This is a genomic window from Liquorilactobacillus mali KCTC 3596 = DSM 20444 (assembly GCF_000260415.1).
Taxonomy (GTDB): domain Bacteria; phylum Bacillota; class Bacilli; order Lactobacillales; family Lactobacillaceae; genus Liquorilactobacillus; species Liquorilactobacillus mali.
The window spans coordinates 1-57,671 of record NZ_BACP01000020.1 but is presented as its reverse complement, the minus strand read 5'-3'; the positions used below and the strand labels follow the sequence as shown (position 1 = coordinate 57,671).

Below are 57,671 nucleotides of genomic sequence, written 5' to 3'. Positions count from 1 at the left end.
GACGGCAATGTAACATCTGCTAAAAATAATATTAGGAAAAATTCAATTCAGATTATTAAGAAGGAACCGCTCTCAACAAAGGTCAAAGCAACTGCACATACTGAACTGAACAAATTATTTTCTACTACCGATTCCTCAACAATTTCTACCAAGAACAAACAGAAACATTTACAAAGAGAGCTTACCCGTGCTGCTAAAGCTACAAAGAATCTACCTACTCCTAAACATAATTCTGGGTATGGAAAAATATATCAGGCTGAATTAAAAATCAACCAAGCAACAATGATGGCTACAAAAAAATCGGCTACAGTAACCAATGAACTAAATCTTATTAGTAAAAAGAATTCTTTACTTGCACCTTTAGTTTCAAACTCTCTGAAAATTAATAAAGGAACAGAAGAAATATCGCAAAGCCAGCAAAAAGTCCTAACTGTAATAAAATTGCTAGCACAAAAAGAAGCCCTGACCAAAGCACTTACTCGTATAAAAAACGAGAAAAATCAGCACATTAGTAGCGCCTTTAGTCATACTTATATTTTGGGTTCCTTGATTGTCTTGCTTCTGTCCCCAATTGCATTATGGACAGATCGAAAAAGTAAAGAATAGACATTCCAATAATTGTTTTTATCTGGGGCTGGGTCAAAAGTTAGATTTTGACCCAGCTCTTTATTTATTCCGAATAAACGTGTTCCATAAGTCAAGATTTTTTGTCTAACCTCGAATTACTCATAGCAAATTTTACCGACTTATGTCACGCTCCCCCATAAAAATGCTGTTGCTCTAGCATTATAACTACCACATATCAAATCAGAACTTGTTTAGACGTGGTCATTTAGAAAAGAACTCATAGGTGCATCTAGTTAAAAAATGGCAATACCTAAATTATGATTTCAGTTATTAGCAAGAACATCGTGCTGAACTAAAAATTAATATCTTACTAGATTAATTCATTTAGTCCTCTCTACCAAACTTTATCTAATTTATCAGAATAAAATAAAATTGCTTTTTTAAAACTCTGAATATCTGTATCATTTGAAGTTGCAGACAATACCTGTAATAAAATTTCCATCGAAATATCATGTCTCCCTAAATTGAAAAGCGTCATAGAATAAAATACTTTTAACGCGTTGTTTTGCGGAAACTGATGAATAGCTTTTTCAAATACAACTTTGGATTTGTTATAATTTCCGAGCGTTCTATAGGTACTACCCATTCCTAAATAAGCATCCTCCAAATATTCTTCATCAAGTCCTAGTTCTATTGCCTTTTCATAAAATAGAATTGCTTTATCTTCCTCACCCAAAATATCAAAACTCCAGGCAACTTGATAGTTCAAAAATGAATCGAAAGGTTTCACCTTACACAGTTCAAGCAATAGTTGGTTTGATTCCTTCCATTGGTTATTTTTTCTTAAGTTTAATGCCTTTTCAATATCTTTATTCATAGAGTTATCCCCCTACCTGAATGTCTCTTATATCATTTTTTTACAAATCACGGCTCATGGTAATATCAGTTGGAATAAAACCAAGTTTATGATAAACATGAATTGCACGTTCATTACTACCAAAAACATGTAAACCAATCTTCTTAAAACCTAGTTTTCTTGCTTCTATAAAAATCAGCCCCATTGCTTGTGTACCAAATCCTTTATTTTGAAATTCAGACTCAACTGCAAAGTCATAGATAAAAGAATCCTCTGGATTTACTTTACTTTTTGCCAGCCATAGGTATCCAATATTGTTCTGGTCAACTTTAAAAATATAGAAATAATTTCCTTCTGTCTCTAGTCCATCAGGAAGTAACTGTCTATATTCTTCTTCAGCTAATTCCATTGCTTCTTCAGCGCGCCATGTTCCTGCATCCACTTTTTCAGAAGCGTATTCTTTAATAGTTCCAACAATATACTTTTCAAAGCCCCTTAGATCCATTTTTTTTAATTCCATAAAATTTCCTCCGTTGTATTCAAATATAACTTATCTAAAAGCATATTATTGGTATGTATATCTGCATTAATCAATTAACGCTCTAAATATTATAACTTATGAAATATGCTTATACATAATTAATAAACAAGCTAGATTAAAATGCAACTTTTAATCTAGCTCATGATTTTTATTCTTTTTTAAGTACTAACTATTCGTGCTACAAGATATACTTACCAACCTTTTTGAGTGTCCAAAGTCTTTTTCTCTCTGTTTGATCTTCAGCATTAAAATAAGTAATTTTAAAATCCTTTAATCCTAGTTTACCAAACACTCCTCGCTTTAACATATTACCTAATGGATTTCGATAATGTAATCTATAAATAATGTTTGGTGTACCGATTACTGCTAAAACTCTGATTTTAGTTTTCAAATTTAGAATTTGTCGTTGTCCAGCTATTTTCTTTACTTGTCCTTTGCAAAATACTTTATCGATGAATCCCTTTAACATTGCAGGCATAACCTCCCACCAAACAGGAAAAATAAAGATTATTTCATCTGCTTTTTTTAGTCGAAGTAAATAGTTTTGGCTTTGCTCATCAACATATTCTTTAGTTCGCCAATTGGTTAACCCTTCTTTAGTAATAACTGGGTCATATTTATCTGCCTGAAGATCAATAACATCAACTGTATGATTCTGAGCCTTCAAAGTATCAATGACGTTCACAGCAAGTGCCGCACAATAAGATCTCTTGTGGGGAACATTTTTACTTGATTCTAAAGTATATGGATGGTCGAGTACTATGGATACATGCATATAGAATTCCTTCTTTACATTTTTATATTCCATGGAATATAATGTATAATAACAGTTAAACAATAGACTGTCAATTTATATTCGGAGGAATATATATGCCAAAATTAAACCCACTATTACAACAAATTGATAAAGAATTACATCGTTATCTCGCTTTTGACAATACGAAAAGAATTCAAGAGCATCTGTTAAAGTATGCTGAAGAAACAGTAAGTGACATTGTACCTAATATTTCTGTGACGGATTTAGACATTATTAATCATATTGCAAGTCATTCTGAAATCAGAATTAAAGAATTAGTAGCTACAGTTTATTTCCCTCAAGGAACTGTTTCAAAAATAGTTAATCGTTTAGTAAAGAAGAATCTGCTTAAAAAGTATCATCGTAGTGATAATAAAAAAGACGTATATTTAAAACTAACCGCCAATGGTCAAATTATAGCGAAGCTACATAAAAAATATCATGAAAAAGAAAATCAAAAATTAAATGAGTTGGGAGCCAATTTTAGTGATACAGATTTGCAAAAACTGGCCGAAATGCTCAGAAAAATCAATGAACTACGAGAAAACTAGAATATAGTTCTATAAGACCCAAAATATTTAGACAAAGAAGTATTTAATACAACTATCAAATATTTCTGATTGATCAACGGGCAAATTATGTCCAGCATTTTCCAAAATTAACAAATTGCATTTTCCAAATTTCTTAACCAACTTTGCCTGTTCTTTGAAACCAACAATATGATCATGTTTTCCCAACAGAAGAAAAACAGGAATATCAGTACTCCAATTTTTAAGCTCCATTTCATTTTGAAATTGATAATGATCAAAATTGTCAGACTGCAGTCTTTCAATAAAATTAAAATCACAGTTTTCAAGTCCAGGAATAATCTCTTCTGTGTACTTCTGCCATGAAATTTTATCAATAACTACATTCATCCCAATAAAATCTTCTGTGTATTTACTACTTGGAATTTTAAAATCGTTTATGCGGATGTTACTATGTGCTTCAACAATTCTTTTATTTGAATTTGCTGTCACAACTGGACATGTCAGAAACAATCCCTTTACGCGGTTAGAATGATTATATGCTATCCCCAAGCTCAAATATCCCCCATAAGAATGTCCACATAGATAGAAAGTATTAATTTTAATTGAATCAAGAAACTTTATAATTAATTCCATCAAATAGTCACTAGACGGCTGTGGTGCAAAAAAAGATTGACTCTCTCCCATCCCAGGAAGATCAATGTAAATTCGTTGATACTTTTTGCCGATAAAGGCAGGTTCGTACTGAAATTTCATAGAATTAAGATCTAAACACAGACCATGAATAAAAACAATTGGTTCACCAGTTCCAATTATTTCATAATGAATCAAAATATCATCAACTAGTTGTTGCATAAAATACCTCCGTTTTTTTATTACTGTTATTAAACATAATAAAAAGTATACTATATATATTGTGTATCTTTTCTAATTATATTGAATTACTATTTTTGAAATGATTTGTTTGATAAGCAAATGAAATTCATATTTTTTAATTATGATTCTAATCATTAATTTTATTCAACATATACTCTGCAAATTCAATCAAGGATGAATTGCTATACTTTTTTTCATATTGCCCTATTACACTGGAAGAATATTCATTTAACGCACTTTTAATAATTTCACTGTATTTTTGAGGAATATTTATGATCCCCCACCGCCCACCTGAAAGTTTAGAGGTTATCAACTTCTCCTTCTTATAAGCAAATGCGCGACAAAGGTTTAATATGGTATACATAGGTTGTTCTATAATTGTGGATTTTGCATCTGAAACATCATATAAAATGCTGTTCCAATAAGATGAACTTGGAATCGAACAAAATACTTTTTTAATTGGCATACCAACTAAAACTTGTCCGGCCCTTACGGTAATCATAAAGTGAGCTGTTAAATCCGGATCCAATCCATGCATTGTCTTTATATAATTTGTTGGATTATTTACATATTTCTGATAATGCTGCTTGGAGAAATGTAATTCAAAAGGTACAGGTTCGTTAAAAGTTATTGTATTTTTTAATAAAACAATATGAAATTCCAATCCTTTTGCTGGGGCAAATGGCCATAAACTTTCGACGGTATATTCCATAATCCTTTTTTTCGTAATTAAAGAAAGAGACTGGTAGACAACAACCAGATAATCCAAATCACTAACTGATTCATTAAAAGAATCAAGAACAAATGAACCATGGATATATATACCGACCAAATTATTTTTTAATATTCTTTTGTAGCCATTTTTAAGTGATGTAAATAATTTTTCTTCCATATACATATGCTCACCCATCTGTTAATAGAATAGAATATATTGACACTTTCTAACTTTTTATCGCGTTTAATTACACTTACAACCATTCTTTTTTCAGTTTAAAATAACTTCCGCGAATTGAGCCGGCTAATTTTGAACGTTGATGTGCAAAATTGAATTTACCTCGTAATTCACTTGGAATCTCCATATCCTCACACAACTTTAACCCAACTGCCCTTTTGGGTTTGTCCCTATTTTTCTCATAAAGAACATTGATAATCATTCCATTTTGATAAATGAAGTCAGGCCAATATATATCGTCGTCTTCATAGATTGCAACTTCCAAAATAGGTGATTTAAATTCTAAATTTCGTTCTTCTTTTAGAATTTTATTTAACCAATTAATTTCTTTTGTTCTTTCACTTGCAGAGTATGTGATATATTCAAATTTGTATTTATTCCAAAAATAGCGTGCCTCATTAGCACGAAGTCCAGCCAATGATGCTGCTACAGGAGAACTTTCTAAACCAGTTAATTCAATATTTTTAAAATCGACTTTATATTCCATCTTTTCCCCTCCTATAGTAGACCTATACAGTAAATCACGTTATTTGCCTTGTGTTTGTCCCATTCCTCTATGGAAATTTTCCCTTAAAATATATTGCCCAATTAGTGATACGATTTGCTTATTTTGTGGTAAATCAGAATGTGCAGTATTTGCTCCGGTTACAGTGATTTCAGTGAAATTCTTAATTTCATCTTGAAAAATATATTTAGCAAAGTTCACGCTATTGTACGGGACAGTGCCATCGCTATTATAATTTTCGGTTCCTGCAATTGAATACATAACCAAAGACTCCGGTAATCCTTCACGATAAGCATACAATTCTTTAAACATTGCCGTTTTATGAGTAGTACTCTTTTCTTCCATGTTATATGGACTCGCGATTGTCATCAACTTATCAACTCTAACTGAAGGTGTTTTCTTGAGGTACTTTTCAAGGAATAAGGTCAGTATCAATCCGCCATTAGAATGACCAAGTGCAGAAAAATGATTGAAGTGATAAGTTTGCACCAATTGTTTGAAAGCAGTGCTCAGCCAAACCGCCTGCTTATCAATGTTACTTTTACCATCTTTATTATTTTCAAAACTAACAACTATAAAAGGTTGATTATCGTTTCGACGAATTGTACCAGTAGTAGATATTTTACCATTTTTTTGGACAACGAGCTTCAACACACTATGAGTCTGCGGAGCCTCATGTCCTAATTCTGTGATTAAACTATCAAAACGATTTTTGGTTGCACTTGATCCTGGAACCATTATGATTGGCGCCATTTGTGTCTTCCCAGAATTTCTTAACCTTGCAATGTTGCTATGATTCCAATTATATGCCGGAATACATATTGCTAATAATACAAGTACAGCAAGACCACCAAAAAAAACTTAGTTTTCATTAGATGCCCCTTCCTCACGTATATCTTCAAAATAATCATGTAATAAAACAAATGGCAGATAAAGTACAACCGCAATTATAAGATTTAGAATGCTAAACAAGAGTGCCTGCCATGCTCCTCCTGTACCAAGCCATCCAGCCAAAAAACCAGGAGTTGTTTCACTAACTGGATATACTGAAGGTGGCATAAAGTTAAATTTTAATGCGATCCATGTAATCAAAACACTAACTACAGGTGTACATAAAAAAGGAACAATCAATAAAGGATTATACAATAATGCAGCTCCCATCAAAAGTGACTGATTAATATTGAAAGCACTAGGCAGAAAACTCGCTTTACCGATTATTCGTAGATCCTTATTGTGTGAACGCCAGATTATTGCTATCACAAGTGATAGCGCCATTCCGGGACCGCCAATATTTGCGAAACTATCAATTAGAGTGTGAATCGATATCTGATTTGGTGCGCCCCAAGAAGAACCATGCTGAATTGCATATTCCAAATTTTGAACCATATTACTAGAATTAACGTTATTAAAATCAAAAAAACTAATTAGCCCCAATAACCAAAGACAATTATTTAGAGCTACTGCTAAAATTGCAGAGCCTAAAATCCAATTATCTCCTATAAACGAAAACTGGATGGGACTAGATGATAAACCGGCAGTCCCGTTCTTAAATAGTGAGCTTGCAATACAACCAAGAAATGCAAAAAGAATTAAAGTTGTCAGGACTGGCATAATTGATTTTTGTGTTCGTCTTGCTAGTGAAACATTTTGTTTGAAAGATTTATTTTTTTGTTCATTCATCGGTGTAAATCGATTGAATATCCATCCTGTTGTTAACCCAACAATTATTGCAATAAAAACCCCACTGTAACCTAAACTACCCTCCAAAAAATGATTAGTTTCATAGTGTCCCACATGTCCAAAAACACTTCTATTAAAATTCATCATCATAAATGAAAAGGCAGCAGTTATGCCCGCAACCAACTCACTCTCAGAGGACTTTCGCACTGCGATTTTAGCTACTAAGAATGTTAATGCAACTGAAATCACACCATTTGTACTAAAATTCAATATAGTGAAGTATCTAGAAAATATTTTAAATCCTGGAATCCACTGATCAATATGGTAGATATTATTTAAAAATCCATGTCTATGAAAAATTGCATTACTCAGTAGTTCAACGTATATACCTACTAAAATAAATGGAAACAAAATTGTAACAGCCTCACGTACTGTTAGCAGATAATTTCGGTGTTCTACGCTACTATCGATTTTAAATAAAAAGTTAGTGAGACGTTTATTCATCATATACCCTCTTTACTGATTTATTTAAGTATCAACACTAGTAATTATAACGCTAGAACCTGTTACGGCGAAAAATTAGGTCAAAAGCTATCTTTTGATTTCCCTCTTGTGTTTGATAGTGTGTAAAAATGTTCCATATATTAAATGTACCTGTATTTAATTGATAGTAAAAATCAATAATTGCTCTCATCAAAATAGAAGCAGGTGGTAAACCAGTAAAAGTTTCATTGAGGATTCTGTTACATAACTACCTTTTTTTGCTGATTGCTCTAAGTGAATTCGTTGCAGTACCCAATAGTCGAATCATGAAAAAATAATAGCATTTGCTTTAATAGAAAAATATATTTTAAATTTTGCCAAGCACATTATTCCTTTTTCTAGCGATGAAACTATGGGCTTTGTTCTTTAAAACTATAAACCTGTGATTTATAATTTTCCTGAGTAGTCTATCTTTATTGGTTCCATCATTTTATAAAGAAATCTGCATTTAATTTTTTAGTCGCTCTTATATCAATAAATATTGATGCCTTATTCTTGATTTTTATTTTATTTAGAATAATTCTTATTAAATATGAGATATCACTGCTCATAAAGTTTATAATGAAATAACTTACGATATTTTTTCTGACATGATAATATTTTGTGTAATATACAGAAAATATTACTCTCCGATAGATTTATCATAATATTTTTTATTAACATGCATTAATGTTTTCAAAATTTGTGGTTATTAACTTGAGCATTTACATTTTGCTCCAACATGATAAACTTTATAAGGATTATTACAATATAGGAGCCGAATACATATGCGAAATAAAACGCTACACCTCATTTTACAAAGTTTATTTTTAGGTATTGCTGGAATGATAGTAATATTTTGTTTTTTTATTTTTTTGGGAATTGCACCATTTGGAAATAGAAGTTTAGTTGTAGCAGATGCAAACATACAATATTTAGATTTTTTTTCATATTTAAAGGATATATTTTCAGGGAAAAATAGCCTCAACTATTCATTTAGTAATTCTCTAGGTGGTAGCAGCATCATTTTGCTTAGTTACTACCTTTCGTCACCAGTCAATCTATTAGTAGTCTTTTTCAGTAAAAGTTCATTAAATAGTTTTTATGATTTAGCCGTTGCAATAAAACTGGCACTTTCAATAGCAACTTTTAGCTATTACTTAAGAGTTCGTTTCAAAAATAAACTAAGAACAATTTTTATTATTCTTCTTTCTCTTTGTTATGGGTTCATGCAGTATAACATCGCACAAAGCAACAACATCATGTGGCTCGATGGGGTCTATATGTTACCACTTATTTTACTAGGTGTTTGGCAAGTATCTCGGGGAAAATCCTCTTGTATTCTTGCTATCTCATTAGGCTTATCATTAATTTTCAACTGGTATACAGGAATCATCAACGGACTTTTTTCCTGTTTCTGGTTATTATTTGAAATTGCACTTTCTCCAGAGAACACACCCGTTAAGCATCAATTAAGATCCTTTGCTAAAAAAATTGGTATCTTTGTTATTTGGTCATTTCTTGGTTTGATGCTAAGTGCATGTCTTCTTTTACCAACAATTTATGCTCTTAAAAATGGTGCACGCGGAGCCTTTGATTGGAGCTTACTAAAAAATGCATTTAATGGTAGTTTCCTAACGACTATTGAAAAATATTCAATTGGAACTTCAAGTACTATAGATGGAGTTGCACTTTATTGTGGCAGTCTACCTATCGTGGCAGTCTTTGCATCTATTTTATCTCACAAAGTTACTATACGAAAAAAAATAGTAATACTAACAATGACTACTATTGTACTAGCTATTATTTATTGGCTTCCATTCTCACTGTTGTTCTCCCTCATGAAACAAGTCGATAGTTACTGGTATCGATATAGTTATGTAGCAAGCTTCTTCTTAATATTTGTGGCCGCTGAATATTTCTCAAATCTTCATTTTGATAAAGAAGACCTTATGGATATTATTAAGGGGTGTTTTTCATTTGCAGCAATAATAATATTGCTTTACCAATTCAAGAACTACATAACCATTAATCAATTGAAAGCAACTTTAATAACGGTTATAATAACAACATTTTTACTTTTACTTAGTATTTCTTTGAAGAACTCAAAATTAAAAAAACTAGTAACAGTTGGACTAATCTTCTCTGTTATTTTTGAACTTGGTTTAAATGCAAAACAATTATGGTTAATTTCCACAAACCCAGATATTTCATACTATAAGGGCTATGTTTCTCACCAACAAAAACAAATCGATGCATTAAAAAAATATGATTCATCAAACTATCGAATTTTGCAAACATCTAGTCGACAAAAAACAAAAGATAATTTAACAGCAAACTATAATGAGGCATTAGCATTTAATTACTGGTCTCCGGCTGGTTATGTATCGAATATGAATCCTAAACAGCTTGAGCTACTCAGCTTACTGGGACATAGAACTGAGCAAGAGCGTATGAGTATCGTTAACTCTCCAGTCCTCGCTTCGGATTCGTTGCTCGGTGTAAAGTATATCCTTTCTGATTATAAAATTAATGGATTGCATAAAGTCCGATCAATAAAAAAAGTAAATGGTAAGACAGTTTACAAAAATCCTTACTATCTTCCCATGGCATTTACTAACCCTATGAACATAGCTGCTAATCTAAATACTTGGAATACGTTTGAATATACTAACAGTTTCTATACCGAACTAGCTGGAAAAAAACTTGATCTTTATGAACCCGTACGATATACAACTCGTACAAATCCTAACGGTACAATTAGTTATACTTTAAATTCTAAAAATAAAAAAAGTTTGCAGCTTTATGGCAATATAATTTGGAGTCAGTCCAATAATGGCAATCAGATAAATGTCAATAACGTTTATTCTACTGGTTATGCTAAATGGCTTTCACCTTCACTTTTTTATATTCCTACTGGAAATGGACAACAACAGGTGACGATTAATACAAATATTCAGCAAAGTGCTATTAAGACACAGCAGTTTTATAGTCTAAATCTCCAAAAACTAAAAAAATTACAAGAGAAATACAGCAAAAATCGCAAAAACTATCCTTTAAAAATGGTAATATCAGGGGTGCTATATATTCTAAAGAAAATACTTACCTTTATTCTACAATCTCCGTAGAACGTGGTTGGACAGTTAAAGTAAATGGTAAAGTCATTCATCCTCAAGTCTTTGCTGGTACTTTTATGAAATTACCTATTAAGGCAGGAAATAATAAAATCTCCATGACTTACAAAACTCCATATCTAGGATTGGGGATAATTGTATCCATTTTATCAATAATACTAATAATTATATATTTAATAGTCATTAAAAAATACATCAATAAACTTTGATTATTATATCTAGGTACCAAGTAAAAAGTTACATTTTGCTTTAAACCTTTATCAATGTATCCCAACAGTTATTCCAGTTAAAACTAGGATAAGTGTTGGCCTCTAACAAAAATTTCATTCAGAAATTTATAGTGAACGTTTTGACATTGTAATCGAGTAGACATAAAGTATGTAAAAAAGATTGTGGTAAGAAACATCATGCCACAATCTTTTTTACATAGCCATTTATTTCTTCAAGTTAACTACTCGCACCTAAAACTGCGTACAACAGAGTGGGAATTGCTCATAACCAAAAAGCATACATAAACGGCTAAATACTATGAGCTATATTTTTTATTTGATACCAAGCATTATCACCACTGGAAATCATTCCTTTAGTTAACAAGGAATGTTGTTTGTATATAAGTGGAATCCTCTGGTTATAACAAAAAACTATAAATCTCCTTTAATTATCTTCTGTAAACTTTTTGAATAATCATCTTGCTCAATGGTATATCGTGGACGCATTTTTACCTCTTTAAATATCTTCCCGATATATTCCCCAATCACGCTAAGACAGATCAATTGAATGCCACCGATTACCCAGATTGAAGCCATTAATGAAGTCCAGCCGATTTCAACATTACCCTCAATTTTACGTACAATTGAATAAATAAAACGATGCCCACTACAGCAATAAATAGTCCTAAATTTGTAATTAATCTGATTGGAACTGTTGAAAATGAAGTAATTCCGTCAAAAGCAAATTTAATCATTTTTTTCAAAGGATACTTTGATTCCCCTGCAAAACGCTTTTTTTCGAGCATAATAAACTTTGGCAGACTGGTATCCTATTAGTGGAACCATACCTCTCAAAAAAGATTACGCTCCTTAAAATCAAGCAGAGATTCTACGGCTCTTTGACTAAGTAAACGATAATCTGCAGAATTAGGCACCAAACTGACACCTAATTTACCCATCATATTATAAAATGCCATTGCAGTTTGTCGCTTAAAAAAAGTATCTGTTTTACGACTATTTCTCACTCCATATACAACTTCATTACCCTCATAATACTTGTCAACCATTTCATAGATAGCGTTTATATCATCCTGTAAATCAGCATCAATCGTAATTATCATCTGAGAATATTTTACAGCTATTGTCATACCTGCCAGTAAAGCATTCTGATGTCCAAAATTCCTACTAAATTTTATCCCTGTTACATACTCAAAATCTTTTTCAAACTTTTTTATTAATCCCCACGTCTCATCCCTACTCCCATCATCGACAAAAAGTAATTTACTTTGTGCCGCAATTTTACCTTCATCAACAAGTTTTTTTAGAATTTCCCCAAGTCTTTTAACTGTTTCCGGTAAAACTTCTTGTTCATTGTAGCAAGGAACAACAATGGTTAGAAGTTGATCGCTATACACGCTCATATTCATCCACCAATCCATAATATATATATTAATTTTTCTTTATAATATCAATGAAAATTATTATAACGCATTCTCAATTAAATACCCCCCAAAGTATTGATACGACTCTCATTGTCTATGCTACGAATAAATACCTTTTAACAATAACTATAACATCAAGATATTTCAACTCTTATTTTTAATTATCGCACAAAAATGTTATATGAGCATTGACTCAATTGTATTCTTTTCAAAACGATAAGTTCAATATGCAGAATGTAACATAAATATATGCGTAAAAAAATTAATACAGAATTTAATTTTTAAAATTATCTCGAAAGATAAAATTTTTTATCATTATGGCTTTTTTGCTATATAATAATCAAGGTTAATAATAGCATATGACTTAACAAAAATTGTTAGATAATTAAGCAAGTATCTTAGCCTAAATCCCAGTATGTTTATGCTGGTCATTAGAATTATCAGACCTATTTATTTTGGATTCAATCTGACTAACTCTAGTCTTAAAATTGCCCACAAATTTTTTTAATGACTATACTGTAGTCAATTTAATATCGAAAAAATGAAAGTCTTGATAATTTAGAGTACAATAGTAGAGAAGTTGTATTTGTTTTCGAATCGGGGGAGAAACTGTGTCGACTTTTTATCATTTAAAACAACAACGCAGTAGTATATATATAGTTTGTCTAGCACTTTTTTTATTTTTAATGACTATTCAACTTAGTTATTTTGTACCAAAGATAGTAACCATGAATCAGCTTTTTTTCTTTACAAAGATCATAGCATTGGTGGTTGGTTTTAAATTCTTTATATTAGATGATCTAGTATTTAAAAATAAAGCAATTGTTTTTGGACTCCTAATTGTTTTCTATCTAACAACAAAGGTTTCTCATGATTCCAATATTTTTTATTATTCATTTTTTATTATTGGTGCATATGATGTTGACTTTGAAAATATTTTAAGAACTTATCTTGGGGTTGAGTTATTCTGTGTCTTTGTAATAATAGTGTCCTGTGCGTTCAAAATTATTCCGGAACAAATTACTACACGGCTTGATGACAAATATTTTTTACGCCTGTCATTAGGCTTTTTGACACCCACAGATTTTGCTGCTCGCATCTTCTATTTAATGACTGCTTATTACGCATGGCGTAAGCTGCATCTTAAACTATTTGAACACTTGATTAGTTTGGGGTTGATTGGGATTGTTTTTGTACTTACAAATTCTCGACTAGACTTTGCATTAATGTTGCTGCTTTGGTTAATCGGACTAAAAGCCGTTTGGTTTGAACATCTGATTGATGTAATCAAATTCCAAGGATTAGCTGCTTTTGTGTCTCTTTACATCTTTATCAATATTCTATTAGCCTACACATACAATCCACGTTGGCTTTGGTCGCAAATGCTAAATCATTTGTTATCGAACCGTTTATTTTTCGGATTCATTGCATTAAAACAACATGGCATTTCATTGTTTGGCAGACATCTCGTTGAGATTAGTAATGGGGCTATTCAACCACAACCACCTGCAAATTACTTCTATGTTGATTCTTCATACATTCGCCTTTTAGTGATTTCGGGAATTCTTATGTCTGTATTTGTTTTACTACTCATTTTTTACTTGCTGTATAGGCTTTACAGGTTAAACTCTTATTCTCTTCTAGCTTTTTTGTTGCTAGCACTTATTAGTTCAGCTATTGATCAACACCTTGTTGAAGCCTCTTACAATATTGTTTTAACTGCTGCTTTCGCGTATATTAAGGTTGAGGAAAAGCATTCGGAAAAACAACTAAAAATGACAACTTAAGCGAAAAAAGGAGCTGGTTCAAAAGTCATATTTTGAACCAGCTCCGCTATTTATTCCGTATAAAATTGTTTTAATGATTGATTTATCAGCTTCAGGTGGTTATTAACAGAAAAGAACATCCTGCTAAACCAACTAACCTGTTAATGACGTTACTGTCATGATACAGCCCTACTCAAAGCTTCAACTCACGAAAAACCCATATTTTTAGATTTTTGAAACCAGCAAATAATCCTAAAACCAGTAATGGTAAATATAGACCATATAATCCAATTATTTGTAAAGTACTTGCTATCAAGGGACGGGATTCTAAAAATAGGCATAGTACACAAGCTATGATGCTGATGAGCTGAGTGGCAGTGAACATCTTTATAAATTGCAATTGACTATCAAATAGCAGTAGCAAGATGAGTAAACAATTAGCAATAAATAAAGCACCACAACCAACTAATGAACCAATCGCATGCAAGCAACTATGCCAATTGGCAAAATAACTTCCAGAATAATCGAACAATGCTGAAAAAATACAATCACCAATTCCATAAATGACTACAAGTGATACAAACAATTTGGCATATTTTTTACTGATAGGTTTCAAATATTGATAATAAAATGGAGTACCTAAGATAAATAGTATCCCATCAATAAGCTCCCACTTCTCAAAAAGATGTCTAGTTGGCATGCCAGGGGCTCCAAAATCACTCAATAAGGCAACATGCTTCCTGGTAGTAAAAATTCCTAGGATTGCGGGTAGACTTATTTCCCTACAAATAGCAAGGATTATTAGAATTAAACTAAGACTTATATATATTTGAATTGCTTTTTTTATCATCTTTCACACTCATTTTGAATTTGATATCTATCCTTATTCTAACCATTCTCAATAAATGTGTCTAAATTACATTACTTTCCAGCAAGTTGAAACTATTTGCGTTCGCCATTGCGTTCTTGCAGTTTTTGATTAACTCGATTCACATTCTCGGAGATCTCTAACTTCAATATGAACCAAATAACTAAATAGATTCCGACGAAGCTTAAGAAGAAACTGATGAAACCTTGCCAAATAGGCCAATTATTTATCCAAGCCATCAGCACAACTAAGCAAAAGGTACCTAAGAAATGAATAAATAACTCTATCAGATACGGCCACTCAGTTACTTCAAAAATCAAAGATAATACTCCAATTAAGCCGCTAATTACTAACACACTCAAAATACTTAATGTTGTAGCGTTAGGTTCTATCTCAAAAGCAATAAATAAAAGATATATAGTTGCACCAAAACCTACTCCTATTGAAAAAGAAGTTGTTAAGTCTCTAAAGAACTTCAGCATTCCAATCTCCTCTCATCCTTATAATCCCAAATGTCTTTCAAGATCAACCAAGAACTTGCGGCTGACACTAGTACGCAAGTTCTTTTCTAACCGTGCAATCATTGCCCCAGCAAAACTATCTTCAAGTGCAATTAAATAATCAATGTTGATTACTGCATGTTTTGATACTTGAACAAATACCTCATTGGGAAGTTTTTGCATGAATTTATACAATCTTTCCTGCAACACATACTGATCTGTGACTGTTTCAATTGTTAATGTGTCCTTTTGTACATCTGCTAAAATAATATCCTCTACTTTAACGATTATGATGCGATCAGCCGTTTTAACTGGAACTATCTTACTTGATTCCTGACCGGCCCGCTTAATATACTCCATCAAAGTGCTTGTTTCATCACTTTGTCTACTTGCTTTTACAACAACATCAATCTCATCCTGTAGCGTATCATCTTGTTCGAATCGGACATTCATCTAAATTCACTCCATACTGACCTTTTGTTTTCTTTGATAACGGATGTTAATAATAACAACTACTAACAACAGTGCTAGTGTAACACAAACAACTATTGCCATGTTCTGACCAAGCGTTGTTAGATGTCCATTCAAAGTAATTCCAACACCTAGCTTTTTCTTCAAGTCGTCTAAGACATTTGTATTAATATTTTTCAGTATATCATGCATTAACAGCTGCCGATAGATTGATGCTACATAAGCACCAGGAGTTAATTTTACAAGATTTTGCGCGAATTCCGGCAATACACCCACTGGAATATATGTTCCCACTAGAAATCCAGACATTGCACCAACGATTGATGAAAATTTTCCAACGGTATCAACGCTATTCATGAAAAAGACTAACACAAAGTTAAGCAACGCCGCTGAAAATGAAGACAAGATCGCAACAATAAATAACTGCAAACTGATTGACCATTGAATTTGAATTCCATCAACTTTGTTGAAATAAAAAATCATTATTAAGTAGAGTACCACTTGGAGTGCTGTTCCAATGATTGTTGCTGACACAATATAACTAATTTGAATTTTCAGACGACTTAAACCTGTTAAAATCAGATCTTCGTACACATGGCGTTCTGAATCTGATGCCATTCTTGATAATGCACTCAAGGTCGTTGTAATACCTGTCACAGCAAGTGTTCCCCCGATCACCCAAAGATCGAGCATTCTTGCGGGATGCTGCAATTGTTTCCATGAGTCAAGCATATTTGCTTTTAAAAATATAATAAACAATACAAATGAGATTAATGCACCTAAAAGTGAGAAAAAAACTCCGGCGCGATTACGAAAAAATAGTTTTAGATTTCTTTGAATAAGTGGCAACATTTTATTGCAACTCCTTTCCAGTTAAATTCATAAATGCATCATCAATTGTGCCCCTATGATACTCAAAATGAGTGATTGCTTTTTGGTTTACATGTAAGAACGAAATCGCATCTTGTACAGAAATGTCGCTCTTGCGATACAAGTTTGAACCTAACTCTTGAAAGTCTGCAGGTAATATTAACTTTTCATTAGTTTCAATTTCCAGATAATTTGCCGTGTTTTCAGTAATAATCGACTGTGCTGAGCCTTTGGCAATTACCTTGCCATGGTCAACTATATAAACCAGACTAGCATCTCTGGCTTCTTCCAAATAATGAGTTGTCAAAAAAATTGTTAGACCCTTTTTTTCTCGTAAGTCACTCAGTAATTGCCAGATTGCAGATCTGGTCTGAATATCTAACCCTGTAGTAGGTTCATCTAAAAATAAAAAATCTGGATTATTTAGTAATGCTCGAGCAATATCCACTCTTCTTCTTTGACCGCCCGATAAGTTACCATAGCGTTCATTGCTGAAGTTTGTTAGTCCAAGTAATTTGCTAAACTTTGCAATATTTTTAACTGATTCCATACCCTGCATTTTCGCACGCAAAATTAAATTTTCATTAACCGTTAATTTTTCATCAAGAACACTATTTTGAAAAACAACACCAATCTTAGGCTTCTTTCTTTGCCCACTATCATCAAAATACTCAATTTTTCCTGAAGTCGGTTTCGAGATTCCAATCAACATTGAGATTGTCGTTGACTTACCTGCACCATTATGCCCTAAAAATGCAACAAGTGAATGTGCAGGAATTTCAATACTAAGGTTATTAACTGCAGTTTTTTGACCATATTTTTTAGTCAAACTATTTGTAATCATTTTCATCATATTCACACTCCTATTTTTGCTTATTAGAAATATAACAGGCGGGAAGTGGTAATTGTTTGGATTAAGGACAAGAAGTGTATTCAAGAGGATAAGGTGCTTTTATCTATAGATGAAAATTCATTAAAAAGAACGACTGTCAGCATCATTATTTTTATATTCAATCTATCATTGATAAAATTTTTATTTTCAAAATTCCTGCAGTTACGCTTTCAACCAACCTACTTGTCCATAAAATTATTAAGGTATTGACGCTACTACCTTTAAAATCAGTATTAAACTTTCCTATTTTTCAATATCCAAGCACATGCCGAAATTACATCGTTAGTTTCAACTACATTGTTAAACCGATAGTCATTCTCAGATTCAACCCTACCTGTTGCAACATGAAGACCCAGAATTTTCTCAGTATCAGCGAGTACCATATCAGACTTGTAGCTGTCCCCAATAATTACAGATGATTCATTGAGAAAATCATATTTTTTATGAGCTTGTTCAATCAATCCTCGTTTTGGTTTGTGGCATTTACAATTCTCAAATTTAGTATGGGGACAAACAAAAACATCGTTAAACCCAATTTTTAACATTGATTTTTCAAACTCGTGATAATCTAAATCACCAAAATTAATATGCGTTTGATTTGTTAAACAGTAAACAGCAATATTTTCCTGCTTTAATGATTCGATTGCTTCCGTAAAACCATCATAAGGTCGAAAGTCTTCGATAGACTGGAAATGGCCATCTCCACCAACAGTTCCATCTCTGTCTATAAATACAGTAGTGATCATTATCCCAAACCTCTCTAAAAAAATTATTTTTGTCCAATTATCATTGAAAAAGTCAATTATTGCAATGATAATTATTAATTAAAACATCCCTAATGATACACTACAATGGGAATACAGAACTTGAAAGAAAAACATTATTATAACCACTTCTGCTTTAACACGATTTCATCTATCATGACACGATAGCCCATCTACTTGATTTGGATTTTTTACAAAGTACAATTGGCAAAAAAATTGAAATTGCTGCATTATCTGTTAACCATGAATTAATTATAATATTGTTCCCTTTATGAATCATTGAAAACGGCATAATAGCAATGGGAAACTTATTATCTCTACTTAAATAAGGGGATCGGCCAAAAGTTGAATTTTAACCGATCCCCTCTATTTATTCCGTCTAACCTCGAATTACTACTCATGTCAAAGTACGCGCTATGTTCGCAATTGCTAACATTTATTAGCTATTTATATCAAAAATTATAAAATAAATCACTTTACTCTAACTTAGTATTTTTTGTCTCCTTACCTAATATTATAATTACTAAAACTGCTAACATTATCGCTACACAAAAGATAATAAAAATAAACGTAAATGAATATTGTTTAGTTATCATTTTACCAACCATTAACGGCCCCAAAATTCCACCCAATCTTCCTATTCCTGCCGCAATTCCTGTGCCAGAGGCACGCATAGTAGTGGGGTATTGTTCGGGAGAGTACGCATACAACGCCCCCCAAGCTCCAAGATTAAAAAAGGACAATAGAATTCCAAAAAATAATAGTGAAAATAAAGTTGAGGCACTCCCAAATCCTAATGCACTAATTGCTGTACCAGTCAGAAAAATCGTTAAAACCCATTTACGCCCCCATTTTTCAATGAGCCAAGCCGCAGCAAAGTATCCTGGTAACTGAGCTAATGTCATAATTAATGTGTACCCAAAACTATGCATCAACCCATATCCTTTCAATATAACTACACTAGGCAACCATAAAAACATTCCATAATAAGAAAACACAACCATAAACCATACAGTCCAAAGCATAATTGTTGTCTTATAATATTGAGAACTCCATAAATTAAGTAAATTTTCTTTTAAAGATGACTGTTTTGCTATTCTTTTATTCTGAGCAATACTATTTTCCTTTAGACCATATCTAAGATACAACGCATAAAATACAGGTAATGCAGAGATTAATAATGCAACTCTCCAGCCCCAGGAAGGAATAACAAAATATGAAATAACTGCCGCAATAATCCAGCCACCAGCCCAAAAACTTTCTAATAAGACAACAATTTTCCCTCTAGATTTAACTGGTACACTTTCAGAAACCAAGGTTGAAGCAACAGGAAGTTCTCCTCCAAGTCCTGCTCCAACAAAAAAACGTAGTATCAAAAAAAGAGCATAACTGGTTGTAAATGCAGAAAAACCTGTAGCTATAGAAAACAACAATAGTGTGATAATTAAAATATCTTTTCTTCCAAAATAATCAGCTAATATACCGAAAAGAATTGCTCCAATGGCCATTCCAATGGAACTAACACTTCCAATCCACCCCATTTGTGTTTCATTCAAATTCCATTCTGATTTTAGTGCTGCTATGATGAACGAAAGCATTCCGACATCCATTGCATCAAACAACCACGCCATTCCAGTAGTAAATAGCAATTTATTTGTTTCATTTCCTTTTTTCAACATTTTTAAATCTCCCCTATTAACGATTAGGTGTAAAGACACCCTTTATAAAAATATATTATGTCTTGTGTGGGGTGTCTTGTCAATATAAGTTATATAAAAAAATAAATTATATTTTTATTTGTATTGGAGCGTACCAATGTACAATTAAGTTGACTTTAGCCCACTTTACGTTATCATAAGAGTATGAACAAGAAGATTAAACTCATTCTCAGGGAGGTAATTATATAATGACTCAAGATTACTCATCACCCGAATATTTGAAATTGGTTGATGCCTTTTGGCGTGCAGCTAACTACGTATCTGTTGGACAGCTGTATTTAAAAAACAACCCTTTACTCGATCGTCCGTTAACCGCTGATGATGTAAAAGTAAAGCCTATTGGACATTGGGGTACAATCGCTGGGCAAAACTTTATCTATGCCCACTTAAATCGTGTCATCAATAAATACGATTTAAATATGTTTTACGTTGAAGGTCCTGGCCATGGTGGTCAGGTCATGGTCTCAAATTCCTATTTGGATGGCAGCTATACAGAAATTTATCCAAATATCACACAAGATACTGCTGGAATGAAGAAACTGTTCAAGCAATTTTCATTCCCTGGTGGAGTCGCATCACATGCCGCACCAGAAACTCCAGGATCAATCCATGAAGGTGGCGAACTAGGTTATTCATTATCTCACTCTGTGGGTGCGATTTTTGATAATCCTGACTTGATAGTTGCCACTGTTGTTGGTGATGGTGAGGCTGAAACTGGTCCACTTGCCACATCTTGGCAATCAAATAAGTTTATTAATCCCATTAATGATGGTGCAGTTTTGCCTATTCTTGACTTGAATGGATTCAAGATTTCAAATCCAACAATTCTTTCGCGTCAAACTAATGAACAACTGCAAGAATATTTCCACGGAATGGGATGGGATCCAATTCTGGTTGAAGGTGACGATCCGAAGAAATTGCATCCTGCCATGGCAGAGGCTTTTGATAAAGCAATTGAAAGTATTCATACAATTCAAAAAAATGCACGTGATAATAATGATACTACCCTTCCAAGTTGGCCGATGATTATTTTCCGAGCACCGAAGGGATGGACGGGTCCTAAAGAGTGGGATGGCGAACCAATTGAAAAATCATTCCGTGCTCACCAAATTCCAATTCCTGTGGATCAAAATGATATGCAGCATGCAGATAAATTAGTTGAATGGCTTAAAAGCTATCGTCCAGAAGAACTATTCGACAAGAACGGCAAGTTAAAAGAAGCAATTGCAACAATTGCTCCAAAAGGAAATCAACGTATGGGAGCGAATCCTCATACAAATCCTGGCAGCTTGATCAAGGACTTGATTCTACCCGACTTTCGCGATTACGCAATTGATACTGGAAAGCAAGGACAAGAGATTGCACAGGATATGACCGTGCTTGGCAAATACTTGCGTGATGTAATCAAACTAAACGCAAAAAATCAAAACTTCAGAATTTTTGGACCTGATGAAACAATGTCGAATCGCCTTTCACCAGTTTTTGAAGCTACAAATCGTCAGTGGCTTGAAAACATCAATGAACCTTTTGACCAATTCTTGGCCCCTGAGGGTCGTGTGATCGATTCACAATTGTCAGAACATCAAGATGAAGGCTGGTTGGAAGGTTATGCATTGACAGGAAGACATGGTCTGTTTGTCAGCTATGAGGCATTCTTACGTGTCGTTGACTCTATGCTTGCGCAACATTTCAAATGGTTGCGCAAAGCCAAAGAACAAACTTGGCGCAGTGAGATTCCATCACTGAATGTTATTGCAACTTCAACAGTGTTCCAGCAGGATCACAATGGATATACTCATCAGGATCCTGGTATTTTAGGGCATTTGGCTGATAAGAAACCAGAATTTATTCGTGAATATTTGCCGGCTGATGCTAATAGTTTATTAGCTGTGATGGCTCACGTATTGAATGACCGTGAAAAAATAAATTTGATTGTTTCTTCAAAGCACCCACGGCAACAGTTCTACTCTGCGGCTGAGGCAAAAGAATTAGTTGATAATGGTCTTAAAATTATTGATTGGGCCTCAACCGACGATAATGCCGAACCTGATTTAGTAATAGCTGCAGCTGGAACTGAACCAAATTTGGAAAGTCTTGCAGCTATCTCGATTTTGCACGAAGCAATTCCTGAATTAAAAATTCGTTTCATCAATGTAGTTGACCTGTTAAAACTACGCAGTCAAAAACTAGATCCACGTGGACTAAGTGACTCAGAATTTGATGCGTACTTTACTCAAGATCGCCCTGTAATCTTTGCTTTCCATGGCTATGAAGGACTCATCCGTGATCTATTCTTTGACCGTCACAATCGTAATCTTTTTGTTCACGGCTATCGTGAAAATGGAGATATTACGACACCGTTTGATATGCGTGTTCTTAATCAAATGGATCGCTTTGACCTTGCGAAATCAGCTGTGTTAAGCTTACCAGATGCTGAAAAATATGGTCAACTTGTTGCTAAAATGGACAGTATTATTGCTAAACATCATCAATTCATTCGTGACGAAGGTGTCGACTTGCCTGAAGTTGAAAACTGGGAATGGAAACCTATTAAATAATAATCAATTAAAAAAACACTGACAATTTCGTCGGTGTTTTTTTTATCTTATTCAATTTCAAATTCCTTCAAAAACATTGTTATTTTATTTCTAACCATTGCATGCTTTTTAGAATCATACAAATATTTTTTATCACTCCAATGATTTGCACTATATAACCATACAGGTTTTCTTAATTTTTCAGGCTCTTCTTCTTTATATCTCGGAAAAACATGTGCATGCAAAAAGTTGTCAGTATTTCCTAAAATATCATAGTTAATTCTGACAGCATCTGTTGCCTGCATTACGGCGTCGCCTAGAATGCTCATATCCCTTAAAAAAAGTGTACGTTCAGTCAAATTTAGATCATTGAGCGAATTAACCTCTTTCTTTGGTAGCAATACTGAGTATCCTTCAAGAAATTGTGTATCTCCAAAAACGGCTATTCCACCCTCTAATTCGGCCATTACCATGGGATTAGTTCCGTCAAGAGCTGATCCTATTCGGTCCTCAAACCATTGCTTTGTCACAAATATCACGTCCTTCAAGAATCTATTAAAAGGCCCTTCTCCGTTTTAGAAAAGCATTATCGACGTTCTCAAATTGCAACTTTGGATAATAATTCGTCGCTGATTCAGCAGCTAATAATACTAAAGAAACATCTGGCCCGATTTGTTTAGCCAATTCCTCAACCAAACGCTTACCAATTCCTTGTCTTTGATACTTTTTATCAACTGCTAAATCTGAGAGGTAACAAGCATAGCTAAAATCTGTGATGGCCCTTGCAACTCCAACTAACTCCTGCTTATTATCCCAAGCAGTCCAGATTACGGAAGCATTTCTAATCATTTTTTCCAACCTAGGTAAATCTTCAATTGGTCGATGTATTCCTGAGTTAGCAAATAACGTTGCCAGTTGTTTTGCAGTTATTTCCTTATTATTTGAATAAGTGATCAAGTTATTTGCTTCCTTTCCAAAAGGATTACTTTTTGTTAAATTTTCGTTTTAACCACCCTTTAAGTTTTAGATACGCTAAATACTGCTTACGCGAATTCTCAATTCTTCGATAGCGTACTCGATTCTTTTTATAAAAATCTTGATGGTAGTTCTCCGCTGGCCAAAATTTTTCTACTTTTCGAATTGGTACTACAATTGGTTTAGTAAATTTTCTTGATTGTTTAAGCTTTTCTTTCGAAGCATTTGCGATTTTCTTTTGTTCTTCATCTCTAACAAAGATTATTGGTTGATAATTAGCACCACGATCGTTAATCTGACCACTATCATCAGTAGGATCAATCAACTGCCAATATAATTCTACTAGCACTTGATAACTAATTACTTTGTTTTCGTAGATGATTTCAACTGCCTCGACATGTCCAGAAGTTCCCCTGCTAACCTCATCATAGGTTGGATTCTCACTCTGACCGCCGGTGTATCCGGAAATGACCGCGATGATGCCAGGTCTAGTTTCGAATGGTTCGACCATACACCAAAAACAGCCTCCAGCAAAAATCGCACGCTCAATATCTGGTCCATCATCTTCAAAATGCTTTGTTAAATCAAAAGATTCAATATCTTGTTTTTCCCCAGAAAGTTTTGCATAAAAATCAGCTATATCGGGTGTTAAATTATTGCGTACTGCAAGTGGTCTCAAACGATATTCAAGTTCTCCCAATGCCTGTTCCTTGTCTGTTCCATTTTCAATCTCTAATTTACACTTGAGCAGTTGTTTTCTTTCCCACTCTCTCGTCGCAGTATTTAGTATTAGGTTATAAATCTCATCTAAAGTTATATCGGCCCGCTTCATTTTTTCCCAACTTTCACTTAATTTTGAAAGTATCATAGCATTTTTTTACAATTTTACTTAATAACCATTGTCAATCATTAATTTAGCAACCTTTTTTAAAATTATTTGGTCAGTATCATCATTATGATTTTTCCTCACTATGATGTCATGCTTGCTAAAATAGTCCTTTTCTCGCCACCAGCTTCTTAACTGTTCAGGTGTAAATGAAACTTTTTTTTTGCTATTATTTTTGACGGTTTGTTCAAAAGAAATATCTAGATAGAAAAACAAAACATTTCCATCGAATTCATTAATTGCCTTCATGAGCATCTCTGAATAAACATCTTTCCTCAAAATTCCTTCAAGTATTGTTATATGGTAGTTTTGCCTTCCAAACTCAAGCATTTTTGCCATTAATTTGATTGAGGGGTTACCCACATGATCATCTGCATGCAAAATATTCCTTCGAATAATATCCTGCTGAATCAGAAAACTATTCTTTGTTCCATAATAATTTTGAATTTTCTTTGCCAAGTAGGTTTTTCCACATCCTGAATTTCCACGAAGTACAATTAGAACAGGTTTACTCAAATCTCCATCCTTCTTTTACTGTGTATTGCATTATGCAAATTAATTAGTAAGATGTTTTTAATTTTGCAAGCACGTTGCTGTTTGTAAATTGCCATATGCAATTAGTCATTTAAATTATATCTTAACTTCATTTTTTCAGAACCAGCTATCACCATTTCTCCCAATAACTTGGTTTGCAATCTTAAAGCTTCATCTGCAAGCTTTTGGTTAGCATTTTCAAGGTATTTTACAGTTTCATCTTTCTTACCATTAAAATATTTATCTGTATCGTTTTGGATTTTACGATAAATACTCATAGCTTCTAATTCATAACTATTGCGCATATCAACGTAAAAATCATAATCAGTATCCCCTAAGAGCGCAGTCGTGCAACTCAGCCAATACATATTATTGAGATTAAACGTTCCATCCGCATCTTTAAAACTTGCTGGAGTATCAGTGACCATCGCATAAAATGGGACAACTGTATTAAAAGTATTTGCTCCAAAGGCCAGCCAATGTATTCCCGCTAATTCAGAAGGAACATCATTTCTAATTTGTAAAATATGCACATTATGGTTTCTGTTGATGCCAATAGGTCTAAACAGTGTTTTTTCTGTCTCTGTTCCTGAACCATAGACATCATATTTTGTATTCTCAAAATGTGAACTTAAAACATACTTGACATCTTCAATTGAAATTTTACGATTTGCATGACAGATAAAAGGTTGTTCCTGATCCATTGGATCACTTGTATTATCTGGATTAAAGAAACGTTGTCCATACCACGTTCGCGGATTATTATAAACTGTATCTTTGATTGATGAGCTGCCGAAGATATGACGCAAGTTAACTTTATCAAAATCTGGATTCAAATGATATTTATTGATCATTTCTTCCAAATCAGCCGATGACATCGTATCTTCTGAATTAAAATCAAATTCATCAATGTTCATCCGATTAGGTGCAACAACATATGAATCATCAGGGATTCTTTTGGCTGCCCAATGATGTCCACCAATTGTTTCTAACCACCAAATCTCATCTTTATCTGAAAAGGCTATTCCATTAGGTTCATAAGTACCATATTCTTCAAGTAACTCACCGAGTCGTCTAACACCTTGACGGGCGCTATGAATATAAGGCAACACTAACGTTACTAGGTCTTCCTCACCTATTCCACCAGGAACGAATGGATCTGCTCCCAAAACACGCGGATTAGTTGTAATTGTTTCGGTAGCTGACATTGCAATATTTTCACTATTAATTCCAGCCGTTGGCCAAGTACCATTTGTCAAAATTGCATTTGGAATAGAAGTGTAACTCAACGGATTATCTGGTAATTTGATACTTACTTTACTAATTACGGATTCATAATCTCGTGGTTGTTCACCTGATGTTACAACTACAAAACGTTGTGGATCAAGTGCTTCATGACCATCATCATTTCTCGAAATAATTGTTGACCCATCAATTGATGCTTTCTTTCCAACTAAAATTGTTGTACATGAACCATGTATTCTTTTTGCCATTGCCAACTGCACTTCCTTTGTATTTATGGTTACAATTATACTACTAACTCTGACATGAAAAAATGAAATAAGACTAAGAGTTAGACTAAGAATTACTAGTTAGAATTATTTTTAAATCAATTTGATAATCTCGGCAGCAACTTGTTCGGGAAAATCCCAAAACAAATAATGATTGTTACCCACACAAATTATCTTAGTCTTATCCGTTGTATATTCTGAACGTTCATATTCTGCTTTTCTGAATTTTTGAGTGAAAATAGTCACTGGAATCTCTTGTGAGAATCTTATTTTTTCATATTTAGAAACGGATTGTATCAATTCTTCTTGCTGCTGAGCGCTTTTACTTTCTGAATCTCTTTGATCATCTTGATAATAATGTTTCCATAATAATTTATTTTGTTCCTTTGAGAAATTCTTTTTAGTTTGCCTTTGCATGTTAGTAATTAATTGTTCTTCAGTCATATTCTTAAATTTCTTTGCTTGTTCAACATAGCCTTTTCCCTGAGGCGGATTAAAAAAAATTTCTCTTGTTGTTGGTTCAATTCCAATAAATCCGCTGAAGTTCTTAATCCTATTAGCAATTGGTAATGCCAATATTCCACCCATACTATGTGCAACAATAATCACTTTTTTTGCAGTCTGCTTCTCAATAATTGCTGCTAAATTTGTAATATCTTCTTCAAGTACATAAACTTTTTTTGTTAATGAACTCAATCCTGAATTTAGATAGTCAATTGCTAAAATACCAACATTCTTAGGAAGTCTTGTGATTAGTTATCAAATGTATCAAAGCCACTTGCACCACTCAAAAAGACTATCAAAGTTTTTCCTGTACGCACCGAAATTTTATAGTTTCCCAAATCTGTTTTGAATAATTCGTTATGCATACGCATCACTACTTTCTAAAAAATATAATTATTTATGTTCAACCCAAAAAGAACTAAACAAAAAAATTAAATTTCTGTCCAGTTCCTTCATCAATCACGTATTAACTAATTTTATAATGTGTCTTTACTAAGGTAGTTACTTTAAATCTCTTTTATATTCCTCAGCTTCTGTTTCATTGCAATAGACAAAATGTCCAGGTTTTATTTCTATAAACTTAGGTTTTTTAGTCGAATAGTCGTGAATGCTTGGATCATACACAATGTTTTTACGACTCTTTGCAATTCTTGGATCTGGAATTGGGATAGCAGACAGTAAAGACTTGGTGTAAGGATGAATTGGGTTCTTAAATAATTCTTCAGTTTCCGCTAATTCTAATATTCTTCCAGCCCGAATAACAGCAATTCTGTCCGAAATATAGCGCACAACTGATAAATCATGTGCAACAAACAAAAAAGTGATGCCTTGTTCTCGCTGGAACTTTTTTAACAAATTCAGCACTTGTGCACGAATTGACATATCCAAAGCAGATATTGGCTCATCAGCAACCACTAGATCAGGATTCATAATCAAGGCTCGAGCAATTCCAATACGTTGCCTTTGACCACCTGAAAACTCATGAGGGTATCTGTATAATTGTTCAGGAAGTAACCCCACAGCTTCAAGCATTTCTTTGACTTTGTTTACTCTTTCCTCTTCACTTTTAAATAATTTATAATTATATAGTCCCTCAGAAATTATATAATCAATAGTTGCACGTTCATTTAAAGAGGCTGATGGATCTTGAAAAATCATCTGAATTTTTCGTTCTGTTTCAAATTTTTCTTTACTTGAAATTTTACCATTGATTTGCTTACCCTCAAAAATAATTTGGCCATTACTAGTTGGATTTATTCCTAAAACAGCCCGTCCGATTGTCGTTTTACCTGAGCCTGACTCTCCAACAAGTGAAAATATTTCTCCCTTGAATATATCAAAATTAACATCCTGAACTGCCACAAATTTTGAATTACCACTTCCAAATGTAATCTCTAAATCCTTAATAGAAAGAAGAGTTTCCCTATCGCTATTGTTCATTTTTTCAATCTCCTCTATTTATTAATTTTCTGCTGTCATTTCAAGCATGTGTTGATGAAGATTTTGAATTACTTCAGGTTTTTGAATTTTTGGCGCCCGTTTATCTAATAACCATGTCTTAGCATAATGAGTATCTGTAACTTTAAACATTGGTGGTTCAGCCTTAAAGTCAACAGACATAGCATACTGATTTCTTGGAGCAAAAGCATCTCCAACTATTTTTTTATACAAAGAAGGTGGTGTACCAGGAATAGATTTTAATTCCTCGCCTTTTCTTGCCAGCTGAGGAAGTGATGATAACAGATTCCATGTATATGGATGCCGTGAATCATAGAATATCTCCTCGCAAGTACCAATTTCAATGATTCTTCCAGAGTACATTACCGCAATTCGATCAGCAATTGATGCAACCACTCCCAAGTCATGCGTGATAAAAATAATTGTAAACTTGTATTCTTCCTGAAGTTCTTTGATTAAATCTAATATCTGTGCTTGAATCGTAACATCCAATGCGGTTGTGGGTTCATCACAAATCAATACTTCAGGTCGGCAGGCTAGCGCAATTGCAATGACAATTCTTTGACGCATTCCTCCTGAATATTCAAAGGGATATTCATTATAACGTTTTACCGCATTTGGAATACCAGTTTTTTCCATTAAATCAATTGCAATTTTCTTAGCTTCTTTCTTCGTTTTTTTCTGGTGTTTAACGACTACTTCTGAGATTTGTGATCCAATTGTATGAATTGGGTCTAACGAAGTCATTGGATCTTGAAAAATAGTAGCAATTTCTTTTCCACGAATTTTATCCCACTGTTTATTTACCCTTAAATCACTAAGTCGAGTTCCTTTATAATCAATGGTTCCATGAGAAATACGACCATTTTGTTCAAGCATTCCTGTAAAAGCTTTTGTTAAAACTGATTTACCTGAACCAGACTCACCTACAATCGCTAGTGTTTCATGTTTTTTTAAGTTTAAAGAAATATCGTGAATTGCTTCAATCTCGCTACCACGAACTCGAAAACTGACATTTAGATTCTTTACTTCAAGAATATTTTCATCATTCATCATAGTTATCCTCCATTAATATAACGTAACTCTTACATGTGTGTTCTTGGATCAGATGCATCAGCTAAACGCTGTCCGATTATATATAGCGAAATTGTAATCAGTGCCAATACAAGTACTGGTAGCCAGAACAAGTAAGGATAGGTTGTCATGTAAGGTGAATATTGTGAGATCAAACGCCCAAGCGATGGTACATTCTGACTTAATCCTACTCCTAAGAATGATAAGAATACCTCATATGAAATAAATGATGGTAATGCCATAGAAATATCTGTAACAATAACCGATGTCAAATAGGGTAAAATATTTCTAATGATAATTCTCCGCATTGGTGTACCTAATGTTTTTGAAGCAACATTATATTCTCGTTCACGCATAATCATTACTTGAACACGCATAAAATATGCAGTTCCAATCCAAGAAGTACAGGTCATTGCAAAAATCAAATTCCAAAATCCATTACCAAAAGAATAAGATAAAACGATAATTATTAAGAGTGATGGAACATTTGAAATTACGTTGTAAATTTCAAGCATAATACGGTCAACTTTTTTTGAAACACCCCAAATTGATCCGATAATTACACCAATAATTTCGGTAATTAATGAGGCTATGACGCCAATTGAAATTGAAGTACGCGCACCAGCCCAGATTGCATCAAATAATGAATTGCCATTCGCATCAGTACCAAACCAGTATTTCGCACTTGGCCAATTATAACGAGCTTTGAAATCATTAATATTTCCAACATTGGACAGGCTGTAGCCGCTAAAAAATGGTTGTATAAACGACATCAGTAAAATAACTAGCATTAAAATGAGCATAAAAATCGTTATCTTACTAAATAAAAATTTTTTTGCCACTGATCCCCAGTACGAATATTTAGGTGTATCTATCTTTTCATTTTCCTTACCATTTAAAGAAACGACGGTAAAATCATCTTCAGTTATATTGTTAGCGGGCACTACTGTACCCATCTCAAAAACTTTTGCTTGATTTAAACTTTCTTGCATTGCGATATTACTCGTCTCCCTTCGTTGAGAGTTTAATTCTAGGATCAACAATTACCATCAAGATATCACCTAAAAGAACTGACAGTACCCCGATTGTCGTAAAGATGAATACTAAACCGATAACAATTGAATTATTATGAGCTAAAATTGCGTCAGGCAACATTTTACCCATCCCGGGCATAGCAAAAATATTTTCTGTAATTGTTGCACCTTCAATTAAACCAATAATCATCCCAGGTATATTTTGTACAATGGGAATTGAAGCATTCTTAAAAATATGTTTGCGATAAATTTCATTATCGGTTAGTCCTTTACTACGTGCAAACTTAACGTAATCAGACTGCTGCTGGTCAATCATATATCGTCTAAACCAAATTACTAAACCTGATACTGAAAGCAGTCCCAATATGACAGTTGGCATTACCCATGAAGCAAAACTACTTGCTCCTTGTGTTGGAAATGAATCCGGAAGTCCAAAAAGTTGTGCCCCAATATAACGAAAGGCATAAATAAACGCCAAACTTGGAATAGCTATCAACAAGGTAACAACTCCTGTTCCAACCTTATCAAATAGTTTACCCTTAAAGCGTGCCATGAAAAACGCCATCGGAATCGAAATAGCATATGAAATAATCAAAGCAAAAATACCAGCTCTAAATGATGTTCCAATCATTGATGGATCTTGGTAATTTTGATCCAGATTCGTGTATGAATCTTTGTAACGATCATAGTCAAAAGCATTTCGATGAGTCTTTGATTGATACTGCCTTGTATAAACATTATCAGCCGAGTTAATGATGACTCCATGCCCTAAGTTATATTTTTTAGAAACTGTTGCTCCTTGTCTGCCTGCTATTACATCCAAGACAGAAGTTCCACTAAATGTCGGATATGAAGTTCCTAGGTCGAAATGAATAATATTTTGATGAATAAAAGGAAATGATTTATTGAAATATATTTGATATCGGTATTTAGTACCAGAACCAACTAAGGCCCAACCAACCCATTTATCATTTTCAATCTTCAAGTAACGCTTCAAATTTGGATTATTCTTATCCTGAACACTCCAAGGTGTATCTATTTTCACGAGGTTACCATAAAAGCGGCCGAGCCTTTCCCACAATGGCAAATCTCTTATTGCATAGTATCTCTTACTACTTGGGTAAGTTTTAATCTTAAACCCATTCTTTTTTGCCCATTTATTGAGTATGTCAAAATTCTTCTTACCATGACTTCCAGAAACATCTGTATTAGACGTTGCCTTTTGAACCTTATTGACAAGCGTCTCCGTATCATAATAATCAAGATAATTCATATTATGATAGGCATTATTTTTGTAATCGATTAACTTGTCTGGTCTTGAAGCCAGTTTTTGAATCAAAGGATCTTGGCTAAACACATCACGTTTTGGAATGAGTGAATAAATTATTATATAAGTGATAGTAGTCACTAAAAAGATACTTAAAAGAGATCTTAGTATTCTAAAAAAAAGATATTTTTTCAATCGAAGAATCCTCCTTTACAGCTAATATTATAAAAATATATTTATTTTATTATCGTTTTTTCATGAAGAACTATATAAATAATAGAAGTGGCGCAATATACCATTGCTCCACTTCCATCATTATTAAATTGAAATAAAAGTAGTAATTATGCAATTACTTTTTTGAATATTTTCTTAATTATCAGCATTTGCCTTTGCAATCTTGGCTCTTTCTTTATTCCAAGCAGCTTTAGCTTTATTGTATTGAGCAGTTGTAACTGGTTTCGATTGTAACTTCATATATTTGTAAGAACTTGAACCACCTAATCCTGTAGGAGCATAACTTGCAGAGAATGGAACAACCTTCGTTACCGATGGAGTCCCACCATCAGAGTAGACAGGTATTTGAATCCCGCTATCTAACAATGCTGCTTCAGCCTTTGCAAATAATGAATTACGCTTGTTAACATCACTTGTTTCTGCTTCTGCGGTGTCAACCAATGAAGCATATTTATCAAGACCTGTTGTTTTAGCCACTGATGCTGATTCTGAATCACCCGCAGTTAAACCAATTGTTGATAACATTGAACCTGATTCTGGATTGTAAATATCCAAGTATGTTGAAGGATCTTCATAATCTGGACTCCATCCAGAAGCATTACTGATATCATAGTCTGATTGTGCTCCTGTCGTAGCTTCATATGTTCCTGCTAGATATTTGTCATTTGAAAGTAATTGAATATCAACTTGTACATTATCTGTACCAAGTACACTTTCAACTGACTTTTTGAATGACTTAGCTTGATCGATACCAGTTTGATCCTTTTCACTCTCAGGAATATCAAGTTTAATTGGAAGGGATACTCCCTCTGCTGCTAATTCTTTTTTAGCTGCAGCAATTAACTCCTTAGCCTTTGTTGGATTATATGTGCCATCTTGTCCATCGGCTAAATTAATTTTAGATAACGGGCTTGCTATTGCAGTTAAGTCTTTTTCTACTGCAAAATTGTAATCTTTACCATCTACAGAAACAAATGTAGGAGGAATCAATTCATTACGTAATGACTTCTTGGCACCAGCCTCACCAACATTTTGCGCATTGTAATCAGTCTTATTAAATGCAAACTGAACAGCTAATCTGAAGTTCTTATTAAGAATTGCCTTCTTTGTATCGGTTTTTTCTTTAGATGTCTTTTTCGATGTTGCATCATAGTTCTTACGATTCAAGTTAAATGTAAAATTATAAGTTGCTGAGCCAGGCAATGACCAAACAATGTTATTCTTATTACTTTTTTCAACTTCCTTATAGCCAGCCGAGTTAGGATATACACGCGCTAACGTATTCGTACCATTCTTGAATGCTTTGTATAAACTGTCAGGGTTTGATAAGTCATTATATGTCAACTTAACATTCTTGATATGAATATCCTTCTTATCCCAGTAAGAACTGTTAGCAGTCATCTGAATAACTGATTTTGAAGTAAAGTTTTTCAAAATATAACCACCGTTATATAAGATGCCATCTGCTTTCATCTTGCCGAAGCTCTTACCCGATTCTTTTAAAAACTTGGCATTGACTGGGAACATAACCCCATACGTTAACTTAGAATTCCAGTAAGATTCAGGTTTTGTCAAATTGTATTGTAGCTTGTACTTGCCGATTGCTTTAACACCAACTTTTGAAAAGTCTTTCGTTTTACCATTAACATAATCGTCCAACCCAACAATAGAATCTTGAACTACGTACAACGTTTCTGATTTTGCAGCAACAGCGTGCTTCAATCCAGTTACAAAATCTTGAGCAGTAACAGTTCCGTATGTATTACCTTCGCTGTCGACCCATTTAACACCCTTTCTAATGTCATATGTATATGTCTTTCCATCATTACTTACCTTGTAAGATGTTGCCAAATCTGGTTTCAACCTGCCATATTTGTCTCTACTAAGCAAGCCATCGACAAAGTTCTGAAAGATGTCACTATTTGTTGCCCGTGAGGAAACTGTGTAATCGAGTGTAGTCGGATCAGTCGTATAAACATAATTATATGTACTTGTATTCGCTTTTCCGCTACTTGATGAACTACTTTTGCCACACGACGCAAGCGTAACCCCACATGCAAGAATAGCTAATACTAGACCCATTCGTTTTAACTTCATAACTAAAACTCCCCCCAAAAAAATTTATAATACTTAAAAATGAATTAAATAAGATTATAATTACATTAACAATGAATGTCAAATTTACTTTTTTGTTTTTGCAAATTTAATCTTAATTTAACTTAGTTTAAATCGTATTATACTTTTCTTTAAAAAACAAATTTGTTGTATTATCGCTTTATACAAAAAAAATAAGCAAAAGTGATTAAATTTAGAAGTAAAAACAATATAAATTGTTTTACATTTAAACAAGTCACTTCGCTATCGCTATAATATTCAAATTATTACTTCAAACTTAATATTTTTACTTACAAATAAATAATCTCTAAACATTATTTGTATTATTCAATCAATTAAATAATTATTTACTAATATTTTTTTGTCCAACCAATCATAGTCCAAAAACTTTTTGAGTTGCCTATTTACCGGAACCCATAACCCACTTATTAATAAGTCTACCATTACCTCCATAAATATCTCGTCATTGTTTATTACGTCTACATTTATCAATTTATTATTTTCTGTCCTGCAAACAATTTCTTCTTTTTTAATTCCAACGATTTGTGCGGAAACAATCTTATCATCTTTATTCATTTTAATTATCTCCTTTAATTAGCCTATTACATTGTTACTTCATTCATTGAGATAATTCTAAAACAACTTTATGAACTTCTTTTGATGAATTGTTGAAAAGAAACTTGTTAAATAAATAAGTTTATCTTCAGTTCTTAATGAAAGTATAAAAGAATAAGAAACATCGATGGTAGATAGATAACACTGTTTTCTATTCGGGACTTTAATGAATTTTTCTTCATAATGGAGTATAATACTGCTAATCAACACAGGAGGGGATACATTTATGCATGTACTTTGGAAAGACAAAATAGTAGAACGTGACACAGTAAAAATCGATATTGAAGACCGCGCCTACCAATATGGTGATGGACTATATGAAGCAATGCGTGTCTATAATTCAAAAATGTATATGTTTGACGAACATTTCGATAGACTCGACCGTTGTGCAAAAGAAATTCGCTTAGACCTGCCTTTTACTCGTGCTGAGTTAAAAGCTAACTTGGAAAAACTAATCGCAGTTGAATCAATTAAGGAAGGAGAAGTCTACTTACAAGTTTCTCGTGGTGTTAAATCCCCAAGAGACCATCATCTACCACTTCCTGGTACTGTTGAACCCGTTTTAACAGCTAATGTTATCACGATTGAGCGTGATGTTGAGGCCCAAGAAAAGGGACATACTTCTTGTATAGTACAAGATCAACGTTGGCTACATTGCAATATCAAGTCATTGAGCTTACTTGGCAATGTCCTTTCGTTGAATGAAGCAGTTGAAAAGGGTTATGATGATGCATTGCTTGTTCGCGACGGATACTTCACTGAAGCTTCTGCTTCGAATCTTTGGTTTGTTATTGATGGTAAGCTACGTACCCATGAAGATGGTAATTTAGTATTACCTGGCATTACAAAAATAAAATTGCGAGAAATTGCAAAATCTCTTGGATTGGAAGTCGTGGAAAAAGCAGTTCCAGTTACGATGCTTGATCAAGTTGAAGAATGTTTTGCATCCAATTCTGTTCATGAAGTGATGCCAATTGTTGAAATCGACGGGAAACCTGTACGAGATGGCAAGCGTGGACCAATAACAAAACTTCTTCAAGACAAATATATTGAAGCAACACTATAAGCCTGGATCCAACTAATAACAATATTCGGTACTAACTATAAAGGAATGCTATGATATAGTAAAAAAGGAAAGACTTAACAAAAAGTCTCTCCTTTTTAATTTCCAATCTATTACTTTCATTATGCTACCATTTTTGTACCATAAAGTTGATCTCTTCTTTATCTGTTCCCTGATCTTTTTCCTCTGCTTCATTAAGTAATTTGTAGATATCAGCAAATAATTTTTTTTGTGCCTCCTGTGATAATTTCAGTGTGCTAAATACCCCACCTGTTTTTATCTTGTCAAAATAAGAAGAGTCTTTCTTATATTCATTAATTTCTTTTGTTGCTGAATCGATAAATAACTGAGTTCCATACAAGAACATTTTTACCAGTTCTTCAGTGTGCTCAGCTGCCCAGTCAGCTGACATGTTTAATCCATTGATTTTGTCATCATCAATGATGCTTGAAGCACCATTATGATCGTTCAATTTGAAACTCGAATAATAATATTCTTGCAAATTTTTAATGTGTTCACTTCTAACTATTTCAATCAACTCTAAGTCAACTAATTTTTTTATCGGATAATATAACTGACTTGTAGGAATTCCCGTCTTCTTTGAAATTTCTTTGATATTTATTCCATCTTGTACATTTGTTGTTTTTATAATTTTAATATTTTTTTCATCGGCTAAAGCCCTTGCTAGCTGTGAAACGATATTTGCAGCCATCTAATCACCTCAAATTAATCATAATGTATTGACAAAATTAAATCAAACAGTTATATTTTTGTTTGTCATTAAATTTTTTTTTAACGAAGAATAAAATTTAATTGTGAGGTGTTTTAAAAATGGAAAAAACAAAAAACATTTTTGTCACAGATAAAGAATCAAATATTCAAATCGGCAAAGACATCACTAGCAACTTAATTAGCTCCCTTACAGGTAACATGTTTTCATTTTCCCTAGGATTAATGTTGTTAAATATTACAAATTCACCGCTTAGCTTTGGGTTAGAAATGATTATTATGCCCTTGGTCAATCTATTATTTGTTGTCCCTATCGGAAATATTGTTGATTCAGTAGCACATAAAAAAATAATTATTTCATCTCTACTGTCTCGGTTACTAGCGCTTTTTATTTTGTCAGCAACAATCGGTTTCTTCAAAGATAATTACCTATTCATTCCTATCACTATCTTTGTCACTATCAACACTATCTGCAGTAATTTCAATTCAACTGCCTATTCTGCAGCAATTCATGAAGTTGTTAATCAAAATCATATTCAAAAACTCAGTTCATTTACACAGGCCGCAAGTTCCCTATCCGCAATCATTGCACCTCCGCTTGGAATGACTCTTTATAGTCTTCTAGGTTTTAAATGGATGATCTTTCTTGAAATTTTTGCTTCATTAATTTCTTTTGCAATTGTATTAAGTATGCATTTTCATTACTCACCAAGAAAAAAACAAGTGAGTTCTATTCAAAAGAAAAATACAAGATTAACATCACAGATAAAGAAGTTTTCAAACGGCCTCAAATACATTCACAGGCAAAAGCTAATTATGGAAATGATTACCATTGGTATCTTTATAAATTTTCTATTTACTTCCCTAACAATCGGAATGCCCTACATACTATCAAATAATCTTCATCTTGGAAATGGTTCCATTAGTTTCCTTGAAAGCGGAAATTCAATTGGAATGCTACTTGGTAGCTTAATAATTGGAATAATTCCAGATAAATTATCTATGAAAAGAAAACTTTTTTGTTCTTTGATACCAACCATTTTGTCATTTATTTGTTTGGGTATCGTTCTTGCGTGCTTAAAAGGATACTTGACCATAACTATATTAGGAACATTATTAATGGTCATTCTTGGATTCTCACTTATCATATTGAATGTAACCACACAAGTGTTTCTACAAAAAAGTGTCCCTACAGATCTACTAGGACGCGTTATGTCTTCAATTACAACAATAAATACGTCTGTTATGCCAATAGGAACATTGGTCTTTGCACTCCTATTCGCTCATATTCATGAAGGTGCCTGGATCCTAATTACAAACGGTGTCATAATGCTTGCCTATAGTCTTTGGAGGATGACAAAAATATAAAATCAGGATCAACATTGTAATATACCTGTACACATTTAAGATGCTATGATATTTCCCAACTCTTGAATCATCGCCCTGCCTTGTGAATCAGATACACCTTTATTCAGCATCAAAATCATATTAGCATGTTCACTTTTATCATCATAATAAAAATTATAGTATCCGTTGTCTATCCCATCTGCTCGCTGACCATTTGAAAAGTAGTAAAAACCTGCTGAATATGCAGTTTCATGATTCCGAGAAAGCTCATTTAGCGAACTAATCGATAGTAAGCTGTTGTCCTCAAGTGCAGATACAAATTTAAGATAATCAGAGGGTGTTGTATACAGATTACCGCATCCCAATTCACTCGAAGCTAAATCATAAGACATTGCGTGTAAAGTTACATTATTTCCAAAATTATAAGTTTTTGCTGCTGAATTAATTGTATTGCTATCTAATTCGGCAGTATTTCTTAATTTTAACGGCTTTAAAATATTTTCACTTAATACACTCATATAAGATTGGTTTGTGACTTTTGTTATTATCCCCGCTAACAAAATATAATTTGCATTGGTATAGTTCCACTGCATTCTACCTGTTGATTTTAAGTGATTGATTGCCCACATAACAGCGCTAGAATCATTTGTCAACATGGTTTTAGGAGCAGGTTCTCCCATTTGAATACCAGATGTATGATCTAACAAATTTCGAATCGTTATTTTGTTTGAATATCTAATACTTGGATAAAATTGGCTAAGTTTGGTATTCATTGACAACTTTTTCTGATCAATTAACATTTGTATCATCGTTGCAGTATAACTTTTTTGTAATGAAGCTAACATGTACTTCGTTGAACTTGAATTCTTGATTCTTTTCTCATAATTTGCATATCCCACCGATACGCTCTTAATTTTATGTGATTTGCCATTCTGATAGACCAAAGTTCCCCAAACTTTATTTTTTTTAAAACGTCTTGTAACTCCTGTTCTTTATTTCTTTTATGTTCGTTCCTTCTTTTATGTATCCTAACTGTATCTCTAATCTGATTCTTCTTTGATGTTTTGTTTGTTGCCCCCCAGCAGATAAGTATCCCCAAAAATATTAAAGCTGCCGTTAATAGAATAATTTTCGCTTTTCTCATTTGTTCTTGCCCCTTTTTACTAAAGTAATACTAATAATTGCACTGGTAATTAGACAAGTTATATAAGTTTTCACATATCACCGTGTAGCATTATCCTCTTTAAGACTTCCATTTTCAAAACAAAACTAAGCTGTTTTAGACTATTTTATATCTTTTTAAAAATTCAAAATTATTTCTAACAAAAAACTAGCGAAAAATTAAAGTGACCCCCAAAAATTAGATTTTGTCTAATCCCTTGGGGTCACTTTAGATAATCAATTTAAGATATTTTCTGATATTTATTACTATAGAACAGAACTCTATTTCTCTGGAAACCAAATTTTAATTTCATTTTCCGCAGTCTCAACACCATCAGAGCTATGCACTACATTTCTCAAATTGCCATCTTTCCATTCGCAGCCAAAATCACCACGAATTGTTCCTGGGGCAGCTAATGTTGGATTAGTTTTCCCAGCCATATTGTGAAATGCATCAATGATATTAATTCCACTTGCAATAATCGCAACCATTGGTCCTTCCTTCATGTAAGACTCTATCTCTCCAAAATAAGGCTTATCAACCTTGTCCGCATAATGTTTTCTGAGCTTTTCATCTGTTGCTGTTGTTACCTTCAAAGCTTCAATGTTGTAACCTTTTCGTTCAATTCTTGTGATAATCTCACCTACGTGACCTGCAGAAACTCCATCAGGCTTTACAAGAATCAATGTTCTCTCAACTGCCATTTTCATTCCTCCAAACAATATCGTGACTTACAATACAATGTAATTTTCACGCGTTGAATTGGAAAATGCAAGTTTTTACAAAAAAATCAAATGGTCCACTATTCTTTTTGCTCCACAATTTTGACTAATTCTTTTACTATTTGAGGATCAACTTCCTCATATGAGTTGAAAAATTGCTTTTCTAAGTATCCATAGGAAACTCCTGCTCCAGTCGTTGTAATATCTTCCTTGTAATTTTTACAAGTTGCATGCAATTGGTTTATTTTTGTGTATTGCAATATTTTTTCTGCATTTTTATAATTAATGCCGCTACCTGCTAAGATTTCAATTCGTTGTCCATATATTTCTTGCAACTGCTTAATTAGTTCTATTCCCTCAATAGCCGTCGGTTTTTGTCCACTTGTTAAAATCCTTTTTATTCCAAGCTTTATCAACACCTCTAGTGCTTGAATCGGGTTACTGACGCAATCAAAAGCGCGATGAAAAACTGCTTCTGCCTTATATTTATTAACCAAATCACACATTATCTCAACTTGCTTTGTATTAATAGTGTAGTCATTGTTTAAACATCCAAATGCAATCCCATCTGCACCATTTCTAAGCAGTTCTTTTGCCTCGAGTAGCATCTGTTCAAATTCATTATCATTGTAGCAAAAACCCGCAGGCCTTGGTCGTACCATACAAATAACTTTCAAATTCGTATTTTCTTTTGTCAAAATGAGGCTTGCAACACTTGGTGTTAGTCCACCTAAATACAATGCACTATTTAGTTCAATTCTGCTGGCACCACCAATTGCAGCATTCAGAGCATCTTGATACCCACCACAACAAACTTCAAACAAAATAATCATCTCCTTATTACTGCAAGCAGTATAATGCTGCATTACAGTACTTTACTCTTCAAATCCATTGGGATGACTCTTTGCCCAATTCCATGCGGACTGAATCATCGTATTAATATCACTATAACGTGGATTCCAACCTAAAATTCGTCTGATCTTCTCACTATTTGCCACAAGTTCATCGGGATCTCCTCCTCGTCTTGGTGCATCAATGACTTTAAAGTTAATCCCTGTTTGCTCTTTTACAGCATGTACGATTTCTTTAACTGAGTATCCATGTTTTGATCCAATATTAAAAACATCACTTTTACCACCATTACGTAAATATTTTAATCCTAAATAATGTGCATCCACTAGATCAACAACATGCACATAATCACGAATATTATATCCATCTCTAGTTGCATAATCATTACCACACATTGCAACATAATCTCGTTTGCCTGACGCCGCCTCAAGTATAATTGGAATTAGGTGCGATTCAGGGCGATGGTCTTCACCGATACTGCAATCAATCTGTGCACCTGCAACATTAAAATAACGAAATGCCAGCCAATTAATTCCATATGCTTCGCCATCCCACTTCATCATTTGCTCCATCATTAGCTTTGTTAAACCATATGGATTAATTGGATTTTTGTTTGTTTCTTCACTAATTGGACTACTTTCAGGAATGCCGTAGACTGCTGCCGAAGAAGAAAAAATTAACTTACTTATTTTATGATCTTTCATTACATCAATCAATGCAATCAAGCCATAGACATTATTATCGAAATAATCATTCGGCTTTGCTAACGATTCTGGTATCTGCATATACGCACAAAAGTGGAACACTGCCTCAATTTCGTATTTTTCGAATACATTTCGTAATAGACTCTTATTACGAATATCACCCTCGATAAATACTGCTCTTGCATCAACTGCTTTCATATGCCCCTTAGACAAGTTATCAATTACAACTACATCCTCTTTTTCATCTAACAACCGTTTAACCATATGCGAGCCAATATATCCTGCTCCACCTAAAACTAGTAAACTCATTAGCTTCACTCCTCTATATTAAACTTTGATTCCACTAAAGTTTAATATAGAATAAACAAAGGAAGAGTTTTTGTTACTTATTCCGACAAATGAGGTATATTTATATGAATAATATTGGTCCACTTATTAAAAAAATCAGAACTGACAAGAATCTGACTCAAAAAATTGTGTCAACTGGCATAATGTCACGTTCCCATCTTTCAGAATTAGAAAATGGTAAATACTTCCCTTCATATGAGAAAATGTTGGGTCTATTGCAAAATCTTGATATTTCTCTTATGGAGTTCCAAACAGAACTTGATAATAATTACTCACTCAAAGACAGAATCTATACGGAAACAACCAACAGGTTATCTACGGAACAAAAAATTGATGAATTAGCAGACTATTTAGAAAAAACGTTTACCCCAGAAGTTGCAAAGAAAAGTATCCGTTTACAAATTAAGCGGCTAAACATGTTGGGTTTAATTGAATTGACACAAAGTAATCACATAACTATAGAGAATTACCAACCCATATTCAACTATTTATTATCATGTAAAAATTGGCATGAATTTGAAATTCGAACACTTGCTAATTCAATTTTCTTAGCAGATTTTGAAGTTGCAAAAGTACTCGCAAATCAATTTGAAGAAAAAGCAAAAAAGTTAAATTTTAAAAACTATATGGATAAGGTGATTCTTTTCTTCAGTAATTTGGCTGAGTTGGCATTGCGAAAAGGAGAGTATCAACTTGCATTAAGATACGCAAAAAAGGCTCAGAGGAAAGCGTATGACAACAAAAAAATATATTATCTCCTAATAGCAAATGTACTTGCAAATTTGTCAGATTTAAAATTAAATGTCGCAGACAATACATATATGCAAGAAATTACCAAAAATATTGCTATCTTTAGAACTCTTTCGTATCCAGCAGTTGCTGACAGCCTGCAAAACCTGGTCGACCTAATACTGACCTCGAATATGTAAACTAGTATTTATCTATAAAATACATTATTTCTTCCGTATGTAGAAAAAAATAAGCCTTTCCAATCTATTCTTAGTAAAGAAAAGTCTCATTTTTCAATTTTTATTCCATCTTTGGTGCCCAATGGTTGATTGGACCGAATTTGTGACCAACAGCTATCTCATTACCAATTGCAATGTTTACATATTCCTTAGCAATTCGAATTGCTTGTTCAACACTAGTTCCTTTAGCTATCTCTGCCGCGATACATGCAGATAATGAATCACCTGTTCCATTAATATGCGTCGTTCCATGATATGGAGCACTCAGCCAAAAACTTTTGCCAGATTCCAATAAAATAAAATCACGAACTTCGGTCTGGTTTTCATCCTGATGGTATCCCTTGGCAACAACATTTTTTGCACCCATCTGCTGTAGCTTGTGCGCAGCAGCTATTAAATCATCATCACTCTTGATATTCATACCAGCTAGTTTCTCAGATTCATAGAAATTTGGGGTAATTACAGTCGCAAGAGGAACCATTAATTCTCTGAGAGTTTCAAATGCACTTTCTTCAAGCAACATGTTACCATGTTTTGTCATGATAACTGGATCAACAACTAATGGTCCAAAATCATATTTCTTATAATTCTCGACAACATTTTTAATCAGGCTAGAATCCGCTAACATTCCAGTTTTTGTTGCCCTGACCTTAAAATCCGCGCTGATATCTGCAAATTCTTGATCAATAAAATCTAGAGGCAGCGAAACACTTGCATGAATCCCATATGAGTTTCCTGCAACACATGCTGTCATTACAGATATCCCATATACTTTCCTTGTAAAAAAAGTATGTAAATCTGCCTGCATGCCTGCGCTACCGTCGCTATCTGAACCAGCAATCGTCATTACTTGTGGATACTCATTTGCCATAAAAACATCCCTCTTCATTCAAAATTAAATGTCTAACTATCTGAAACACCTATCTGAAACACCTATCTGCAGCAGTACTATTAAGAATAATATGCATTGAGCACTTCCTGTACCACTAATTACCTAAGTAAGCTTGTTTCATTAAAACTAGCTATAGTCTCAGAAAAATTATAATGCTTTATTATTTTTAACAGCTTTCTAGTTTCACAGTATAACACAAAGTACATACTTTATTTTAAATTAATTTGTTTTTCCGCTAGGTGATGGATGGTAAAAACACTAAGCTGACAAAGTCTTGCAGAGAGACAAAAAGATTCCGATTTAAAATTCAGAAATTACATTCGTATTCAATTTCTCAACAATTGCAACTACCAAGTCTACTGTGTTTTGAAAGTCTTCGTATGCCACGATTGTATGATGTGTATGTTCATAACGAACTGGAATCCCAATACAAATCGTTGGTATGCCTTCATATACCAGTAGTTCGCTGGCGTTCACTCCGCCACCAGTTCGAACAGCACGAGTATAAGGAATATTATTTTCCTCAGCCGTTGCAACAGCTAAAGACTGAAAAGCAGGGGTTGCAATAAAAGTTGTATCCATATCGCGAAGCATTGGACCACGTTTCATCCCAGTTTGAACTAACCAATCTGGCGTAAAAGTATCATCTGCTGGACAACCATCCAGACAAATTGCAATATCTGGTTTAATTTTCCTTACTGTAACTTTTGCACCACGACAACCTACCTCCTCTTGAGCAGCAAGGGCACCAACTACATTGACACCCATTTTTTCCTTTCGCTGTGTCAAACGCTCAATTGCTGTTAGTACAACGGCTGTCCCAATTCGATTATCAAAGGCCTTGCCCATCATAATATCCAACTTTTCGTTATATTCCCAAGTAACATCAGGAACGACGTGACACCCAGTATTGACTTTCAGAAGTTTAATTGTTTCGTCAGCAGAGACTGTGCCAAAATCAACTACCAAGTTGGCAATTTCAACTGGCTGTTTTCTTTCTGCAGGTGTCATGTAATGTGGCGGCTTAGTTGCTATGATACCGGGTATCCATTGACCATCACGGTTTTTAATTCTTACACGTTCAGCAGTTACGTTGGCTGGCACCCATCCACCAACAGTTACAAATGAAGCAGTTCCATTTGGTTTGATTGCCTGTATCATAAAACCAACTTCATCCAAATGAGCATCCAGCATCAATGTTGGTTTACTATCATCCACATTAGGCTTTATAAATGTATTGCACATCGCATCTTTTGATATATTTGCATATTTTGCAGCATATTCTTGAGCAATTGCTGAGACATCATGTTCAAACCCTGAAACTCCATAGGCATTTGAAAGTTTTTCAATTAATTCTAAGCTTTGTTTTTTTGTCATTTAGAACTCCTTTTCTCTAAATTACTTAGTTTTAAATCTTTTTTTCAATTTATTTTTACTATAGTCACTGAGTTCTGAGTATCTAATTCCATACTGTTTACAAATTATCAACAACTGATCAAAACAATCAGCAAGTTCCTCTTTTAAATTATCCAGTCGCTCATCTTCAGTCAAGGTTTTGTCACCTGGATGATCTCTGCCATTAAGTTCAATCGTTCTAACAGCCCTAGAAAGTTCACCAATTTCCTCACTTAAAAAAACCAAGCGATTCATTGGTGAAAAGCGATACCAGTCACGTCCCTTATAAAAATCAACAAGCCAATCTTGATGTTCATCAATTGTCATTTTTTACTCCCTCTCTCTAACTAAGTTTGAAATAAAAATAGGGTTAGTTTTATCTTTTGGTATTCTAAATATAGCTAATGAATTCTCACAAAATTATGTGTCAAGGTCCCAATACTATTAATAATTATCCTATTTAAATTCTAATAATTATACCACGAATTATTATATTGGCTTTAACGATAAAAATACCGACCCCTAAAAATCGGCTTTTCAGTCTAACTTTGGGATCGGTCTAATTGTTTTATTTTTTAGTGCTTAAATTTCATTCAATGGGCGCAAATGCTTTTTGGAGATTGCTTTAACTTTGTTTACTCGGCGAATATACTTTTCTTGTGCCAAAAAGTCAGTCGTCATCCAAACATTAACGATATCTAAGGCAATTGCTGAGCCAATAATTTTACCACCTAAACATAAAACATTGCTATCTGTATGCTGTCTCGCTAATTTCGCACAAAAAGGATCTTGGCACACTACTGCATCAATTCCAAGAACACGGTTAGCAATCAATGCACTGCCATATCCAACTCCATCTATGAAAATACCACGATCTGCATTCTTTTTGGCAACTTCCAAAGCAGCTGGGTATACGTAATCTGACAAGTCTACTGCATCACTGCTGAATGGGCCCAGATCATTAACCTCGTGTCCCATTGAAACTAAGAGCTCGCTAATTTCCTTCTTTAATGCAACACCAGCATGGTCACTTGCTAAAACTATTTTCACTATAATCTCTCCTCTATCGTTTCATTTTGTACCAGTCAATTATACAATATGAAATCAAGTTATGGAGATTTTAATCCAAAAATTACAAATCAACTATTTGTTTGCAAATATATTTAAGAATCTGTACAAACTTGTTTTTATATCATACACTCAGATGTATTGTAAAAAAGTCACTCAAACTTACCAGCAATTACTTGCAATATTTCCCATGTATTATCTATACCCTTGTTCTTTAATAGATCTATTGCTTTAATAATCTCAACAGTCTCAACCTCATCGACTTCTGACTCCTGAATATCTAGATTAGCAATCTCAAAATTTGTAGTTGCAGCAAACCAAAAAGTTATCCAGTTCTTCCTAAATTCTCTAAAAAAAAGACTATCTTTATTTACTTGCAACTCTATTCCCAGTTCCTCACCGACTTCACGCCTAGCTGCTTGATAGACATTCTCATCTTTTAAAACTGATCCTCCCGCTGATTCCTGCCATTTTCCTGGATTGCTTAACTTGGTTAACGTTCTTTTTTGTAATAATACGTTGTTGTTATTATCAAAAATAAAAACACCAACTACTAAGTGAAACTCTCCCTTAGCCAAGGTGTCTCTTCTTTTTTTAACTCCTGTTTTCTGAAGCCTTTCATTATATATGTCCCAAGATTCATCAAAGTTATCACTATACCCTGTCTCATTCATCATCAACTCTCCGATCTTCTTGTAAAATTCCATATTTTCTACCGAATCCCCGGAATTCCTATAAATCATCTAGTATATTCATTGCTATTTTTTAGTAATAATATTAAAGGAATTAACACAATGTGACTAATAAAAATTACAATAAATGAAAAATTGTAGTTAATTTGTGAAATCATATAGCCACCTATCAGTGGGCCAAGTGCACGACCTGCCGAACCTGCGGTACTACTGATCGATTGAATTGATGCTCGATTACTGTCGTTGGCATAACGATTGAGTAAAGCTGGAATTGTGGTTAGAGCTAAGACATCACCTATAGACAATGCAGTAATTCCCAAAATAAATCGCCAGTAAGTGCTCGCATCTATAATCAATAAATACGAAACTGCAAACATAATTACGCCTACAAATACACGTAATCTTTCATTATTGAAACTCGCTTTAAAGAATGGTCTCAGCAATGGTTGAAAAATAACAATTTCGAAAGTTGATATCGTAAATAAGAAGCTATACTTCTGCACCGAAATGTTCTTAGCAAGCATCAAAACTGATATGTTACTATTCCACTGCTCATAACCTACCCAGATAATGATAATAATCAGGCATATAATTGTTAGACTGCTTAAATTTTCACTTAAGTTGAATTTTTTAGACGTTCTTATTAATTTTTCATGTTCAATTTCATTAAAGTTAAAAGCAATAATCATTAGAGTCAGCGAAAAAAGTATCAATGAGCTTAGAAAAACCTCTCTGATACCTATTGCAAATAAAGTTCCGGATAGAAATGTAGATATTCCCATTCCAATATTTCCCAACCAGTAAGCATTTGTAAAAATACCCACATCTTTCTTTTGCAAGTAAGCGATATATCCATTAACTGCTGAGTTCAAGATTCCCAGACCCAGTCCATAGAATGCAACCAAAAAAGCATAGAATGGCCATAAAGGCCACACTATGATCATGGTTAAGGAAAGGCAGACAATTGCACCACCTAAATAATGTGTTTGTTTTACCTTCCATCTATCTAATAAAAACCCTCCTATTAAATTTCCAATTACCATAGCAATCGAAAAAAACATTAGAACATAACCAGCAATAACCAAACTTTGGTTTAGTCTTTCATGGATAAACAAGGTAGTTACCGGCATTATTAAGCCAATTCCCATATTAATAAACATACTTGCAAATAAAGCAGCTTTATTTTTCAAAAAAATACCCCTACTACATAGTACAAAAAAATTGCTTAGTACCAGTTATTTTCCTTCCAATGTTCCATCGCTTTTGTCCAAGAACCATAGCGCTGCATTACATATTTTTCTGCGACTTTCTCTTGATTTGCAGCTGAATAGTCACCATTTAAATAACTTGAGTCAAGCTGATATTTTCCAATATATTTCCCATTCCTAGCATTATAGTCTCCACCAGATTCATGCTGCACTATATAATCTTGTGCTATTTTTTCACTATCAGAAAGATTTGAAGTTTGGCCACTTCCACTTGAACTTTGAGTACTGTCACTAGTACCTTGAACACTTCCAGCTGTTAGTGAAGTTGTTGTCCCATACGCCGTTTGTACTTTCTGTGTCGCCGTTGTCTCGGTGCCACTGCCAGAAACGTTAATTCTCTGGTTAACATAAATTAAATCAGGATTAGCAATATTGTTGCTCTTAGCCAGATTTGAAATGCTGGTTCCATATTTTTTAGCTATTGCCCACAAAGTATCACCATTTTTTACTGTAAGTTCTGTACTTAAATTATTCTCCAATATACTTGAGAAGAGTGTCTTATCTGCTTGTTGGCTATTTTGAGTTGAGCTAGTATCTGTCCCTACACTATTAATATTCTGACTTGTTATCCCTGATATATTCACAATGTCCATTCTCCTTCAAAACGAGATGCTAAAGTTATTATACATGACTATTTGACCTATTCATACGCTAAAAATTCATAAAAACGATAAAATAACTACAAAGTTCTTATTTGTTTCCAATATAAGTATGATTTACTTCACAATTTTTTCATTTATTAAAATTATGCTTTCTGTAGGTATAACAATATGTGAAAGTGAAGTGCATACATTGAAAAGAAGAAAAAAACACTTGAAAAAAAGCAACATATTTCTTTTTTCTATAGTTGTAGTTATTATAATAATTTTAGGTATTAGAAGCAATCAAAAGAATACTATTGCCAGCAATTCAAACAATCAAAAACAAAGTACGCAGGCTCAAAAAGTTTCTAATCAAAAAAAGGAAATCACCAAGAAATTGCAAAAATATCTGGATAAAGTTACTGCTGATGGTACTGCCAGCGTAAGTTTCTATAATCTTTCACCTAAAAAAAATAGCTCTGCCGCTAAAAAAAGCAATGCCTCCTTATATAAAGAAGGAAATCTTGCAGTTTCCTCAAATGCTTCTACTCCAGTTACTTCGGCTAGTACATATAAACTGTTCATAACTGCATACCTATTTAATGAGGCCAAAAGTAATAACTTCTCTTGGACGACATCCTCTATAAATGGTTTTTACAATATGATCGTATATAGTCAAAATGATTTTGCCGAAACTGAACTGCAAACTTATGGAATTTCTAGTATTGACAGTTTTATTAAAAGTCAAAATTGGTACTCTCCTGTCTTTACCACTTCCAGTAATGCCACAACTACTGCCAAGAGCTTGCAGGAGCTGTTATTGGATTTGTTTCATGGTACTGGTGCATTCAGCGATACTACAAACCGTTCTAAGTTATTAAGTTTAATGGGAAAGCAAGTATATCGTACAGGGATTCCTGCCGGAGCTACCGAAGCAATGAAAGGAACTACCGTAACTGATAAGGTTGGTTTCTTGGATGATGTAAACAATGATGCTGGAATTGTCACCCTTCCAAATGGTCAAAGATACATCTTAGTCATTATGACTCATGGACACAATCAAAGCGGATTTAGTGGGTTCCCTAGAATTGCCAAAATCACTAAAAAAGTCCAATCTATTGTATATGGTAATTAGAAAGTATAGTGATAGTCAACTATGCTTGATATCTGACTATTAGAAAAAAACGTGGTATAAAGTAGGAAAACTTGCATACTAATACGAAATAAAGGAGCCAAGTCAAAAATTAATTTTTGAGACTTGACTCCTTTAATTATTCCAGATAAACGTGTTCCTTAAAAAGTACCAGAGATAATTATTTCTTATCTAAATAATCTTCTTTTGAGAACTTAGTATCTTCGTATTGCCCAAATTCACCGTAAAATCGATTATACCTTTTCTTAAATTTTCTAAACAAGTAAATTGTTATTGCCTTGATAAAACAATAAATCGGAATTCCAAAAATCACGCCAATGATTCCTAGCATATCTCCCATTACCAACAATACGAGTAACACTGTAATTGGATGCAGTTGTAAGTTATTTCCCATAATCTTAGGAACGATGAACTGACCATGCAGAAATTGCACCACAAACCATACAATTACGAAAATGACAGCCATCATAAATGAAGATTGGAAGGCAATGATTAAACCCGGAACAAAAGCTGCAAAAGAACCAATGTATGGAATAATACTCAAAATTCCAGCTACCAATGCCAGAGTACCAGCATATTTAATTCCCATTACCATAAAACATGGCCAGTAGATTATTCCTAGAATTGCAGATACCGCAATTTGTCCCTTCAAATATCCCCCAATTTGCTGGTCAACTATCTTGGCAAACTCCGTAAAGTCAGCACGAAAAACTGGCGGAACCAATTTTTTACTAGTCTTAAAAAACTTTTCTTTATCTTGCAGTAAGAAAAACGCTATTATTGGGCCAGTTATAACCGCCAATAATAAGGTAGAGATTATTGAGAATACGCCCCCAAAGCCCTCTGCACCACTCTGCAAATAACTCTCTATAAACTTGCTTATTTTCGTACTTGATAAATTTAGTGAGTCTTGCAGTTGTTTTAACTCATTTGTATATGGAAAATTAGAAGTTACGCTATCTACATTTTTTTCAAAGCTCTGCAAAATATCAGGAAAATGCTTGACTAAATCAATAGCCTGATTTCTAGCAGCAATAATTAATTCAATTCCTCCAAAAATCAATAATGCTAATATTATGACATAAATAATGACTATTATCCAAGTACGTTTAACATACTTTTCCAGTAATTTAACAAGCGGATTTATTAAGTAATACAGAATCAACCCTACAATGACTGGTGGCATTATTGTCGAGAAGACGACAGCAAGAGGTTCAAACATAAATGCTACTTTGCTGTAAAGAAAAATAACAGCAGCTATCATCCCTAAAACGAACAACGTGAATATTAGACTTTTGCCACCCAAAAAACGGATCCATTTATTACTTTTCATTAAATACCCCCATCTCATTATTAATGAGTACTATTTGGTTATACTAGTATTATCAAAATTAGGTTAGTATTACACTTCAGCATATGTGGAACATAGCTCATTCCTTATTTTTTGCTAGGAGATTATAAAATAATTGCTCATCAATATTTCCCCCTGAAATTATTGCAACAACTGTCTTTCCGCCAATCTTCTCACCATATTTTCTAATTGCAGCGATCGTTGTACAACTTCCCGGCTCAGCAATAATCTTCTCTTTTTTTGCCATGAATGTAACAGCGGCGGCGATATCCGCCTCATCAACTTCTATCAACTCATCAACATATGAAGGAAGCATTTCATAACTCAATCTTCCAATTCCTCCTACAAGTGATTCGCAGATTGAATCCTTAGTTGGATATTCTTCATAAAATTTTCTTTCTTCAATTGATTTAATCATTGCAGGACAAGCAGCGGTTTGAACTCCAATTATTCTTATTGCGGGATTAATACTTTTAGCTGCGACCGCAATTCCAGTAATTAAACTTCCTCCCCCAATTGGTATAACAATTGTATCCACTAGTGGAAGTTGTTGAATCAATTCTAAAGTAATCGTACCTTGGCCGCTATAAATCAGAGGATCAGAGTAATAAGAGTCAATATAGTTCATTTCACTCTTCCTAACATATTTCATGCCTTGAATATGAGCCTCATCGTAATTCTTACCTATTTGTTTAACTTGTCCACCAAATTGTTCAATTTTTTCGATTTTATTTTTTGGTGTTCCTATTGGCACAATAACTTCTACTTTTTCAATACCCAGCAATTGACTGGCATAGGCTGTTGCAATTCCATGATTACCAGATGAAATAGTAACTACGCCCTTCTTTTTTTCCAAATTCGTCAAGCTCAATATTTTATTCAAAGCACCGCGAATTTTAAAACTTCTAACCGTTTGGAGGGATTCCAATTTATAAAAATATTCTCTTTCATTACTATTTAAAAAAAGTGACTCAACTACGGGAGTTGTTCTTAAATATGGTTTTATCCTCTCAAATGCCTTTTCAACATCTTGCAAATCAAATTTTTCCACTGGGCTCACTTCATTTCCTAGATTTTGTGAAAAGTATCTCATACGCTTATTATTTATTCAACTTTTTTATTCAAAGTAATCATATGCTTATTCTTATGATATTTAATAGCAAATTACTGAATAATAACATTTTTAGAAAAAAAAGAGTGTCACAGAAGAATTAGAATTCTTCTTACACCCTCATTCTTTCTATGTAACTTCTTTAATCCCGTGAGAAAATACCTACCACACCAATGCACAGTGCAATTACTGTCGAAACTACCGCGATAGCAAAACAGGTTACTCCACCCACTACAACAGCTTGAAACGACATTCCCCAAGAGAGTCCCAGTATCAGTACCAGCATGACAATTAATGCAATGATTGAAACTGTAATTAGAACGTTTTGAAATGCAGACATCTTCTTGCTCTCCCCTCTAATATATTAATTCAGAATTCTTACTTTTCTATCCAAATTAATTATATCAAAAAGAAGACAATAATTCTTATTCTATGATTTCAGCTGCTAAAAAATATCCTAAATTTAATAATTACGCTATTTCTTTGTTAATTTTTCTATAACGTTTCCCCAAATTCCATGCCAACTCAACGCTAAGAATACCCCAGCTGTCACATCCGAAAGAAAGTGAACCTGCAGGTATAGTCGCGAAAAGATAACTAAGGTAATCACCAAAAATAATGTTACATGGGTCGAGTACAGCAACTTTTTATTGTATATCATCTTTTTTGCTATCCGTAACACCACAAGTGAAACAAGTACTATCTCAAATGTATGTGCACTAGGAAAACTATATCCAAATGCATGCACAAGCATATCAGCCGGACGAGAACGTGCAACATGATTCTTGATAAGCTCCATTAAAATATAACCTGTTATAACTTCTAGAAGTGGTAAAGCTGTTTTTCTCCTAAGCAATGGAAACATCAAAACACCCATGTATATGATTACTAAGACAGGTGAAAATATGCGTGCTAACATATAGAAAAAATCAATAACATCCTTTTTTTGAAGATATGTCATCCAATTTAGGACCTCATAATCCACATGTAAAATCATTGAATTATTAAGCTTAACCAATATCATAATCCCGACAAATACGACTAGGCTACCTATTGGAAGCAGCCATCTTTTTATTTCTTTTTCTCTTATATTATCGTTTAGTTTTTTTGTTATTTGAAAAACACCTCATATATACAGATTAACTGCTATTAGTGAACAAATCCTTTGTATGTACCAGCATGAACATGTCTAAAATCAAAAGTATTCAATTCAGACATTTTAATAACACGTGTTACACCGTATGCCAACATCAAGTTCAAGTTATCCGTGTCATTGTCAGGGACAACTATAACTGACTGTTTACCAATCCCTTTTGCATAACCTAATTCAAAAGCTCCACCATCATCGGGAAAGCTTGGTAGATAAAGCATCAAGCACAAATCTGAGCCAATAATCCCTTCAATATCAGAATTGAAAGTCCTCGCTTGCCACTCGACATCGTGCAATAACTCCGGATGTTCGGCAACATCCAACCCTTTATATTGAAAATCAAGTGGAAAATGTGAATACTTCCTTGAAATACTTGGATTGGCCTCAATTGCAGCCAATCCCTTTTTTAAATGTTCGCGTTGTTGCTCATTAAACCAAGAGCATCCAATATAAACTTTTACAGGTGGCATCGGTAAATCGTTAACATTATCTCCTAGTGCAAATGCATTGTTGAATTGTGTCATTAAAATACTCCTTCAATTTGAAAATAAATTTATCGTAAGGTCATTTTATCATATTTACCGAACAATAAGTCAAATAAGGCTATTATTGTTGGCTATTTTTCCGCATGCTTAACAATATTAGAATTCTATTGATTGAATAATACTTACTAAAAGCCTACCGAATAACTTAAAAAAGATTTACAAATATTGAGTTATAATCGCTTTAACGTTATAATTAACGGAGCAATCATATTGATTGGAGACAATATTAGATGACTAAAAAGATTTCTATCATAGTACCTTGTTTTAATGAACAAGAATCAATTCCTTTATTTTATCAAGCTGTTAATGCTCTTATTCCACGACTGCGTAATTACTCTTTGGAATATATTTTTATCGATGATGGTTCAAGTGATAATACACTTCCGGAGTTGCAGGACTTAAATGAAAAAAATCCACAAAATGTTCATTTCGTTTCATTTTCCAGAAATTTTGGTAAAGAAGCTGCACTCTATGCAGGTCTTAAAACAGCTACAGGAGATTTAGTTGCAGTTATGGACGCTGATTTACAAGATCCTCCAGAGCAACTTCCGCTGATGCTCTCGGGAATTTTAGATGAAGGTTATGAAATTGTCGGAACTCGTCGAGTAAACCGTAAAGGAGAACCACCTATCCGTTCATTTTTCTCCATTCTTTTTTATAAACTAATGAACAAAATCTCTGATGTTCCAATGGTTCAAGGTGTCAGAGATTACCGCTTAATGACTCGTAAAGTTGTCAATTCAATCTTGGAAATGGGTGAATATAACCGTTTTTCAAAGGGTATCTTTAATTGGATTGGATTTAAAACAAAGTATTTAGAGTATGAAAATCGTGATCGTGTCGCAGGCAACACCTCTTGGTCCTTCTGGAAACTTTTTCGCTATTCAATCGAAGGTATTGTAAATTTTTCGGATGTACCCCTTTTGTTTGCCTCTTTTATAGGTTTTTTTACCTTTGCGTTGTCAATACTTTTTATGCTTTTTATTATTGCCCGTAAGATCTTTTATGGGGGTAGCGTAGATGGCTGGGCCTCGTTAGTTACTATAATTGTTGGCTTAGGTGGACTGCAACTACTTTGTTTGGGCATCGTTGGCAAGTATATTGGCAATATTTACTTAGAAGTAAAAAATAGACCACTATATATAGTTAAAGAGGAAAAATAATATTTATTCTCAATTCCTTTTTTGTGAAAATTTTTCTAAAAAATGGCTGAGTTCAACAAATTAATTTTATAAAATAAATATCTTTTTTACAGAATCCATCTGAAAGTAGTGTGATATAGGTAGTAAATAGGGGGACTGGATCAAAATTCAATTTTTGATTCAGTCCTATTTATTTTGTATTAAAAATAACTGAGTGTGTGGCATAAACCAGTAAAATTCGAGATTAGACAAAGAACTTTCAGTTATAGAACACGTTTATAAGGAATAAATGAACATGACCATTCAAAATTTAACTTTTACCCCACTTCTCCTCTCCTTCTGCAGAAACTACCAAATTCAGTTGAAATTTTTATTTCATATCCTCTTGAAAAAGCGAACACATGTTTGTATAATTAAAAAAACGGAGGTGTTATTATGAATTATCAAGATGAGCCTCATGGAGTATTCTTCATGATCGATAATAAATCTTTCTATGCAAGCGTTGAAAGTATTAAACGTGGACTAAATCCACTTAAATCTGTCCTAGTGGTAATGTCCGAGCAGAAAAATACAAATGGTGGACTAGTCCTTGCAGCATCTCCAAGTGCAAAACGGATCTTTAACATTAAAAATGTGGATCGTCACTATGACTTACCTGATGATCCAAAATTATTGGTTGTGCCCCCAAGAATGAATTTATATATTGAAAAAAACCTAGTAATTAATAAGATTTTTAATCGTTTTGTTGCAGAAACAGATCTCTATCCTTATTCAATTGACGAATCAATTCTTGATTTAACTCATTCATGGAAACTGTTTGGTTCTTCTCCACTTGAAGTTGCACGCTTGATTCAGAAAACAGTCCGTAAAGAAACCGGGCTCTATACTACTATCGGCATTGGAGAAAATCCTATTCAAGCTAAGCTGGCCCTTGATATCTACGCAAAAAAGTCTCCCCTCTTAATATCTAAGGTTAGTTATGACAATTTTGGCTCTAAATTTTGGAATATTACCGAATTAACATCTTTTTGGAGTATAGGTAAGAAGACTGCAAAAAGATTGAAAAAACTTTCTATTAATAGCCTCTTTGATTTAGCACATACCAATCCATTTAGGCTTAAAAAAGAATTCGGCATTATCGGAACTCAGCTATTTGCATTAGCTTGGGGAATTGATCGCAGTAACCTTTGCGAATTTTTGAACGTTAAAAATCCTAGTGTTGGTAACTCTCAGGTTTTACCACGAGATTACATAAAGCAATCTGAAATTGAAGTCGTTATAAAGGAGATTGGACAACAAGTTGCAGCACGAATTAGACATATTGGCAGAGTTACTGGTTGTGTTCACTTGGGAATAGGCTTTTCCTTAAGTAGTATTGAACACGGTTATAGCGGTTTTGCTCATGAATTAAAGATTTTACCTACGGATAATACTCAATTATTGACAGAACAGCTCTTATTTATATTCCGTAGTTTTTGGCAAGGTGAACCAATTCGTCATGTTGCCATCTCTTATAGTCAGTTAAGTCCAAAACTGGGTGATCAATTAAGTCTCTTCGAGAATACCAATCTACAGCTTAAGAAAATCATGTTTAATAGCTTAATTGACCGGATTCGTGAGCGATTTGGAGTAGAAGCAATCATGTATGCAAACAGCCTGCTAAAGGGTGGAACTTTCATCCAACGACAAAGTCTTGTAGGAGGACATAATGGAGGAAATTCATTTGAATAATTCAGTACAAGAAGCACACTATATTTTAAAACAAGTCAAGAAATACTTTAAACCAGGTATAAAGGCTCGTTATTATATCCTTGTAGTTAATGATAGATTTGATCACACTTTTAATTTTTTCTTTAATATCTTTAAACCAAAGCATTTTAGTCGTTCTATCCCATTACATCGCATCAAGTGCTATAGCTTAGATTATCTTGAGAATTTGATCAAGGAGCTGCAGCAAGAAACGCAGTTAACTATTAATTTTGTTCTGTTTGAAAACCAACGTTGGCCTAGTACAAATCAATTAATTTCATATAAAAGGAGTGTAAAAGATTGAATGATAAAGAAAAAATCGATGATGCTTTTGCCGAATACTTCTTCAAGAATTTTTATCAAGATCGTGGTATGCGCAAATGGCAGGGCTTCTTTTTAAGCGACCATACTCAAGCTCTGAAAAAGCAGCGCATGAACCAAGAAAAAAATGATCAAGAATAACTATTGAAGTCATGCTG

Annotated in this window: 57 protein-coding genes and 2 pseudogenes (1 of these 59 running past the window's edge); 13 read left to right on the top strand and 46 right to left on the bottom strand. The window is 33.6% G+C overall.

The window, feature by feature from the left end; translation table 11 throughout:
* Nucleotides 1-606, top strand: partial view of an MFS transporter gene (locus GSM_RS03055; protein WP_003689570.1) — the 3' portion only. Its footprint begins 1,236 nt before the window's first position; 606 of the gene's 1,842 nt are visible here — the last part of the coding sequence; the start codon falls outside the window, past its left edge; the stop codon is at nucleotides 604-606.
* A 355-nt stretch (nucleotides 607-961) separates the two neighbouring features.
* On the opposite strand, the gene GSM_RS03050 is transcribed toward GSM_RS03055, so the two are convergent.
* From GSM_RS03050 to GSM_RS03040, 3 genes are all read right to left on the bottom strand, one after another.
* On the bottom strand, nucleotides 962-1,444 hold the full coding sequence (locus GSM_RS03050) for a tetratricopeptide repeat protein (RefSeq protein ID WP_003689571.1): 483 nt from the start codon (nucleotides 1,442-1,444) through the stop codon (nucleotides 962-964).
* Between the two features lie 40 nt (nucleotides 1,445-1,484).
* The gene (locus GSM_RS03045; protein ID WP_003689572.1) at nucleotides 1,485-1,943 is read right to left on the bottom strand and encodes a GNAT family N-acetyltransferase; all 459 of its coding nucleotides are present in this window, start codon (nucleotides 1,941-1,943) and stop codon (nucleotides 1,485-1,487) included.
* A 199-nt stretch (nucleotides 1,944-2,142) separates the two neighbouring features.
* Complete coding sequence (locus GSM_RS03040) at nucleotides 2,143-2,739, bottom strand: NAD(P)H-dependent oxidoreductase (RefSeq protein ID WP_003689573.1); 597 nt, start codon at nucleotides 2,737-2,739, stop codon at nucleotides 2,143-2,145.
* Nucleotides 2,740-2,834: 95 nt separating this feature from the next.
* Here GSM_RS03040 and GSM_RS03035 point away from each other — a divergent pair, with 95 nt between their 5' ends.
* A complete protein-coding gene (locus GSM_RS03035; RefSeq protein ID WP_003689574.1) occupies nucleotides 2,835-3,311 on the top strand; it encodes a MarR family winged helix-turn-helix transcriptional regulator in 477 nt (158 codons plus the stop codon).
* A gap of 27 nt (nucleotides 3,312-3,338) precedes the next feature.
* Here GSM_RS03035 and GSM_RS03030 read toward each other — a convergent pair whose 3' ends face one another.
* From GSM_RS03030 to GSM_RS03010, 5 genes are all read right to left on the bottom strand, one after another.
* A complete protein-coding gene (locus tag GSM_RS03030) occupies nucleotides 3,339-4,142 on the bottom strand; it encodes an alpha/beta fold hydrolase (RefSeq protein ID WP_003689575.1) in 804 nt (267 codons plus the stop codon).
* A gap of 148 nt (nucleotides 4,143-4,290) precedes the next feature.
* Nucleotides 4,291-5,061: a DUF4111 domain-containing protein gene (locus GSM_RS03025; protein ID WP_003689576.1), complete on the bottom strand. Its 771-nt coding sequence runs from the start codon at nucleotides 5,059-5,061 to the stop codon at nucleotides 4,291-4,293.
* A gap of 70 nt (nucleotides 5,062-5,131) precedes the next feature.
* Nucleotides 5,132-5,602 (bottom strand): DUF8821 family protein, encoded by a 471-nt coding sequence (locus GSM_RS03020; protein WP_003689577.1) that lies wholly within the window; start codon nucleotides 5,600-5,602, stop codon nucleotides 5,132-5,134.
* 39 nt (nucleotides 5,603-5,641) lie between these two features.
* Nucleotides 5,642-6,373: an alpha/beta hydrolase gene (locus GSM_RS13910; protein WP_010077791.1), complete on the bottom strand. Its 732-nt coding sequence runs from the start codon at nucleotides 6,371-6,373 to the stop codon at nucleotides 5,642-5,644.
* A 108-nt stretch (nucleotides 6,374-6,481) separates the two neighbouring features.
* On the bottom strand, nucleotides 6,482-7,807 hold the full coding sequence (locus tag GSM_RS03010) for a PTS transporter subunit EIIC (protein WP_235720334.1): 1,326 nt from the start codon (nucleotides 7,805-7,807) through the stop codon (nucleotides 6,482-6,484).
* Between the two features lie 803 nt (nucleotides 7,808-8,610).
* Between GSM_RS03010 and GSM_RS13905 the strand changes: the two are divergent.
* Nucleotides 8,611-11,165: pseudogene (locus GSM_RS13905) on the top strand (YfhO family protein).
* 432 nt (nucleotides 11,166-11,597) lie between these two features.
* On the opposite strand, the pseudogene GSM_RS13900 reads toward GSM_RS13905, so the two are convergent.
* Nucleotides 11,598-12,592: pseudogene (locus tag GSM_RS13900) on the bottom strand (glycosyltransferase family 2 protein).
* Between the two features lie 626 nt (nucleotides 12,593-13,218).
* On the opposite strand from GSM_RS13900, the gene GSM_RS02980 reads away from it, so the two are divergent.
* Nucleotides 13,219-14,394, top strand: coding sequence for a hypothetical protein (locus tag GSM_RS02980; protein ID WP_003689585.1), 1,176 nt, complete (start codon nucleotides 13,219-13,221; stop codon nucleotides 14,392-14,394).
* A 172-nt stretch (nucleotides 14,395-14,566) separates the two neighbouring features.
* Here the strand turns inward: GSM_RS02980 and GSM_RS02975 are convergent, their stop codons facing one another.
* The 7 genes from GSM_RS02975 to GSM_RS02945 all read right to left on the bottom strand — a co-directional run bounded on the left by GSM_RS02975 (nucleotide 14,567) and on the right by GSM_RS02945 (nucleotide 20,417).
* Nucleotides 14,567-15,223, bottom strand: coding sequence for a DUF998 domain-containing protein (locus GSM_RS02975; protein WP_003689586.1), 657 nt, complete (start codon nucleotides 15,221-15,223; stop codon nucleotides 14,567-14,569).
* 92 nt (nucleotides 15,224-15,315) lie between these two features.
* Nucleotides 15,316-15,723, bottom strand: coding sequence for a DUF3021 domain-containing protein (locus GSM_RS02970; protein ID WP_003689587.1), 408 nt, complete (start codon nucleotides 15,721-15,723; stop codon nucleotides 15,316-15,318).
* 18 nt (nucleotides 15,724-15,741) lie between these two features.
* Entirely contained in the window at nucleotides 15,742-16,194 is a 453-nt protein-coding gene (locus tag GSM_RS02965; RefSeq protein ID WP_003689588.1) for a LytTR family DNA-binding domain-containing protein, read from the bottom strand.
* A 6-nt stretch (nucleotides 16,195-16,200) separates the two neighbouring features.
* Complete coding sequence (locus GSM_RS02960; RefSeq protein WP_003689589.1) at nucleotides 16,201-17,064, bottom strand: ABC transporter permease; 864 nt, start codon at nucleotides 17,062-17,064, stop codon at nucleotides 16,201-16,203.
* A 1-nt stretch (nucleotide 17,065) separates the two neighbouring features.
* Nucleotides 17,066-17,932: an ABC transporter ATP-binding protein gene (locus GSM_RS02955; RefSeq protein ID WP_003689590.1), complete on the bottom strand. Its 867-nt coding sequence runs from the start codon at nucleotides 17,930-17,932 to the stop codon at nucleotides 17,066-17,068.
* Nucleotides 17,933-18,207: 275 nt separating this feature from the next.
* On the bottom strand, nucleotides 18,208-18,720 hold the full coding sequence (locus tag GSM_RS02950; protein WP_003689591.1) for an HAD-IIIA family hydrolase: 513 nt from the start codon (nucleotides 18,718-18,720) through the stop codon (nucleotides 18,208-18,210).
* A gap of 494 nt (nucleotides 18,721-19,214) precedes the next feature.
* Nucleotides 19,215-20,417: an MFS transporter gene (locus GSM_RS02945; protein WP_003689593.1), complete on the bottom strand. Its 1,203-nt coding sequence runs from the start codon at nucleotides 20,415-20,417 to the stop codon at nucleotides 19,215-19,217.
* Nucleotides 20,418-20,644: 227 nt separating this feature from the next.
* Between GSM_RS02945 and GSM_RS02940 the strand changes: the two genes are divergently transcribed.
* Nucleotides 20,645-23,014, top strand: a complete 2,370-nt coding sequence (locus GSM_RS02940; RefSeq protein ID WP_003689594.1) for a phosphoketolase family protein — start codon at nucleotides 20,645-20,647, stop codon at nucleotides 23,012-23,014.
* Between the two features lie 47 nt (nucleotides 23,015-23,061).
* Here the strand turns inward: GSM_RS02940 and GSM_RS02935 are convergent, their stop codons facing one another.
* From GSM_RS02935 to GSM_RS02875, 12 genes are all read right to left on the bottom strand, one after another.
* Nucleotides 23,062-23,466, bottom strand: a complete 405-nt coding sequence (locus tag GSM_RS02935; protein ID WP_187323308.1) for an HIT family protein — start codon at nucleotides 23,464-23,466, stop codon at nucleotides 23,062-23,064.
* An 82-nt stretch (nucleotides 23,467-23,548) separates the two neighbouring features.
* Nucleotides 23,549-23,950, bottom strand: a complete 402-nt coding sequence (locus GSM_RS02930; protein WP_003689596.1) for a GNAT family N-acetyltransferase — start codon at nucleotides 23,948-23,950, stop codon at nucleotides 23,549-23,551.
* A gap of 25 nt (nucleotides 23,951-23,975) precedes the next feature.
* Nucleotides 23,976-24,800 (bottom strand): peptide-methionine (S)-S-oxide reductase MsrA, encoded by an 825-nt coding sequence (gene msrA / locus GSM_RS02925; RefSeq protein ID WP_003689597.1) that lies wholly within the window; start codon nucleotides 24,798-24,800, stop codon nucleotides 23,976-23,978.
* 57 nt (nucleotides 24,801-24,857) lie between these two features.
* Nucleotides 24,858-25,370, bottom strand: a complete 513-nt coding sequence (locus GSM_RS02920; RefSeq protein ID WP_003689598.1) for a zeta toxin family protein — start codon at nucleotides 25,368-25,370, stop codon at nucleotides 24,858-24,860.
* A 101-nt stretch (nucleotides 25,371-25,471) separates the two neighbouring features.
* Nucleotides 25,472-26,881, bottom strand: coding sequence for a C69 family dipeptidase (locus tag GSM_RS02915; RefSeq protein ID WP_010077787.1), 1,410 nt, complete (start codon nucleotides 26,879-26,881; stop codon nucleotides 25,472-25,474).
* A gap of 111 nt (nucleotides 26,882-26,992) precedes the next feature.
* Complete coding sequence (locus GSM_RS02910; protein WP_010077786.1) at nucleotides 26,993-27,595, bottom strand: serine aminopeptidase domain-containing protein; 603 nt, start codon at nucleotides 27,593-27,595, stop codon at nucleotides 26,993-26,995.
* A gap of 309 nt (nucleotides 27,596-27,904) precedes the next feature.
* The gene (locus GSM_RS02900; protein WP_010077785.1) at nucleotides 27,905-28,843 is read right to left on the bottom strand and encodes an ATP-binding cassette domain-containing protein; all 939 of its coding nucleotides are present in this window, start codon (nucleotides 28,841-28,843) and stop codon (nucleotides 27,905-27,907) included.
* A gap of 21 nt (nucleotides 28,844-28,864) precedes the next feature.
* Nucleotides 28,865-29,914: an ABC transporter ATP-binding protein gene (locus tag GSM_RS02895; protein ID WP_010077784.1), complete on the bottom strand. Its 1,050-nt coding sequence runs from the start codon at nucleotides 29,912-29,914 to the stop codon at nucleotides 28,865-28,867.
* A gap of 32 nt (nucleotides 29,915-29,946) precedes the next feature.
* Nucleotides 29,947-30,891, bottom strand: coding sequence for an oligopeptide ABC transporter permease OppC (gene oppC, locus GSM_RS02890; protein ID WP_040538191.1), 945 nt, complete (start codon nucleotides 30,889-30,891; stop codon nucleotides 29,947-29,949).
* 43 nt (nucleotides 30,892-30,934) lie between these two features.
* Nucleotides 30,935-32,431: an ABC transporter permease gene (locus GSM_RS02885; protein ID WP_010077782.1), complete on the bottom strand. Its 1,497-nt coding sequence runs from the start codon at nucleotides 32,429-32,431 to the stop codon at nucleotides 30,935-30,937.
* Between the two features lie 174 nt (nucleotides 32,432-32,605).
* Nucleotides 32,606-34,567, bottom strand: coding sequence for a peptide ABC transporter substrate-binding protein (locus GSM_RS02880; RefSeq protein WP_010077781.1), 1,962 nt, complete (start codon nucleotides 34,565-34,567; stop codon nucleotides 32,606-32,608).
* Nucleotides 34,568-34,912: 345 nt separating this feature from the next.
* Entirely contained in the window at nucleotides 34,913-35,161 is a 249-nt protein-coding gene (locus GSM_RS02875; RefSeq protein WP_010077780.1) for a hypothetical protein, read from the bottom strand.
* Nucleotides 35,162-35,426: 265 nt separating this feature from the next.
* On the opposite strand from GSM_RS02875, the gene dat reads away from it, so the two are divergent.
* Complete coding sequence (dat, locus tag GSM_RS02870) at nucleotides 35,427-36,266, top strand: D-amino-acid transaminase (protein WP_010077779.1); 840 nt, start codon at nucleotides 35,427-35,429, stop codon at nucleotides 36,264-36,266.
* A 124-nt stretch (nucleotides 36,267-36,390) separates the two neighbouring features.
* Here the strand turns inward: dat and GSM_RS02865 are convergent, their stop codons facing one another.
* Nucleotides 36,391-36,975, bottom strand: coding sequence for a winged helix-turn-helix domain-containing protein (locus tag GSM_RS02865; protein WP_010077778.1), 585 nt, complete (start codon nucleotides 36,973-36,975; stop codon nucleotides 36,391-36,393).
* 119 nt (nucleotides 36,976-37,094) lie between these two features.
* On the opposite strand from GSM_RS02865, the gene GSM_RS02860 reads away from it, so the two are divergent.
* A complete protein-coding gene (locus GSM_RS02860; RefSeq protein WP_010077777.1) occupies nucleotides 37,095-38,360 on the top strand; it encodes an MFS transporter in 1,266 nt (421 codons plus the stop codon).
* Nucleotides 38,361-38,395: 35 nt separating this feature from the next.
* Here GSM_RS02860 and GSM_RS13895 read toward each other — a convergent pair whose 3' ends face one another.
* The 5 genes from GSM_RS13895 to galE form a co-directional block, all read right to left on the bottom strand.
* The gene (locus GSM_RS13895) at nucleotides 38,396-39,238 is read right to left on the bottom strand and encodes a serine hydrolase domain-containing protein (protein ID WP_235720333.1); all 843 of its coding nucleotides are present in this window, start codon (nucleotides 39,236-39,238) and stop codon (nucleotides 38,396-38,398) included.
* Nucleotides 39,178-39,483 (bottom strand): hypothetical protein, encoded by a 306-nt coding sequence (locus tag GSM_RS15190; protein ID WP_010077775.1) that lies wholly within the window; start codon nucleotides 39,481-39,483, stop codon nucleotides 39,178-39,180. Before GSM_RS15190 ends, GSM_RS13895 begins: the two co-directional genes overlap by 61 nt.
* Nucleotides 39,484-39,782: 299 nt before the next feature.
* The gene (gene ndk / locus GSM_RS02850) at nucleotides 39,783-40,205 is read right to left on the bottom strand and encodes a nucleoside-diphosphate kinase (protein ID WP_010077774.1); all 423 of its coding nucleotides are present in this window, start codon (nucleotides 40,203-40,205) and stop codon (nucleotides 39,783-39,785) included.
* 98 nt (nucleotides 40,206-40,303) lie between these two features.
* Nucleotides 40,304-41,056 (bottom strand): copper homeostasis protein CutC, encoded by a 753-nt coding sequence (locus tag GSM_RS02845; protein ID WP_040538188.1) that lies wholly within the window; start codon nucleotides 41,054-41,056, stop codon nucleotides 40,304-40,306.
* A 42-nt stretch (nucleotides 41,057-41,098) separates the two neighbouring features.
* On the bottom strand, nucleotides 41,099-42,088 hold the full coding sequence (gene galE, locus GSM_RS02840; RefSeq protein ID WP_010077772.1) for a UDP-glucose 4-epimerase GalE: 990 nt from the start codon (nucleotides 42,086-42,088) through the stop codon (nucleotides 41,099-41,101).
* Between the two features lie 104 nt (nucleotides 42,089-42,192).
* On the opposite strand from galE, the gene GSM_RS02835 reads away from it, so the two are divergent.
* Nucleotides 42,193-43,056, top strand: a complete 864-nt coding sequence (locus GSM_RS02835; protein ID WP_010077771.1) for a helix-turn-helix domain-containing protein — start codon at nucleotides 42,193-42,195, stop codon at nucleotides 43,054-43,056.
* A gap of 100 nt (nucleotides 43,057-43,156) precedes the next feature.
* Here GSM_RS02835 and thiD read toward each other — a convergent pair whose 3' ends face one another.
* The 7 genes from thiD to apf form a co-directional block, all read right to left on the bottom strand.
* On the bottom strand, nucleotides 43,157-43,966 hold the full coding sequence (gene thiD / locus GSM_RS02830) for a bifunctional hydroxymethylpyrimidine kinase/phosphomethylpyrimidine kinase (protein WP_010077770.1): 810 nt from the start codon (nucleotides 43,964-43,966) through the stop codon (nucleotides 43,157-43,159).
* Between the two features lie 321 nt (nucleotides 43,967-44,287).
* Nucleotides 44,288-45,364: a M42 family metallopeptidase gene (locus GSM_RS02825; RefSeq protein WP_010077769.1), complete on the bottom strand. Its 1,077-nt coding sequence runs from the start codon at nucleotides 45,362-45,364 to the stop codon at nucleotides 44,288-44,290.
* Nucleotides 45,365-45,385: 21 nt separating this feature from the next.
* Nucleotides 45,386-45,709, bottom strand: coding sequence for a MazG nucleotide pyrophosphohydrolase domain-containing protein (locus GSM_RS02820; protein WP_010077768.1), 324 nt, complete (start codon nucleotides 45,707-45,709; stop codon nucleotides 45,386-45,388).
* Between the two features lie 255 nt (nucleotides 45,710-45,964).
* Entirely contained in the window at nucleotides 45,965-46,432 is a 468-nt protein-coding gene (locus GSM_RS02815) for an RpiB/LacA/LacB family sugar-phosphate isomerase (RefSeq protein WP_010077767.1), read from the bottom strand.
* A 170-nt stretch (nucleotides 46,433-46,602) separates the two neighbouring features.
* Entirely contained in the window at nucleotides 46,603-47,157 is a 555-nt protein-coding gene (locus GSM_RS13890; RefSeq protein ID WP_010077766.1) for an NUDIX domain-containing protein, read from the bottom strand.
* A 32-nt stretch (nucleotides 47,158-47,189) separates the two neighbouring features.
* The gene (locus tag GSM_RS02805; protein ID WP_010077765.1) at nucleotides 47,190-48,332 is read right to left on the bottom strand and encodes an MFS transporter; all 1,143 of its coding nucleotides are present in this window, start codon (nucleotides 48,330-48,332) and stop codon (nucleotides 47,190-47,192) included.
* 35 nt (nucleotides 48,333-48,367) lie between these two features.
* Nucleotides 48,368-48,994: an aggregation-promoting factor gene (gene apf / locus GSM_RS13885; protein ID WP_010077764.1), complete on the bottom strand. Its 627-nt coding sequence runs from the start codon at nucleotides 48,992-48,994 to the stop codon at nucleotides 48,368-48,370.
* Nucleotides 48,995-49,223: 229 nt separating this feature from the next.
* On the opposite strand from apf, the gene GSM_RS02795 reads away from it, so the two are divergent.
* Complete coding sequence (locus GSM_RS02795) at nucleotides 49,224-50,126, top strand: serine hydrolase (protein WP_010077763.1); 903 nt, start codon at nucleotides 49,224-49,226, stop codon at nucleotides 50,124-50,126.
* Nucleotides 50,127-50,304: 178 nt separating this feature from the next.
* Here GSM_RS02795 and GSM_RS02790 read toward each other — a convergent pair whose 3' ends face one another.
* From GSM_RS02790 to GSM_RS02770, 5 genes are all read right to left on the bottom strand, one after another.
* Nucleotides 50,305-51,477 carry an AI-2E family transporter gene (locus GSM_RS02790; protein ID WP_010077762.1) on the bottom strand — a complete coding sequence of 391 codons (1,173 nt, stop codon included), beginning with the start codon at nucleotides 51,475-51,477 and terminating at the stop codon, nucleotides 50,305-50,307.
* A 97-nt stretch (nucleotides 51,478-51,574) separates the two neighbouring features.
* The gene (locus tag GSM_RS02785) at nucleotides 51,575-52,546 is read right to left on the bottom strand and encodes a threonine ammonia-lyase (protein ID WP_010077761.1); all 972 of its coding nucleotides are present in this window, start codon (nucleotides 52,544-52,546) and stop codon (nucleotides 51,575-51,577) included.
* A gap of 202 nt (nucleotides 52,547-52,748) precedes the next feature.
* Nucleotides 52,749-52,946 carry a hypothetical protein gene (locus tag GSM_RS02780; RefSeq protein WP_010077760.1) on the bottom strand — a complete coding sequence of 66 codons (198 nt, stop codon included), beginning with the start codon at nucleotides 52,944-52,946 and terminating at the stop codon, nucleotides 52,749-52,751.
* A 135-nt stretch (nucleotides 52,947-53,081) separates the two neighbouring features.
* Nucleotides 53,082-53,567 (bottom strand): phosphatase PAP2 family protein, encoded by a 486-nt coding sequence (locus GSM_RS02775; protein WP_010077759.1) that lies wholly within the window; start codon nucleotides 53,565-53,567, stop codon nucleotides 53,082-53,084.
* A 188-nt stretch (nucleotides 53,568-53,755) separates the two neighbouring features.
* Nucleotides 53,756-54,280 (bottom strand): nucleoside 2-deoxyribosyltransferase, encoded by a 525-nt coding sequence (locus GSM_RS02770; protein ID WP_010077758.1) that lies wholly within the window; start codon nucleotides 54,278-54,280, stop codon nucleotides 53,756-53,758.
* Between the two features lie 251 nt (nucleotides 54,281-54,531).
* On the opposite strand from GSM_RS02770, the gene GSM_RS02765 reads away from it, so the two are divergent.
* From GSM_RS02765 to GSM_RS15000, 4 genes are all read left to right on the top strand, one after another.
* Complete coding sequence (locus GSM_RS02765; protein WP_010077757.1) at nucleotides 54,532-55,464, top strand: glycosyltransferase family 2 protein; 933 nt, start codon at nucleotides 54,532-54,534, stop codon at nucleotides 55,462-55,464.
* Nucleotides 55,465-55,878: 414 nt separating this feature from the next.
* Nucleotides 55,879-57,174, top strand: a complete 1,296-nt coding sequence (locus tag GSM_RS02760; protein ID WP_010077756.1) for a Y-family DNA polymerase — start codon at nucleotides 55,879-55,881, stop codon at nucleotides 57,172-57,174.
* Nucleotides 57,152-57,496 (top strand): hypothetical protein, encoded by a 345-nt coding sequence (locus GSM_RS02755; RefSeq protein WP_010077755.1) that lies wholly within the window; start codon nucleotides 57,152-57,154, stop codon nucleotides 57,494-57,496. The genes GSM_RS02760 and GSM_RS02755 overlap by 23 nt, the downstream gene beginning before the upstream one ends.
* Entirely contained in the window at nucleotides 57,493-57,654 is a 162-nt protein-coding gene (locus GSM_RS15000) for a hypothetical protein (protein WP_010077754.1), read from the top strand. The genes GSM_RS02755 and GSM_RS15000 overlap by 4 nt, the downstream gene beginning before the upstream one ends.
* Nucleotides 57,655-57,671 lie beyond the last annotated feature (17 nt).

Coding starts and splice junctions, on each gene's coding strand:
- GSM_RS02820 (WP_010077768.1), bottom strand. CDS start 45,709: ATGACAATTGATGAACATCAAGATTGGCTTGTTGATTTTTATAAGGGA.
- GSM_RS02760 (WP_010077756.1), top strand. CDS start 55,879: ATGAATTATCAAGATGAGCCTCATGGAGTATTCTTCATGATCGATAAT.
- GSM_RS02860 (WP_010077777.1), top strand. CDS start 37,095: ATGGAAAAAACAAAAAACATTTTTGTCACAGATAAAGAATCAAATATT.
- GSM_RS02880 (WP_010077781.1), bottom strand. CDS start 34,567: ATGAAGTTAAAACGAATGGGTCTAGTATTAGCTATTCTTGCATGTGGG.
- GSM_RS02835 (WP_010077771.1), top strand. CDS start 42,193: ATGAATAATATTGGTCCACTTATTAAAAAAATCAGAACTGACAAGAAT.
- GSM_RS02970 (WP_003689587.1), bottom strand. CDS start 15,723: ATGCTGAAGTTCTTTAGAGACTTAACAACTTCTTTTTCAATAGGAGTA.
- galE (WP_010077772.1), bottom strand. CDS start 42,088: ATGAGTTTACTAGTTTTAGGTGGAGCAGGATATATTGGCTCGCATATG.
- GSM_RS02945 (WP_003689593.1), bottom strand. CDS start 20,417: ATGTTGAAAAAAGGAAATGAAACAAATAAATTGCTATTTACTACTGGA.
- GSM_RS02865 (WP_010077778.1), bottom strand. CDS start 36,975: ATGGCTGCAAATATCGTTTCACAGCTAGCAAGGGCTTTAGCCGATGAA.
- GSM_RS03010 (WP_235720334.1), bottom strand. CDS start 7,807: ATGATGAATAAACGTCTCACTAACTTTTTATTTAAAATCGATAGTAGC.
- GSM_RS02845 (WP_040538188.1), bottom strand. CDS start 41,056: ATGATTATTTTGTTTGAAGTTTGTTGTGGTGGGTATCAAGATGCTCTG.
- GSM_RS02875 (WP_010077780.1), bottom strand. CDS start 35,161: ATGAATAAAGATGATAAGATTGTTTCCGCACAAATCGTTGGAATTAAA.
- GSM_RS02825 (WP_010077769.1), bottom strand. CDS start 45,364: ATGACAAAAAAACAAAGCTTAGAATTAATTGAAAAACTTTCAAATGCC.
- GSM_RS02975 (WP_003689586.1), bottom strand. CDS start 15,223: ATGATAAAAAAAGCAATTCAAATATATATAAGTCTTAGTTTAATTCTA.
- GSM_RS02950 (WP_003689591.1), bottom strand. CDS start 18,720: ATGATCACTACTGTATTTATAGACAGAGATGGAACTGTTGGTGGAGAT.
- GSM_RS03020 (WP_003689577.1), bottom strand. CDS start 5,602: ATGGAATATAAAGTCGATTTTAAAAATATTGAATTAACTGGTTTAGAA.
- GSM_RS02755 (WP_010077755.1), top strand. CDS start 57,152: ATGGAGGAAATTCATTTGAATAATTCAGTACAAGAAGCACACTATATT.
- thiD (WP_010077770.1), bottom strand. CDS start 43,966: ATGGCAAATGAGTATCCACAAGTAATGACGATTGCTGGTTCAGATAGC.
- GSM_RS02935 (WP_187323308.1), bottom strand. CDS start 23,466: ATGGTAATGGCCGAATTAGAGGGTGGAATAGCCGTTTTTGGAGATACA.
- GSM_RS15190 (WP_010077775.1), bottom strand. CDS start 39,483: ATGAGAAAAGCGAAAATTATTCTATTAACGGCAGCTTTAATATTTTTG.
- GSM_RS02780 (WP_010077760.1), bottom strand. CDS start 52,946: ATGTCTGCATTTCAAAACGTTCTAATTACAGTTTCAATCATTGCATTA.
- GSM_RS02915 (WP_010077787.1), bottom strand. CDS start 26,881: ATGGCAAAAAGAATACATGGTTCATGTACAACAATTTTAGTTGGAAAG.
- GSM_RS02775 (WP_010077759.1), bottom strand. CDS start 53,567: ATGACATATCTTCAAAAAAAGGATGTTATTGATTTTTTCTATATGTTA.
- GSM_RS02965 (WP_003689588.1), bottom strand. CDS start 16,194: ATGAATGTCCGATTCGAACAAGATGATACGCTACAGGATGAGATTGAT.
- GSM_RS13910 (WP_010077791.1), bottom strand. CDS start 6,373: ATGGCGCCAATCATAATGGTTCCAGGATCAAGTGCAACCAAAAATCGT.
- GSM_RS02770 (WP_010077758.1), bottom strand. CDS start 54,280: ATGACACAATTCAACAATGCATTTGCACTAGGAGATAATGTTAACGAT.
- GSM_RS03045 (WP_003689572.1), bottom strand. CDS start 1,943: ATGGAATTAAAAAAAATGGATCTAAGGGGCTTTGAAAAGTATATTGTT.
- GSM_RS02790 (WP_010077762.1), bottom strand. CDS start 51,477: ATGAAAAGTAATAAATGGATCCGTTTTTTGGGTGGCAAAAGTCTAATA.
- GSM_RS13890 (WP_010077766.1), bottom strand. CDS start 47,157: ATGGAATTTTACAAGAAGATCGGAGAGTTGATGATGAATGAGACAGGG.
- GSM_RS02900 (WP_010077785.1), bottom strand. CDS start 28,843: ATGAACAATAGCGATAGGGAAACTCTTCTTTCTATTAAGGATTTAGAG.
- msrA (WP_003689597.1), bottom strand. CDS start 24,800: ATGAAGCGGGCCGATATAACTTTAGATGAGATTTATAACCTAATACTA.
- GSM_RS03035 (WP_003689574.1), top strand. CDS start 2,835: ATGCCAAAATTAAACCCACTATTACAACAAATTGATAAAGAATTACAT.
- ndk (WP_010077774.1), bottom strand. CDS start 40,205: ATGGCAGTTGAGAGAACATTGATTCTTGTAAAGCCTGATGGAGTTTCT.
- GSM_RS02895 (WP_010077784.1), bottom strand. CDS start 29,914: ATGAATGATGAAAATATTCTTGAAGTAAAGAATCTAAATGTCAGTTTT.
- GSM_RS03040 (WP_003689573.1), bottom strand. CDS start 2,739: ATGCATGTATCCATAGTACTCGACCATCCATATACTTTAGAATCAAGT.
- GSM_RS02765 (WP_010077757.1), top strand. CDS start 54,532: ATGACTAAAAAGATTTCTATCATAGTACCTTGTTTTAATGAACAAGAA.
- dat (WP_010077779.1), top strand. CDS start 35,427: ATGCATGTACTTTGGAAAGACAAAATAGTAGAACGTGACACAGTAAAA.
- GSM_RS03025 (WP_003689576.1), bottom strand. CDS start 5,061: ATGTATATGGAAGAAAAATTATTTACATCACTTAAAAATGGCTACAAA.
- GSM_RS02940 (WP_003689594.1), top strand. CDS start 20,645: ATGACTCAAGATTACTCATCACCCGAATATTTGAAATTGGTTGATGCC.
- GSM_RS03050 (WP_003689571.1), bottom strand. CDS start 1,444: ATGAATAAAGATATTGAAAAGGCATTAAACTTAAGAAAAAATAACCAA.
- GSM_RS02955 (WP_003689590.1), bottom strand. CDS start 17,932: ATGAAAATGATTACAAATAGTTTGACTAAAAAATATGGTCAAAAAACT.
- GSM_RS03030 (WP_003689575.1), bottom strand. CDS start 4,142: ATGCAACAACTAGTTGATGATATTTTGATTCATTATGAAATAATTGGA.
- GSM_RS02960 (WP_003689589.1), bottom strand. CDS start 17,064: ATGTTGCCACTTATTCAAAGAAATCTAAAACTATTTTTTCGTAATCGC.
- oppC (WP_040538191.1), bottom strand. CDS start 30,891: ATGGGTACAGTAGTGCCCGCTAACAATATAACTGAAGATGATTTTACC.